This is a genomic window from Gallintestinimicrobium propionicum (assembly GCF_025567525.1).
GTDB classification, from domain to species: Bacteria; Bacillota; Clostridia; order Lachnospirales; family Lachnospiraceae; genus Gallintestinimicrobium; species Gallintestinimicrobium propionicum.
This window is the reverse complement of the sequence record NZ_JAOQJY010000001.1, coordinates 204,799-262,469: the sequence shown is the minus strand read 5'-3', so window position 1 is coordinate 262,469 and position 57,671 is coordinate 204,799. Positions and strand designations below refer to the sequence as shown.

Genomic DNA, 57,671 nt, shown 5'->3' with positions numbered 1-57,671 from the left:
CACCGCAGACCGCCGCAGAAGCCACTGTCGTTGGTCAGGAGCTTGCTAAGAAACAGAAAGAACAGGAAAAGCATGCGGCGCAACAGCCACCAAAGCCTGTCGTATACCATTATCCGCCGCTGTCGCTGCTACATAAAAGCAACAACGCCAATAATATGGACAGCGAGTGCGAGCTGAGAGAAACGGCGAAGCACCTCGAGGATACGCTGCAGACCTTCGGCGTAAAGGTCACTGTTACAGATATCAGCCAGGGACCTACCGTAACCCGGTATGAGCTGCAGCCCGATCATGGCGTAAAAGTCAGCAAGATTCTGGGTCTGGCAGACGATATCAAGCTAAACCTCGCTGCGACAGATATCCGAATTGAAGCACCGATTCCCGGCAAGGCCGCAATCGGTATCGAGGTTCCGAACAAAGAGACGATGGCAGTCGGACTGCGGGAGCTTTTGGAAACGGATGCGTTTTCGAACTTCCCATCCAAAATTGCTTTTGCAGTCGGCAAGGACATCGCCGGCAAGGTGGTCGTATCCGACATTGCAAAGATGCCGCATATGCTGATCGCAGGATCCACCGGTTCCGGGAAATCCGTCTGCATCAATACGCTGATTATGAGCATTTTATATAAGGCGAAGCCTTCGGAAGTCAAACTGATCCTCGTCGACCCCAAGGTCGTAGAGCTGAGTGTGTACAATGGCATTCCGCACCTGTTAATTCCTGTCGTAACCGATCCGAAAAAAGCGTCGGCTGCGCTGCAGTGGGGCGTTGCGGAAATGACCGACCGATATCAGAAATTTGCAGACAGTAATGTCCGCGACTTAAAAGGATATAATAAGAAGCTCGAAGAACGAAGACAAAAGGGAGAAGAGGGCATACCCAACGACCTTCCGCAGATCGTCATTATCGTGGATGAGCTTGCCGACCTGATGATGGTCGCGCCGGGAGAGGTGGAAGAAGCGATCTGTCGGCTGGCACAGCTTGCAAGAGCGGCAGGCATCCATCTGATCATTGCGACTCAGCGCCCCTCCGTCGATGTCATCACGGGACTGATTAAGGCAAACATGCCGAGCCGTGTCGCATTCGCGGTCTCCAGCGGCGTCGATTCCCGTACCATTCTGGATATGAACGGAGCAGAGAAGCTGCTCGGAAAGGGCGATATGCTCTTTTACCCACAGGGCTATTCCAAGCCTGTCCGGGTACAGGGCGCATTCGTTTCGGATAATGAAGTGTCTGATGTCGTGGATTTCTTAAAAAATCAGAACATCGGCAATGTTTACGATGCCAGCAATGAAATCGAGGAAAAGATGAAATCCATCGGAACCTCTTCGGGCAGTGCTGCATCCGGCTCATCCGGACCGGAATATGATGCCTACTTTGCAGATGCGGGACGCTTTATTATCGAAAAGGACAAAGCATCGATCGGTATGCTGCAGAGAGTCTTTAAGATCGGCTTTAACCGCGCCGCCCGGCTTATGGATCAGCTGGCGGAGGTCGGTGTCGTCGGTGAAGAAGAGGGTACCAAGCCCCGTAAGGTACTGATGACCGAAACAGAGTTTGAACAGCTGGTAGAGGAAATCCTCTGATATCAGCATACAAAAGCATAGAACATGTCAAACACAGGCAAAGGAGAATGAATAGATGAAATCAGATATCGAAATCGCACAGGAAGCTGTTTTATGGCCGATTCAGAAAGTGGCCGAGCATCTGGATATTCCGGAAGACGATCTGGAGCTTTATGGCAAATATAAAGCGAAGCTTTCCGACGAATATTTAAAATCCATCGAAGACCGCAAAGACGGAAAACTGATTTTAGTGACAGCAATCAATCCGACCCCTGCAGGGGAGGGCAAGACAACGACCAGCGTCGGACTGGGCGAGGCATTTGCAAAAATGGGCAAAAAAGCGGTGATTGCGCTGCGTGAGCCTTCTCTTGGCCCTTGTTTTGGCATTAAGGGCGGGGCAGCCGGCGGCGGTTATGCGCAGGTCGTTCCGATGGAAGACTTAAACCTGCATTTTACCGGGGATTTTCATGCGATTACTTCTGCAAATAACCTTCTGGCGGCGCTTTTAGACAACCATATCCAGCAAGGCAATGCGCTTGGGATCGACTCCAGACAGATCTTATGGAAACGCTGCGAGGATATGAACGACCGCGTGCTGAGAAATATCGTTGTCGGCCTCGGTGCAAAAGCGGACGGCGTTGTCCGGGAAGACCATTTCGTGATCACCGTCGCTTCTGAGATTATGGCGATCCTCTGCCTGGCAGATGACATGGATGATTTAAAGGCGCGTCTGGCAAAAATCGTCGTTGCCTATAACTATCAGGGAGAGCCGGTGACCGCAGCTGATTTAAAGGCGGTTGGCGCAATGGCAGCCCTGCTGAAGGACGCGTTAAAGCCCAATCTGATCCAGACGCTCGAGCATACCCCGGCGATCGTCCACGGCGGACCCTTTGCCAATATCGCACACGGCTGTAACTCTGTCCGTGCAACAAAGGCAGCCCTGAAAATGGCGGATTATACGATCACAGAGGCCGGCTTTGGTGCAGACCTCGGCGCAGAGAAGTTTTTCGATATCAAATGCCGGATGGCTGGCTTAAAGCCGGATGCAGTCGTTTTGGTTGCAACGATCCGTGCACTTAAGTATAACGGCGGCATCGCAAAGGAAGATCTGTCTGCAGAAAATCTGGACGCGCTCAAAAAGGGCATTGTCAACCTGGAGAAGCACATCGAAAACCTGCAGCAGTTTGGCGTTCCGGTGGTTGTTACCTTAAACTCCTTCTTGACCGACACTGAGGCAGAGACGAATTTTGTACAGCAGTTCTGTGAAGAAAGAGGCTGTGAGTTCGCACTGTCCAACGTCTGGGCACAGGGCGGCGAGGGCGGCATTGCGCTTGCGGAGAAAGTATTAAAGACTCTGGAAGAAAAAGAAAGTCATTTTGCTCCGCTGTACGACGAAAATCTTCCGATCAAAGAAAAGATCGGCTGCATTGCGACAAAGATTTACGGTGCGGCTTCTGTTTCCTATACCGCAGAGGCATCCAGACAGATCAGGAAGCTCGAAGAGATGGGCTTTGGAAATCTTCCGGTCTGCATGGCAAAGACACAGTATTCCCTGTCGGATAACGCAAAGCTGTTAGGACGCCCGGAAGGCTTTACGATTACGGTTCGCGACGTGTATGTATCCGCAGGCGCCGGCTTTGTGGTTGCATTGACCGGCGCGGTGATGACGATGCCCGGACTGCCGAAGGTTCCGGCTGCCGTCAATATCGATGTGGATGAGAACGGAAAGATCACAGGGCTGTTCTGATCCGTTGCCTGAAAAATAACCGAGAGAGGACCCTACAACATGGCAAAAAGAATTGACGGAAAAGCGATTGCCGCACAGATCAAGCAGGAATTAAAGGAACAGGTACAGCAGCTTGCAAAAGACAACATTACCGTAACGCTGGCGGTTATTCAGGTCGGTCAGGACCCCGCATCGTGTGTCTATGTCAGAAACAAACAGCGAACCTGTGAGGAGCTTGGAATCCACAGCCTTTCCTATGAACTGGAAGAAACGACGTCGGAGGAGAAACTGCTTTCCCTGATTCAGGAATTGAACGCCCGGGAGGACGTGGACGGCATTTTGGTGCAGCTTCCCCTGCCCGGACATATCAATGAAAAAGATGTTTTAAATGCCATCGACCCTGCAAAGGACGTCGACGGCTTCCATCCTTACAATGTCGGCGCATTGAGCTGCGGGGAAGAGGGCTTTGTCCCCGGCACTCCGGCGGGCATCATTGAGCTGTTAAAGCGCTCTGATATCCGGATCGACGGAAAAGAGTGCGTTGTGATCGGCAGAAGCAATATCGTCGGTAAACCGATCGCACAGCTGTTGCTTGCAGAAAACGGAACCGTTACAATCGCACATTCCCGTACGGTAAATTTGAAAGAGGTGACAAAGCGTGCGGATATCCTTATCGTTGCGATCGGCAAACGGCAGATGATTGATGCGGAATATGTCAAGCCCGGCGCAGCCGTGATCGATGTCGGCATTCACAGAGACGAAGCAAACCATCTCTGCGGCGACGTAGACTATGAAAGCGTATTCCCGGTCGCTTCCGCGATCACGCCGGTTCCTGGCGGCGTCGGCCCTATGACGATCGCCATGCTGATGAAAAATTGTATTGAAAGCAGGAGAAGACGCCTATGAAATGCCCCAGATGCGGCGCAGACATGAAAGAAGGACAGATGTACTGTGAGCATTGCGGCAGGGAAATCCAAATCGTCCCGGAGTTTGATCCGGCGCTGGAAACGAGCCTCCATAAAGCGCTTTCCGATGTTGGAACCCAGATCGCGGAGAAAGCTTCGGAGGATAGCAAACCGGAGACAGATGCAGGGCAAAGCACTGTGCCGGAAAAGCAGCCTTCGATGAAAAACCGCAGAAAAAAACGCTGGAAGGTGTTTGCAGGCCTTTTTGCCGCAGCAGCTCTCTGCGCGGGTGCGAGCTTGATTTTTTGGCACCACACCCCGGAATATCGGTATGAAAAGGCTGCTGCGCAGATGAAGGAGAAATCCTACGATTCTGCAGCGGAGCTTCTGGAGCTGTTGATCGAACAGGATCCCAGAAATGTGGAATACTTAAATGCGCTGTCTTCCTGCTACTATTTTGAAGGAAAACTGGAAGAGGCAAAGGAGCTTTGCCTGACGATCCTCGGTATGGATGCTTCCTGCGAAGACGCCTATCGTCGTTGTGTCGCTATTTATGAAAAACAAAACGACTATGCAGCGATCAATGCGTTGATGCAGAGCTGCCCGGATGTCCAGATCCAGAGCCGGTATTTAGATTATATGGCAAATCCGCCGGAATTCGACCTTCAAAGCGGGACTTACCGCGAAGCGCAGAATTTAAAGCTGATTGGCAATGCGGCAGGAACTATTTATTTTACAACAGACGGATCGGTGCCGGATGAAAACAGTCAGGTCTATACTTCACCAATTCCATTGAAGGACGGAGGCTATGAGATAAAGGCTTTGTTTGTAAATCATTACGGAATTGCCAGCGATATCTCTTCTGCAAACTATTACATAGATATCAGCAGGCCGGATGCACCCTATGTGACGCCGCTTCCCGGAAACTACGATAAACCCGTACGGATTGAGGTGGATGTACCGGATGGCTGCAGCGTTTACTATACAATGGATAAAACAGAACCGACCGCATCATCGACCCGCTACGAAGAGCCATTTTGGCTCCCGGTTGGATATTCCACCTTTAAATTTGTCACAATTGCTCCGGACGGTGTGACAGGCAGCGTAACGGAATGTAATTATACGTTGGACCTGCATCCGCTCCTGAGCATGGAGGCGGCATCCAACCAGCTGCTTTTGACGTTAAAAAATGCCGGAGTAGTGAATTCCCTGCAGGGAGATGTTCCGGATGGAGATGGCCGTAACCTCTATACTTTTAAGTATGCCCTCACGATCAACAATCATCATTATTATCTTTATCGGGAATATCACGAGTTAGATGGAGAAAGCAACGCGACCGGAAACGATTATGTGGTAAACTATATGTCCGGGGAATGCTACCGGGCAGAAAAACAGGAGGATAAGAGCTTCAAGCTGTACGCAATAGAGCAGCCTGAAAACGGACAGGAATAAGGATACTGTCTGCAGACTCTTAGAATATATTGTCCGATCGGACAGAAAGGTGAGAATTTATGTATCCTATTTTAGAAACGAAAAAACTCACTGCCAACATTTACTGGATGGAAGTTAAAGCAGAACGGATCGCAAAATCCTGTATGCCCGGCCAGTTTGTGATTGTGCGGACAGATGCCGACAGTGAAAGAATTCCACTGACCATTTGCGACTATAACAGAGAAAAAGGAACGATTACGATTGTATTCCAGCCGGTGGGAGCCAGCACCCATCTGATGACCTCCTTAAAGGCCGGGGATGCCTTCCACGATGTGGCAGGCCCTCTGGGATGTCCGTCCGAGCTGACAAAAGAAACAAAGGAAGCCCTGGCTGCAAAGAAAATTCTGTTCGTTGCCGGCGGCGTCGGCACAGCACCCGTTTATCCGCAGGTAAAATGGCTGCATGAGCAGGGTGTTGCAGCAGACGTTATCGTAGGCGCAAAGACGAAAGAGCTGCTGATCCTTGAGGAAGAGATGAAAGCGGTTGCAGGAAATTTATATGTGACCACCGATGACGGCTCTTATGGAAGAAGCGGCATGGTAACAAAGACCATTCAGGATCTGGTAGAGCAGGAAGGTAAGCACTATGACCTCTGCGTTGCAATCGGTCCGATGATCATGATGAAATTTGTCTGCAAGACAACAGAAGCGCTGAATATCCCGACGATCGTTTCCTTAAACCCCATCATGGTAGACGGAACCGGCATGTGTGGCGCCTGCCGTGTTACTGTAGGCGGCGAAGTGAAATTTGCCTGCGTAGACGGTCCGGAATTTGACGGACATCTGGTAAACTTTGACGAAGCGATGCAGCGTCAGCAGATCTACAAGACCCAGGAAGGCAGAGCTTATCTTGCTGCAAAGGAAAAAGACACGCATCACGGCGGATGCGGTCAGTGCGGAGGTGAAGAGTAATGGCTGATATGATGAAAAAAGTCCCGGTCAGAGAGCAGGATGCAAAAGAACGCGCATGTAATTTCGAAGAAGTATGTCTTGGCTATAATGCCGATGAAGCAGTAGCAGAAGCACAGCGCTGCTTAAACTGTAAAAATGCACACTGCGTACAGGGATGTCCGGTTTCGATCAATATCCCCGGCTTCGTGGAAAAGGTAAAAGAGGGCGATTTTGCAGCTGCTTATCAGGTTATCAGCGAATCCAGCGCACTTCCCGCTGTCTGCGGTCGTGTCTGCCCGCAGGAAAGCCAGTGTGAAGGAAAATGTATCCGTGGTATTAAGGGCGAAGCAGTGTCTATCGGCAAACTGGAGCGTTTTGTAGCGGACTGGGCAAGAGAAAACAACATCCGTCCTGTCGGCGCTGCTGAAAAGAAGGGAAAAAAGGTAGCCGTCATCGGTTCCGGCCCTGCAGGTCTGACCTGTGCAGGCGATCTGGCGAAGATGGGCTATGATGTGACCATTTTCGAGGCGCTGCATGAGGCAGGCGGTGTACTGGTATACGGTATTCCGGAATTCCGTCTTCCCAAAGAGAATGTTGTAAAGAAAGAAATCGAAAACGTACTGTCCCTCGGCGTAAAGATCGAGACAAACGTCATCGTCGGCAAATCTGTTACGATTGACGAGCTGCTCAATGAAGAGGGCTATTCTGCAGTCTTTATCGGCTCCGGTGCAGGTCTTCCTAAATTTATGGGCATCCCCGGTGAGAATGCCAACGGTGTATTTTCTGCAAACGAATATCTGACCAGAAGCAACCTGATGAAAGCGTTTCAGGCAGATTCTGCTACTCCGATCATGGAGAGCAAAAAGGTGGCAGTTGTCGGCGGCGGCAACGTTGCAATGGATGCTGCGAGAACCGCGCTGCGTCTCGGCGCGGAAGTGCATATCGTATACCGCAGAAGTGAAGAGGAGCTTCCCGCCCGTGTGGAAGAAGTACATCATGCAAAACAGGAAGGCATTATCTTTGATCTGCTGACGAATCCGGTCGAAATTCTGGAAGATGAAAAAGGTTGGGTAAAGGGCATGAAGTGCGTGCGCATGGAGTTGGGCGAGCCCGATGCTTCCGGCAGACGCCGTCCGGTAGAAATCCCCGGCTCTGAGTTTACCCTGGAATTGGATACGGTCATCATGGCTCTGGGTACCTCTCCGAACCCGCTGATTTCTTCTACAACAGAAGGTCTTGAAACCAACAAACGCAAATGTATCGTCGCTTCCGAAGAAAATGGTCAGACCAGCAAGGCTGCTGTTTTTGCAGGCGGAGATGCCGTTACCGGCGCAGCGACCGTTATTCTGGCGATGGGTGCCGGAAAAGCGGGTGCAAAAGGAATTGACGAATATCTGTCCGGCAAATAAGGAGGGCGTGTCCTATGCCTTGGTGTCCAAACTGTAAAACAGAATATCAGGACGGCTACACCGTCTGCTCCGACTGCGGCTCTACGCTTGTAGAGTCGCTGGAACAGGCAGCAGCGGAGGAAGCGGCAGAATACATCCGGGATGCTGCCGCTTCGTTCCCGGATGATACGGGATTTGAGACAGAGGAAATACAGGAAGTCCAGGAGGAGACGCTGCCGGAGGGAAAGGAGCTGCTGCACGATAAAACCCGCCACGGCGTCTATGAGGGTGCATCCGATAAGGCGGAAAATTTTAAATCCAGCGCTTATACGCTGCTGACCGCAGGTGTTATCGGCCTCGTTGCCGTAGGTTTGCTCGCATGCGATCTGCTTCCGGTCCACCTGACGCTGTTTTCCAAAGTGGCGACCTGTCTGGTGATGGGAACGATGTTCATCGCATTTATCGTGATGGGAGCAAGTTCCTACAAATCCTACAAAAAACATGCGACGCAGGCGGTAGCAGAGAGCCAGTTAAAGGAAGAGCTGGTTAAATACTGTCAGGAACGCCTGAATCGTGATCTGATCGACCAGACTGCTTCCGTTCTCGAAACAGAGAGCGACGAAACGGCATATTTTAAACGGTCAGCCGCTATGAAACAGCTGATTTCCGAAAATTTCCTGAATCTGGACGAGGAATATCTGGATCATTTCATCGATGAAATGTATGGCCAGATCTATCCGAACGAATGAAAATACGAATTCTGACCGTCGGCAAAATCAAGGAAAAATTTTACCGGGACGCGATTGCCGAATACCAGAAGCGTCTTGGTCGTTACTGCAAGCTCGAAATCGTGGAAGTGGCGGATGAAAAGACGGACGAAAATGCCAGTCCTTCCCAGATGGAGCAGGTAAAGGAAAAAGAGGGACAGCGGCTTCTTTCCCATATCCGGGACGGAGAATACTGCATCGTGCTCGCCATTGAAGGCAAAAAGCTGGATAGCGTGGCATTTTCCCAGCAGATTGACCGACTGATGGTGTCCGGCACAAGCACCATTGATTTCGTCATCGGCGGGTCCCTCGGACTGTACAAAGACGTCCTTTCCCGCGCGGATTTTCTCCTGAGCTTTTCTGATATGACCTTCCCGCATCAGCTCATGCGCGTCATTTTGCTGGAACAGGTCTACCGCGCGTTCCGGATTTCAAATAAAGAGCCGTATCATAAATAAGAAATCTGCCGTCAAATATGTTTCCGCACTGTCATTTTTTTCTACCGCGCCTCATACAATAGGGCATGAGCAAAATCAGAAAATCACCGCAAAAACAGACAGCCATACGGGCTAAGGAGGCTTTCACAGAGTCCCTGCGTCTGCCCCGGGACGTCATGCTGGGCGCGAGTATCCTGACGCTGATCGGAGATACCGAGCTTTTGGTGGAAAATTACCGGGGAATCCTGGAATATACGCAGGAGTGTATTCTTCTGCAGGGGAAGCATACCAGAATCCGGATTGAAGGGTGTTGTTTAAAAATCGTCTACTATACCAATGAAGACATGAAAATTGCCGGAAAAATTTCCGGCGTGCGGTATCTGTAGCGGAGGGAATGCCGATGATTGCCTTAATCCGGTATTGCAGGGGATATGTCAGGATCAGCGTCCGGGGTTATGCGCCGGAACGCTTCATGAATCTGTGCGCAAACCGAGCTATCGTGCTCTGGGAGCTTAACGGGCACGACGGTTTTTATACGATGTGCATCAGCCTTTCCGATTTCTTCAAAATTCGGGATATTGTCCACAAAACCAAAACAAGGGTAGCCGTTCTGGAAAAAAGAGGGCTGCCCTTTTTTCTACAGGATGTCCGGCACAGAAAAATGTTCTTGCTCGGGGTTTTTTTATGCAGTGCATTTTTAATTCTGATGTCGCAGTTCATCTGGGCGATGGAATTTGACGGCAACCGAATGATCACGGAGGAGGAGCTGAAGCGGTATCTCGAGGATGAGGGAATCCGTTACGGCACGCCGCGGCACTTTTTTTCTGCGGAAACTCTCGAAAAAGGACTTCGGGAAGCCTTTGAAGAAATCACCTGGGCGTCTGTCAGCCTCCAGGGGACGAAGCTTGTTGTAAAAATTCAGGAAGACATTCTGCCGGACACTGCTCAGAAGCAGGAGCTGTCCAAATTTGAAAATGGAGCGGATCTTGTTGCGTCCTGCTCCGGCACAGTCGTTTCAATCCTGACCAGAAGCGGCATCCCGACGGTGCGGCCGGGAGACAGCGTTTCCCGCGGCGATCTGCTGATCAGCGGACGAATTCCGGTTAAAAACGATGACGAAACTGTTCGGGAATACCTGTCAGTCGTCGCGGACGGGGACGTGATTTTAGAAACCGACTATCGGGTGCATTTATCCTGTCCTTATGCTTACCAGTATAAAAATTATACCGGAAGGGAAAAGAGCCGGAAATTCCTCGCAATCGGCAGCCTGCGGGTTCTTTTTCCTCCTATCCGGAAGAACTTTGCGCGTCAGGATATCGTAACGCAGCAAAATCGTCTATGCCTGTTCGGACAGCTCGATCTCCCTATTTTTGCGGGCAGTCAGACGCTGCGCGAGTATCTTCCGGTCGATGCACGCTACGACACGGACAGCGCAAAAAAGATTCTTTTGGATAAATTTCAAAAAATAATTGCCGCTTTGGAGGAAAAAGGGGTTCAAATTATACAAAAAGATGTTAGAATAGTAGAAAAAGCCGATATCCTCACCTTGGAGGGAAGCCTGAAGATACAGCTGCAGGGCGGCGTCTGGCAGGCGCTTTCGATTTCGGACACGGCAAAAGAACAGGAGACTGCACAGAATTAACATGGCATTTACAGAACAAACACTGGAGCTGGACAACGCGCATATCAGCAACCTTTTCGGACAGTTTGACTGTTATTTAAAGAAGCTGGAGCGTGCATTCGGCACGCAGATTATTGACCGGGACGGTACCGTCCATATCCGCGGCGAACAGTCGGCAGTTGCCCATACGGCGGCAGTTTTTACCGAACTGCAGGAGCTTGCCAGACGCGGAAATCAGATACAGGAGCAGAACGTGGATTACGCAATTGCAATGCATATGGAAAATCAGGAAAATACCTTACTTGAAATAGACGGCGATCTCATCTGCCACACCGTGAGCGGAAAACCGGTAAAGCCCAAAACGCTCGGACAAAAGCAGTATGTGGATGCGATCCGGGAAAAGATGATCGTATTCGGTCTGGGGCCTGCTGGAACAGGCAAAACCTACCTGGCGATGGCAATGGCGATTACCGCTTTTAAAAATAACGAGGTGGAGCGCATTATTCTGACCAGACCTGCGATCGAAGCAGGCGAGAAGCTCGGCTTTTTGCCCGGCGATCTGCAGAGCAAGGTCGACCCGTACCTGCGTCCGCTCTACGATGCACTCTATCAGATCATGGGCGCGGAAAGCTTCCAACGCAATATGGAAAAAGGGCTCATTGAGGTTGCGCCGCTCGCCTACATGAGAGGACGTACCCTCGACAACGCTTATATCATCCTCGACGAAGCGCAAAATACGACGCCTGCCCAAATGAAGATGTTCCTGACCCGAATCGGCTTCGGTTCCAAGGTTGTCATCACCGGCGACGCTTCGCAGAAAGACCTTGCTCCGGGAACACAGTCCGGTCTGGACGTTGCTGTGAAGGTGTTGTCCGGTCTGGACGATATCGGTTTCTGCAACCTGACAAGCCGCGATGTCGTCCGGCATCCGCTGGTTCAGAAGATTGTCAAGGCTTATGAAAACTATGAGGCAAAGCAGGCTTACCGCGAGAGCAAGGAAAGACGTCTGACGTCCGCTGCTGCCGGCAAGACGTCTGGAAAGACAAAACGCAGGACGGAAGCTCCTCTGCGCAGAAATGAAAAGGAGAGACGCTCATGACCATCTATGTCGAAAACGAAACGGATTTTACTTTTCCCTTTGACACGAAGGAATTATGCAGCCGCGTAGCGGAAGCGGTTCTGGATACAGAGGGCTGTCCCTATGAAACCGAGATTAACGTACTGATTACGGATAACGAGGGCATCCGCTTGTATAATAAAGAATACCGCAATATCGACCGGGAGACGGACGTTTTGAGCTTTCCGAACATTCCGTTTGAAACCGAAGCGGATTTTTCCATTGTCGAAGAAAACTGTTCGGATTATTTCCAGCCGGACAGCGGGGAACTGATTCTGGGTGATATCATCCTGTCAGTGGATCGGATCTGTTCCCAGGCGGAAAGCTACGGACATTCCCAGAAACGGGAGTTTGCATTCCTCGTTGCGCACAGCATGCTGCATTTGTGCGGTTATGATCACGAAACACCGGAGGAAGCGGCTGTGATGGAGCAGAAGCAGGAAACTATATTAAGCGCGCTCGGGCTGACCCGGGATTGCCTGGATGAATGAGGGTTAAGTTTCTATGGCGGCACGAAGAAAACATAAGAAAATCGATCGCACAAGTGTGCTACCAAGGCAATTGACCGGGATAGTCAAGCTTCTTGCATTCCTGCTTTGCCTTTTTGCACCCATTCGGCTGGTCAACGCGCTGGGAGACGAAGGGTGCGCAGACTTTTTTGGGGCCCTGGAGGGCTGTTTTGTCCTGTTTTCCCTATTCGGGATCGGAACGAACCGGGCGGTTTCCAACCTGATCCGTACAAGAATCGAACGCTACGGAATCGCAGGCGCAAAAAAAATTGCGGGACAGGCTCTTTTGACGGCATTTTTTGTATCCGTCGTTCTGGCACTTTTGGGCGCTGCCTTAAAAGATGTGCTGTTCGGCTCATTTTATGCGCTGCCCTTTGCAAAAATAGCGTTTTTGGCGTTATTATGTGCGCTCATTATCCTGACGCTGTTCTGGATGCTGCTCGGCATTCTGGATGCCTTTGGCAGGCGGGAAACAGCGGGCAGATGGATACTCGCATTCGGAGTACTTTTATTTTTCGCAGCACCCCTGATTGCAGCGCCTCTCGACGCATACGGTCAGAAGGTCGGCGCGCTTTTGCAGAATACGTCCTATCAGGCGGCATATGGTGCGTTCGGCGCAGCGTTTTCCGTTTTATGCGTCAGTCTTTTGTGTACGGCAGGCTGCGGGATCTCCTGGATAAAGGCTTCCCATGAGCTGCGCCAGGCAGAATACGGAAACAGCACAAATCCTGCGGCAGATCGCAGCATCGCCTTTTTCTTGTTTCGAAATGGGCTTGTGATCTGTGTTCCGGCGGCGCTTGCCGGTATCGGGCGGATCGGGCAGTCCAGTATCTATTTAAAGAGCGGCTCTGTTTCAACGTGGGGCGCGTATCTTGGAAAATATCGTCTTTTGATGACGCTTGCGCTGCTCGGCGCATTTGCCCTGGCGGCTTCCCTGCTGCCGCAGTTCCAGCTCGTCTTAAAACGCCGCAGCCTGCGTAAAAGCCGCGAAAAATGCATGGTCGCCTTTCGCTGCACTGCTCTCTATACGATTCCCTGCGCCGTTTTATTTTTAACGACGGCACAGCCGATGCTGCAGATGCTGTTTTCCAAAGGAGAGTTAAACGGTCTGTACAGTATTTTAAAAGTTCTGGCGATCACGGTGATCTTTTATGGCCTCGCCTTTATGCTTGGCAGCGTTTTGTTTGCTGCAGAGCTTTACTATAGCATCTGGATCGCAGTGCTGGTTTCCGTCCTGGTTCGGCTGGTCAGCTTTTCCGTGATGAGTTCCGCGCTGAAACTCGACCTGTATGCGGGCGCTTATTCCGATGCGCTGTCTGCATTTGTTTTGTGTCTGATTCTGCTGGGCATGGTGCGCCAGCAATTAAAAATAGCAGTCAGCTGGCTCCGTGTTTTTTTGGCGCCTCTTTTGGCAGGCATTCTGATGGCGCTTGTCTGCCTGCTGTGCAGCCAGGTGATTTTGAAAAATGCTGCCAGCCCGGTTCGGATGCTCGTTTCGGCGGTTGTCGGACTGCTCGTCTATTTTGTGTCTACCGTCGTTTTAAAGGGTGCGACCAGACGCGAACTGAGTTGCTTTGCAGCGGGAGATGTGCTGATCGAGCTTGCCAGTACGATGCGGCTGCTGTGATGGTCACTGCATAAAATAACCGAAAAGAGCTGATACTTTTTAAGAGGTGAAAATATGCGCCGTTTAAAAAGAATCAGCTTTTTTCTCTATTCCTGTCTGCTTTTTGCGGTGGGATTTTATGGACATTATAAGATCGAACAGTGGTTTTATCCCGGAAGGCAGACGATTATCAGCCAGAACGAAATTCCGTTTTTTCAGATGCAGTCTGCAACCCAGGCGGTCAGCGTACCGGATCGGTTGCGCGCAGATACGAAGCTTGTGGTAAAAAATACCGATCAGGTGTCCCGAAGGCAGACAGAAGAGATCAAATCCCTGCCGCTTCGGCTGATCGGGTGCAGCAGAAAAGAGGTGGAGGATGAAATCCGGCACTATCAGGACGCTCCGCCCCTTACCGAGCTGCAGCAGGGGCTTCTCCGGATGGAGCTGGTTTCTTTTTCCCCACAGCAGATTGTTGTTTCCAAAACATACCGAAAACTACAGCAGGCAGAAACCTTCTTTTTACAGATTGAAGAGAATCGGGTCATCGTATACGAAGAGGACAGCCGGGTTTTATATTTGCAGACCGCGATTGACGCAAGAACCCTGCCAAGCGGGGTCAGACGGCAGATTTTGAACGGCTGGCACGGCGTTTCCAAAGCAGAGCTGGAAAAATTCCTTGTGTCTCAAACCGAGACGTAGTATGATAATTACAGTTTTGCCGTTTTCCAAACGGCTGTAGGGAGGATTTGAAATCGGTTATGAGGCAGATCGGCATTATCGGCGGAGGCGCATCCGGCATGATGGCGGCGATTGCAGCTGCGAATACTTCAATAAAAGATACGGAAATTACCATACTGGAACGTCGTGACCGGATTGGCCGCAAGATACTGGCGACCGGAAACGGAAAGTGCAACCTCGGCAATACTGATTTTTCTCCGAAGCGGGATTACCGAAGCCACGACCCGTACCGGCTGCCGGAGTTCTTTGCGCGTTTCCAGACATCCGATACGATCCGCTTTTTTGAGGAACGAGGTCTTTATCTGACGGAGAAAAACGGCTACTTGTATCCCTATAGCGGACAGGCATCTGCCGTCCTTGATTTTTTCCGGGAAGAGCTGGAACGAAAAAAAGTTCGCATCGTCTGTGACTGTAGGATTCAGAAGCTCTGCATGCAAAAGAGCGGCTGGCAGGTGTTCACCGATCAGGGACAGTATCATTTCGACCGGCTGATTATATCCTGCGGGACAGCGGCGGGAATACCTCCCAAAGAAGCGCTCGGTACAGGCAGCCTGACTGCAGCGTTTGCATTCAAACAGTATCCTTACCTTCCGGCGTTGACTGCATTGCGCTGTGAAGAAAAATTTTACAAATCCATCGCAGGCGTGCGCTGCCCGGCTGCAATTACTGTAGAGATTCCCGGCAGAAAAAAGCTTTGTGAATCCGGGGAACTGCAGCTGACTGATTACGGCATTTCCGGGATTCCGGTCTTTCAGCTTTCCGCAGCCGTGTCGGAAGCGCTGCAAACGAACAAAAAGATCAGCGCCAGCATTGATTTCTTCCCGGCAGTTCCGCTTTCCAAATGGAACGAATTTTGCTGCAGACAGTATCAGGCGTGCTGCGGCAAGCATGTGAGGTTTCTGGCACAGGGCATTTTGCCGTCGAAGCTTGCACAGCTGTTTATTGAACGCAGCCCCCTAAAAGCGCAGGACATCGTAACAGCTGCCAACAAAAACACGGTATTTTCGATGCTGCAGAATATGCGCGCTTTAAAAACTGTCGTAATTGGCACAAATCCGGCGCAAAACGCGCAGGTCTGCACCGGCGGAATCTCTTTGCAGGAGGTAACAGACGACCTGGAAGCAAAGCGTTTTCCCGGTCTGTATCTGTGCGGCGAGCTGCTCGATGTGGACGGTCGCTGCGGCGGTTACAACCTCCAGTGGGCATGGACGAGCGGACAGATCGCGGGAACGGCGGCTGCGCGCGAGGAATGAAACTACCGTAGAGCTGGCAAAAACGCGGCGTGGCTAACGCAGTCACCAAATAGCCAGATACAACTTTAATCAATATGGAGAACCCTATGATTCGAATTTCCCAGCTGAAGCTCCCTGCCGGACATTCCAAAACGGAACTGTACCACAAGGCGGCAAAGGCGTTACATATAAAATCCGAACAGATTGCCAGCCTGCAGATCCGCAGGCAGTCGATCGACGCCCGCAAAAAGCCGGACATTTTCTTGATTTACGTCGTGGACATCACATTAAACGGCATTTCCGAGCAAAACTGTGTGTCCCGCAGCAAAAATAAGGACGTTTCCATCGTGACAGAGCGACCGTATCAATTTCCGAAGCCGGGGACGAAGGCGCTGCGCAGACGCCCCGTGATTATCGGAAGCGGTCCTGCAGGTCTGTTTTGCTGCTACATGCTCGCACAAAACGGCTATCGTCCGATTCTGCTGGAACGAGGAAAGGACGTGGAAGCGCGCAAAAAAGATGTCGAAGCCTTCTGGAACGGCGGACCCTTAAACCCGGAATCCAACGTTTCGTTTGGAGAGGGCGGCGCAGGCACGTTTTCAGACGGCAAATTGAACACTCTGATCAAGGATAAAGACGGACGCGGCAGACATGTCCTTTCGATTTTTGTAGAAAACGGCGCGCAGCCGGAAATTCTCTACGAAGCAAAGCCGCATATCGGAACAGATGTTCTGTCCAATGTCGTAAAACAGATGCGGAAAAAAATCATACAGCTCGGCGGAGAAGTCCGTTTTGAGAGCCGCGTAGAAACCTTCCGTGCTGAAAATGGAGCGCTGACCGGCGTTATCCTTTCGGACGGCTCTGTGATCGACACCGAGACCGCCGTGCTTGCGATCGGACACAGCGCGCGGGATACGTTTTTTAAACTGTATGAAAGCGGACTTCATATGGAAGCCAAAGCCTTTGCAGTTGGACTGCGCGTAGAGCACCCACAGGAGCTGATCAACCAGTCCCAATATGGAACACTACATCCGGATTCGTTAGGCGCTGCTCCATATAAGGTGACGGCAAGGACTTCCGGCGGCAGAGGCGTTTATTCGTTCTGCATGTGTCCTGGCGGTTATGTAGTCAACGCCAGCAGCGAGCCGGGACGCATTGCGGTAAACGGCATGAGCTACAGCGGCAGAAACGGTGCAAATGCAAACAGTGCAATCATTGTTTCCGTTACGCCTGCAGATTACGGTTCGGACGAACCGCTCGCCGGAATCGAATTTCAGCGCAGGCTGGAAGAAAAGGCATTTTCTGCCGGATGTGGGAAAATCCCGGTAGAGCGTTACGGAGATTTTTCGGATACCGCAACGATCGGACATATCCCGACGGAATTTGTCCCTGCAATCAAGGGACAGTGGACGTTTGCAGACGTAAAAAGCGTGCTGCCGGACAGCCTGTCGGAAGCGTTTATCGAAGGGATGGAGCAGTTCGGACATAGGATTCCCGGTTTTGACGATGCAAATGCAGTCGTTTCCGGCATCGAAAGCCGGACATCCTCACCGGTGCGGATTGTCCGCGATGACACACTGCAGGCAAATATCCGGGGGATCTATCCCTGCGGAGAGGGTGCAGGCTATGCAGGCGGCATTACTTCTGCGGCGATGGACGGCGTGCGGGTTGCCGAAGCAATCGCTTCCTGTTACGCTCCATTTTCCGAAATCGGCAAATGACCAAAAGAGGAGATACAGACATGGATACCAGACGAAACCTGCTGAAAAAGAAACAGAGAGTTGTCATTAAAATCGGTTCCTCTTCCCTGCAGCATACCGAAACCGGCGATATGGATTATATCCGCCTGGAGGTTCTGGTGCGGGAGCTGTGCAATCTGAAAAATCAGGGAAAGGACGTTGTGCTCGTTTCGTCCGGCGCTATCGCCCAGGGCAAAAAGGCGGTGCATCTGACGCCGGAGCAGCTGCAGGAGCATCCGATCGCAGTCAAGCAGGCATGTGCGGCGGTCGGTCAGGCACGCCTGATGATGACCTATCAGAAAATTTTTGCAGAATATAATCAGGTGACGGCGCAGATTCTGATGACGCGTCAGACAATTTCCAACGATACCAACCGCATCAATGCGCAGAACACCTTTGAAGAGCTGTTTCGGATGGGCGTCATTCCCATCGTCAATGAAAACGACACCGTCGCAACACACGAAATCGAGATTGGCGATAACGACACGCTTTCCGCCATCGTCGCTTCAATGATCGGCGCAGACCTGCTGATTCTTTTATCGGATATCGATGGGCTTTATACCGATGATCCGCGGGCAAATCCGGATGCAGAATTTATTGAAACGGTCGAGCATTTGGACGAATCCTTCCTGCGGATGGGCAAATCCACCACCGGCAGCGGCGTTGGAACCGGCGGCATGTCAACCAAGCTGACTGCTGCCACCATCGCAACCACAAGCGGAGCTGATATGGTGATTGCGAACAGCAAGGATGTCCGGATTATCCACCGGATCATCGACGGGGAGAATTATGGAACGCTGTTTCTGGCAGAAAAGCAGGATGCCTTCGATCTGCCGGATTTCGTAGAGAACCTGCACAGCTGCCGTGAGCGTGGCTGAGCAAACAGAAGCCAGAGCATTGTGTCTGCGCGCACTTGACACAAACTCGATATGCGTAAAAGACGTGCGCAGAAATGAGAGGAAAACATGACACTGGAACAGAAAATTGCCCGGATCAACGAGCTTTATAAAAAATCAAAATCATCGGAAGGTCTGACCGAAGCAGAAAAATCTGAACAGGCGTTGCTCCGGAAGGAATATATTGACAACGTCCGCCAGAATCTGCGGAATCAGTTAAATAACATCAACGTCCAGAATGAGGACGGTTCGATCGAAAACCTTGGCGAACGCTATGGATCAAAAAACGCGCAGTAACAGAGCACTCGGAAAACAGAACAGGGAACAGCTTTCGGAAGAGAGCCGTTTCCACAAAAGCAGGGAAATCGCAGAAAATCTGATGGCAACGGCTGTCTGGAAGCAGGCAAAACAGGTACTTTTGTATGCCTCCTATGGATCAGAGGTATCGACCGGACTTCTCATTGATGCTGCGCTGGCAGCAGGAAAGGAAGTTTTTCTTCCTAAGGTTCTGGGCGATCAGATGGAGTTTTTCCGAATTACAGACAGAGCAGAGCTTGCGCCCGGTTACCAGCATATTTTGGAGCCGCCCGGACAGACAAAGCGCTTTTTGCCGGATGCTTCGATTCCGACGCTTTTGACCGCTCCCGGACTTGCCTTTGATCGATCCGGCGCACGCATTGGCTACGGAAAGGGCTTTTATGACCGCTATCTTGGTAACATTCCTGCTGCCGACAGACCTTATCTTGTCGGGCTCTGCTTTTCCTGCCAGCTGTTCGAGATACTGGATGGGCAAAAACCGCATGATATCAACATGGATTTGATTGTTACAGAACGACGATAAAGGAGGGAACCTTATAGATGGCTGATCTGAAAGAAATCGGAAAACAGGCAAAAGCAGCCCGCTACATCCTTGCCGGGCTTGATACGGATACCAAGAATAAGGCGCTGTTTACAGCGGCAGAATGTCTGGAAGCGGATGCAGCAGACATTCTTGCAGAAAATGCAAAGGATCTGGAAGCCGGACGCAGCCGCGGCATGCCGGAAGGGCTGCTTGACCGGCTCTCACTGACGCAGAAGCGGATTTCTGACATGGCAGAAGGGCTTCGCCAGGTCGCTGCGCTTCCCGATCCGGTCGGAGAGATTCTGGATACCTTCACCCGTCCAAACGGTCTTGTCATCAGCAAACGCCGTGTTCCCCTCGGCGTCATCGGAATCATCTACGAATCCCGTCCCAACGTGACGGCAGATGCGTTCGGTCTGTGCTTTAAAGCCGGAAATGCCGTAATTTTGAAAGGCGGCAGCGATGCAATTTTCTCCAATCTCGCGATCGAAAAAAGCCTGCACCGTGCGCTGGCACAGTGTAACATCCCGGAGGCAGCAGTGCAGCTGATCCCATCGACTGACCGGGCAGTGACGCAGGAGATGATGCGGTTAAACGAATTTATTGATGTCTTAATTCCGCGCGGCGGGGCAGGACTGATCAAAATGGTCGTGGAAAACAGCACTGTCCCGGTCATCGAAACCGGGACTGGCAACTGTCACATTTATGTCGATGCGGACGCGGACTTCGATATGGCGATCCGTATTATTTTAAATGCCAAAACACAGCGCGTCGGCGTCTGCAATGCCTGCGAATCCCTTGTCATCCACGAGTCGATCTGCGATAGCTTCCTGCCAAAGCTCTATCAGGCGCTGCGGGAAAAGGACGTCGAAATCCATGCGGATGACCGCGCGTTTTTAGAGATCGACGGCTGCGTGCCTGCAACAGAAGCCGACTACGGAACAGAATATCTGGCGCTCAAGCTGTCTGTAAAGACGGTCAGCAGCCTGGAAGAAGCAATCGGGCATATCAACCGCTACAACACCGGACATTCCGAAGCAATCATCACGAACAACGAAGCGCATGCCCGGACATTTCTGGATCAGGTGGACGCCGCCTGCGTCTATGTCAACGCATCGACCCGATTTACGGACGGCTTTGAGTTTGGCTTTGGCGCAGAGATCGGCATCAGCACCCAGATGCTCCATGCGAGAGGTCCGATGGGCTTAAAGGAGCTGACCAGCTACAAATACACAATTCGCGGAAATGGACAGACTTGTAGCTAAGCAGCGTATAACGTCGGATAATATCTGGAAGACCCGTTTGCGGTATCCGGAAATGTCGTTACGCCAAAATACATCGCCGCATAAACGGCAGGCTGCTTTTATGAACAAAATGCTGCAGCCGGAAAGGAATCAATTATGAGTACCGTATTGGATAAATTTCTTCGTTATGTAAAAATTGACACGCAGTCCCAGGATGGCGCAACGACCGTCCCGAGCACAGACAAGCAGAGAAACCTCGCCTCCCTTCTGGCACAGGAGCTCAACGATATGGGCGCGCAGGATGTCGTATATGACAAAGCACACTGCTATGTGTACGCGACGATTCCCTCCAATCTTCCGGAAGGAAAAACAGCGCCTGTCATCGGCTTTATTTCCCATATGGATACGTCTCCGGCGGTTTCCGGCGAAAATGTCAATCCGAGAGTCGTTGCCTATGAAGGCGGGGATATTGTCTTAAATGCTGAAAAAAATATCGTCCTGACCGAAAAGGAAAACCCGGAGCTTGCTCATTTTGTCGGAAAGCACTTAATCGTAACCGACGGCAATACTCTGCTGGGTGCAGATGATAAGGCAGGCGTTGCGGAGATTATGACGATGGCACAGGAGCTTTTATCCAACAAAAACCTCGTACACGGCAAAATTCGCATCGGCTTTACCCCAGATGAAGAAGTCGGCTGCGGCGTAGACTTCTTCGACGTAGAGGGCTTTGGCGCAGACTATGCCTATACCGTGGACGGCGGCAATTTGGGCGAGCTGGAATACGAGAACTTCAACGCAGCCGGTGCAAAGCTCATCATCGACGGACACAGCGTCCATCCCGGCAGCGCAAAAAATAAAATGCTCAACGCGATTTTGCTGGCACAGGAGTTTCAAAACCTTCTGCCGGTACACGAAAACCCGTCTGCAACAGATGGCTATGAAGGTTTCTACCATCCGGATTCCATCACAGGAAGCGTTGATCACGTTGTAGTCGACTATATTATTCGTGACCACAACATGGAAAAATTCGAACAGAAGAAGCGCTTCTTTTTACAGTGCGCGGACTTTTTAAATGCGAAATACGGCAAAAAACTCTTTACGGTGGATTTAAAGGACAGCTATTATAACATGAAGGAAAAGATTCTGCCGGAAAACGCACATTTGATCGACAATGCGGTGCGCGCGATGGAAGAAGCAGGCGTAACACCCACCATCGTACCGATCCGCGGCGGAACAGACGGCGCGCGCCTGTCCTTTATGGGACTTCCCTGCCCGAACCTGTGCACCGGCGGCTTAAACTATCACGGACGCTATGAGTACGCCTGCGTGGAATCCCTTGAGAGCTGCGTGGAAATTTTGAAAAATATCGCTGCACTGTACGCAGAGTGAGATTACCACAATATAAAGAACGGAAAGGAAACACAACTTCCCTTATGATGTACGAAAACATTGACTTTAACAGCATCGATCTGACCCAGGAGCCCCCTGTATCGGAACCGGAGCGTCAGTATTATTTTATCGCCAAATGCAGACAGTATGTAAAGGAGCAGGAGGAGCTTGCAGGACATCCCCTGACCGCCGACGTCGTGACCTTTGGCTGCCAGATGAATGCCCGCGACTCCGAAAAGCTTTCCGGCATTCTGGAACAGGTCGGCTACACCTTAAGCGACAGTGAGGAGGCAGACTTTGTCATCTACAATACCTGCACCGTGCGCGATAATGCCAACCAGCGCGTATACGGCAGGCTTGGCTTCTGCAACAGTATGAAGCGCAAAAATCCCCACAAAAAGATCGCGTTGTGCGGCTGTATGATGCAGGAGCAGAACGTGATTGATAAACTGCAGAAAAGCTATCGGTTCATTGACCTGATATTCGGCACGCACAATATTTTCAAATTTGCAGAGCTGTTATGCCGCATGTTTGAGAGCAGCGGCATGGTCATCGACATCTGGAAGGATTCCGATCAGATCGTGGAAGACCTCCCGGTAGAGCGCAAATATCCGTTTAAATCCGGCATCAATATCATGTTCGGCTGCAACAATTTCTGCACCTACTGTATTGTTCCGTATGTCCGCGGACGAGAAAAGAGCAGACGCCCGAAGGAAATTTTGCAGGAGATCGAAAGACTCGCAGACGACGGCGTTGTGGAAATTATGCTGCTTGGTCAGAATGTCAACTCCTACGGTAAAAACCTGGAAGATGAAATTTCCTTCGCACAGCTTTTGCAGGAAGTAGAAAAAATCGATAAAATCAAGCGCATCCGGTTCATGACATCCCATCCGAAGGATCTTTCCGACGAGCTGATCGAGGTCATGAAAAACTCGGATAAGATCTGCAGACATCTGCACCTTCCGCTGCAGTCCGGCTCTACGAAGATTTTAAAGGCAATGAACCGCCGTTATACGAAAGAACAGTATCTGGAGCTTGCAGCCAAAATCCGCCGCGAAATCCCAGATATTTCGCTGACGACGGATATCATGGTCGGCTTCCCGGGAGAAACAGCAGAGGACGTGGACGATACCATCGACGTGATCCGGAAGGTCGGTTTTGACAACGCGTTTACCTTTATCTATTCTGTCCGGACCGGAACCCCCGCAGCGGCGATGGAGCAGGTTCCGGAAGAAGAGGTTCACGCGGGCTTTGACCGTGTGCTGGAGGCAGTTCAGGAAACTGCACGCAAACAGGTCGCACGCCTGCAGGGCCAGACCCTTACTGCCCTTGTGGAAGAAGTAAACGAACAGGATGCTTCTCTCGTCACCGGAAGGCTGTCCAATAACACGATTGTACATTTTCCCGGAAGTGCTGACCTGATCGGGCAGATCGTACCGGTGAAGCTGGAAGAGTGCCACGGCTTTTATTACACGGGGCACAGGGTGGAAGAAACAAAATGAAACAGACAAAAAGCTTTGAAATCGATATGTGCAACGGAACGCTGATGGACAAGCTGATTTCCTTCTCCATTCCGTTAATGCTTTCCGGTATTTTACAGCTGATGTTCAATGCGGTCGACATTATTGTAGTCGGCCGCTTTGCCGGAAGCGAATCATTGGCGGCTGTCGGTTCTACAACCGCCCTCATCAATGTATTTACCAACCTTTTTATCGGCATTTCCTTAGGCTCCAATGTCCTCGCTGCCCGCTATTATGCAGCCGGGAAGGAGCGGGAAATGTCGGAAACGGTACATAGCTCCCTGACGCTCGCTTTGATCAGCGGAATTTTGATGGCATTTGCCGGACTATTCTTTTCCAGGACAGCCCTCGAATGGATGGGGACGCCGGACGACGTCATCGATCTGGCAGCCCTCTATATGAAAATTTATTTTATCGGCATGCCTTTTTTCATGCTTTATAATTATGGTGCGGCTATTTTAAGGGCAGTGGGGGATACAAAACGTCCGCTGTTATTTTTAGTTGTGTCCGGACTGGTCAATGCAGGCTTAAATATGATTTTTGTCATCTGCTTCCATATGGCGGTAGAAGGCGTTGCGATTGCAACTGTCATTTCTCAGCTGCTTTCCTGTATTATGGTTTTGACCTGCCTGTATCGGACGCAGGGCTGTTATCAATTCCGCTTTTCGAAGCTGGGTCTCAAGAGCATCTATGTCCTCCAGATTTTCCAGGTCGGAATCCCGGCAGGAATTCAGAGCACCGTCATCAACTTTTCCAACGTCCTGCTGCAGTCCTCGGTCAATTCCTTTGGCTCGATTGCAATGGCAGGATACACCGCGGCGAACAATATCTTCGGATTTTTATACACTTCAGTCAACTCTGTGACGCAGGCGTGCATGAGCTTTACCAGCCAGAATTACGGCGCGGGAAAAACGAAGCGGATGGACCGCGTTTTAATCGACTGTCTGATTTTATCCTGTGCGTTTTCCCTGACCATGGGCTGCTGTGCATGGTTTTTCGGACCACAGCTTCTGCAGATCTATACGGAGAGTTCTGCGGTTATTTCGTGCGGCGTTGAGATTCTGAGCTTTACGACCGTGACGTACTTTTTATGCGGAATTATGGATCTGATTCCGGGCGCGCTGCGCGGGATGGGACGTTCTGCCGTGCCCATGATTTTATCGATTATAGGAACTGTCGGAACGCGAATTGTCTGGATTTTCTGGATTTTCCCGTATCACCGTTCTCTGGATATCTTGTTCCTATCCTATCCGGTGTCCTGGATTCTGACGATTCTCATGCAGGTCATCTGCTTTTTTATCGTTCGGAAGAGCGTCCATGCGGACATGAAAACGCTGTGAAAGGATTCGGCAACATTATAATGTTACCTGTTCGAAAGAACTGACAGAAGTTTTGAAATTCTGACTTGAAAAAGGAGAATACATACCGATGGCGGAATTAACACCGATGATGCAGCAATATCTGGAAACGAAAAAACAGTATCCGGACTGCATTCTTTTTTACCGTCTGGGCGATTTTTATGAAATGTTCTTTGACGATGCACTGACCGCGTCGAAAGAGCTGGAAATTACGCTGACCGGAAAAAACTGCGGTCTGGAAGAACGTGCCCCCATGTGCGGAGTTCCCTATCATGCAGTGGAGAGCTATCTGGACAGACTGGTTTCCAAAGGCTATAAAGTAGCGATCTGTGAACAGATGGAAGACCCGAAACTCGCAAAAGGACTGGTAAAGCGGGATGTCGTGCGCATCGTCACCCCCGGCACCAACTTAGACGTCCAGGCGCTGGAGGAATCCAAAAACAATTATCTGATGTGCGTTGCCTATTTTACCGGAAAAACAGGACTGTCCATCGCGGATGTCACAACCGGGGACTATTATGTGACCGAGGTGGAGGACGCCAAAAAGCTGCTGGATGAAATCAACAAATATCACCCGTCGGAAATCATCTGCAACGACGCGTTTTTGATGAGCGGTGTGGATATCGAAGATCTGAGAAACCGTCTACATATCACGGTTTATTCCCTCGATCCGCACTATTTTGATGAAGATTTGTGCCGCAAATGCCTGCAGAAGCATTTCCATGTCTCTTCGCTGATCGGTCTTGGCCTCGAGGAATTTGCGAACGGCCTGATCGCGGCGGGCGGTCTGATGCAGTATCTGTATGACACACAGAAAACCAGTCTGGCGCATTTTACCCATATCGATCCGTATCTGACGAACAAATACATGCTGCTGGATTCCTCCACACGCCGGAATCTGGAGCTGACGGAAACGCTGCGCGAAAAGCAAAAGCGCGGTTCCCTGTTATGGGTTCTGGACAAGACGAAAACCGCCATGGGTGCTCGCATGATGCGCAGCTGGATCGAGCAGCCACTGATTGCGAAGAAGGAGATGAACCTGCGCCTGGACGCGGTCGACGAGCTGCTGAAAAATCCAATGTCCCGCGAAGAAATCCGCGAATATTTAAACGCGGTTTACGATCTGGAACGCCTGCTGGGTAAAGTCAGCTACAAAACAGCGAACCCGAGGGATCTGATCGCATTCCGTAATTCCATGCAGATGCTGCCGCCGATCAAAAGCGTGCTGGAGGATTTTCATTCCGAGGAACTGGTAAAAATCGAAAACGATATCGACGCATTGCAGGATTTGTGCACGCTGATCGAAGAGGCAATTGTCGAAGAGCCTCCGATTTCCATCCGTGAGGGCGGCATGATCAAAGAGGGCTTCGACGAGACGATCGACCAGCTGCGCGCTGCCAAAACAGAGGGCAAAACCTGGCTGGCAGAGCTGGAAGAGCAGGAACGGGAACGCACCGGGATCAAAAACCTCAAAATCAAATATAACAAGGTATTCGGCTATTATCTGGAAGTCACTAATTCCTATAAGGATATGGTGCCGGACGATTATGTGCGTAAGCAGACGCTGACAAACGCGGAGCGTTATTCCATGCCACGGTTAAAAGAACTTGAGGATATGATTTTGAATGCCGAAGACAAGCTGACGGGACTGGAATATGATAAATTCTGCAGCGTGCGGGAGCAGATTGCCGCGCAGATCGAACGTATCCAGCGCACGGCAAAGGCAATTGCCCGCCTGGATGTCTTTGCCTCCCTTGCACTTGTTGCGGAGCGAAATCACTATGTCCGCCCGGTCCTGAATGAAAAGGGCGTAATCGATATCCGAGACGGCCGGCACCCCGTTGTTGAACAGATGACCGACCACGATATGTTCATTTCCAATGACACCTATCTGGATAACCAGAAGCATTGCATTGCGATTATCACAGGCCCCAATATGGCTGGTAAATCCACCTATATGCGTCAGACCGCACTGATCGTGCTGCTCGCCCAGATCGGCAGCTTTGTGCCGGCAAAAACGGCAAATATCGGCATTGTCGACCGGATTTTCACCCGCGTGGGCGCATCCGATGATCTGGCAAGCGGTCAGTCTACCTTTATGGTCGAGATGAACGAAGTCGCAAATATTCTGCGCAACGCAACGTCCAAAAGCCTTCTTGTGTTGGATGAAATCGGCAGAGGCACGTCGACATTTGACGGTCTTTCCATCGCCTGGGCGGTGATCGAGCACATCAGTAACCGAAAGCTTTTGGGGGCAAAGACGCTGTTTGCAACGCATTATCACGAGCTGACCGAGCTGGAAGGCAAGATCGGCAACGTCAACAATTACTGTATCGCGGTCAAGGAAAAGGGCGACGATATCGTTTTTTTGCGTAAAATCATCAAGGGAGGCGCAGATAAGAGCTACGGCATTCAGGTGGCTCGGCTTGCAGGTGTCCCGGATATGGTTATCGACCGCGCAAAGGAAATCGTCAAGCAGCTTTCCGACAACGACATTACAGAAAAAGTACAGAGCATTTCCGTGGATACAGACACGACGGCAAAGAAACAAAAGCATTACGATGAAGTGGATCTGGAACAGTTTTCCCTCTTCGATACGGTCAAGGATGAGGACGTTCTCGAGGAATTAAAAAACGTCGACATCCAGACGCTGACGCCGCTCGATGCGCTCAACACGCTTTATCGGCTGCAGAACAAGCTTAAAAACCGCTGGGGAAACGGATAAGGGGGAATTTTACATATGGCTGAAATTATGGTTCTGGACAATAAAACCATTGACCAGATTGCAGCGGGAGAAGTGGTGGAACGCCCCTCCAGTGTGGTCAAGGAGCTGGTGGAAAATGCCTGTGATGCGGGTGCAACCGCTGTCACGGTCGAAATCAAGGATGGCGGAACTTCGTTTATCCGGGTTACGGATAATGGCTCTGGAATTGAAAAGGCGCAGATCCGGAAAGCCTTTTTACGCCATGCGACGAGCAAAATCCGCGGCGTAGAGGATTTGAGCCGGATTCATAGCCTGGGGTTTCGAGGGGAGGCGCTTTCCAGCATCTGCGCCGTTTCGATGGTCGAGCTGATCACGCGCACGAAGGATTCCTTAGTTGGCGTTCGCTATTGCATCGAAGGCGAGCGGGAAGCGGATTTTTCGGAAATCGGTGCGCCGGAGGGCACGACGATCCTTGTCCGCGATTTGTTCTATAACACACCCGCCCGTAAGAAGTTTTTAAAAACGCCGGCGACGGAGGGCGGCTACATTGCAGATCTGATGGAGCACATGGCGCTTTCCAGACCGGATATTTCTTTTACGTTCCAGATCAACCGCCAGACTCGTTTTTCCACCTCCGGCAGCGGAGATTTAAAGGAGGTCATCTATCGGATTTACGGCCGCGAAATCGCAAAGGAAATTTTTCCGTTTGAGGCTTTCGGCAACGGATTTTCTGTAAAAGGGTTCCTTGGCAGTCCGCAGCTGGTACGCCCGAATCGCAATTTCGAATTTTTCTTTGTCAACAACCGCTATATCAAAAGCCAGGTGCTCTCAAAAGGATTGGAGAGCGGCTATCAGGCCTATCTGATGCAGCATAAATTTCCGATGGCATACCTCCATCTGCAGATCGATACCGAACAGGTAGATGTCAACGTCCATCCATCCAAAATGGAAGTGCGCTTTTCGGATAACCGCAGGGTGTTCGATTTTCTGGAAGAGCAGGTGCAGAAAGCACTGCACGACCGGGAGATGATCCCGCAGGTTGTGCTGGATGACGACAAAAGGACGGGAAAAAGCGATGCACAGGCATCTAAGCAAACTGCCGTCAGTCTCACACAAAAGCTCCTTTCCTCCGGCATTCCGACTGGACATCGCCAGCAGGAGCGTAAGGATGTCCAGGCAGCAGCACCGATGCCGGATTCGGCAAAGCAGAGATCGACCGATATGGTCAATTTATACAAAGGCCGACCCGTCAGGTCAACGGCCATAAGCGGCCAAAGTGCAGAAAACAGCATAAATAAGCCAACTGTCCGAGCCTTGACTAATAAAGTCAATATGCTCGATACAGCCGTGGAAGGTTTGTCCACACAAAAGACAGAGGAAGAATCTGCTGCCAGCGATTCGTTTTCCAAAGCTACGGCAGATCCCGTTTCTTCTACCGGTGCAGGGATTGGCACATCAGAAAATGTCGGTGTTTCCTCACAGAGGCCCCAGCACCATTCGGCGATTCTCCCGCCGCAGCCGTTTGAGAAAAAACGCTTCGAACAGGCTGTCCGTGAGAATCGAATCGCATATGAGACACAGGCGCCTGACATTGCAAAATCAGAGCAGTTGAATTTATTTGATGAAAAAATCCTTAGCCGCAAGGCGGTGGACGAATACCAGCTTATCGGTCAGATCTTTGACACGTACTGGATCGCCGTGTATCATGATAAAATGATTTTGATCGACCAGCACGCGGCGCATGAAAAGGTAAAATACGAAATGCTCATGAAACGATTTCACGACAAACAGCCCGTCAGTCAGAACCTGATGCCGCCTTTGATCGTAACACTCACGGGCGCTGAAGCAGCGCTTCTGGAACAGTATCAGGAGTATTTCGAACAGCTCGGCTTTGAAATCGATTCCTTCGGCGGCAGCTCCTATGCGATGCGCGCAGTTCCCTGCGATCTGTACGGACACTGCGAGGCAGAATTTTTACAGGATATTCTGGATGAGCTGGGAACCGGCCAGGCTCCGAATGCACCGACCGCGATTGCAGAACGTATCGCTACGATGGCCTGTAAATCTGCGGTCAAGGGCAATAATCGTTTAAGCCTTGCCGAAATGCAGGAACTGTTGGAGCAGCTTCTGACCCTCGATAATCCATATCATTGCCCGCACGGCCGCCCGACAATGATTGTGATGACAAAGCAGGAGCTGGAACGCAAATTCAAGCGAATCGTGTAATGGGAATTCGATCCCCGAAGATAGAACTGGGAGATATAGCTTTCAATTTGGAGAGATAAAATTTTATGGAAAAGATACAACCTTCTGCCTGCAGCGTAGCGAATAATGAAAAAGGTTCTCCCGACACCGGACTCAACATTCAAAACTGCCCCAGCGCAGGCAGTGCGCCCTCAAAGCCGCCCCTCGTCATCCTGACAGGTCCGACCGCTGTCGGAAAAACGGCCCTGTCTGTTGCCCTTGCAAAGGCAGTGAACGGTGAAATTATTTCCGCCGACTCCATGCAGGTGTACCGGCGCATGGATGTTGGCTCTGCCAAAGTGCGCACCGAGGAAATGCAAGGGATCCGCCATCATTTAATCGACGTGCTCGACCCGGATGAGGATTTCAATGTCGTGCTGTTTCAAAAGCTGGCAAAAGAAGCGATTTCAGATATTTTAAGCCGTCATAAAATGCCGATTCTTGTCGGCGGGACAGGCTTTTACATCCAGTCCGTTTTATATGATATCGACTTTACCGAGCACGCAGAGGATACATCGCTGCGAAACCGGCTGGAAGAATATGCCAGAACAAACGGCGCACACGCGCTGCATGAGCTGCTTGTTCTGGCTGACCCGAAAGCCGCGGAAGAAATCCACGAAAACAACGTAAAGCGCATCATCCGGGCGCTCGAATACCACGAACAGACCGGCGGGAAGATTTCTGCGCATAATGAAGCGCAGCATCAGCGGGACGCCGCCTATCGGTTTTATTATTTTGTCCTGACGGATGACCGCGCAAAACTCTATGAACGGATTGACCGCCGCGTCGACCAGATGTTAAAAGACGGACTGGTGGAAGAAGTCAAAGGGCTGCAGCAGGAAGGCTGTCACAGAGGGATGGTGTCGATGCAGGGACTTGGTTATAAGGAAATCCTGGCTTACCTGGAGGGCGAATATGACCTCGAACGCGCAGTTTATCTGATTAAGCGCGATACCCGGCACTTTGCAAAGCGCCAGCTGACCTGGTTTCGCCGGGAAAAATGTGTGACATGGGTTGACAGGCAGGACTTTCCAGATGAAAATAGTATTTTACAGTTTTTGATTACAAAAGCAGAGGAGTTAAAACAATGATGCAGGATATGTATACCGCGATGGGAATTTCCCCCGAAGTATATGAATACGGGGAACAGACCCTTGCTTCTTTAAAAGACCGATTTGACGAGATCGACAAAACAGCAGAATACAATCAATTGAAGGTATTAAAGGCAATGCAGGACTGTCGTGTCAGTGAAGCCTGCTTGCTTGGCACAACCGGCTACGGCTATAACGATATCGGCAGAGACACGCTGGAAGCAGTTTATGCGTCCCTGTTCCATACCGAGGCAGCCCTGGTGCGTCCTCAGATCACCTGTGGAACACACGCGCTCGCGCTCGCGCTGATGAGCAATTTAAGACCGGGAGACGAACTGTTATCCCCTGTTGGAAAGCCTTATGACACCCTCGAAGAGGTTATCGGCATCCGAAAATCCCGTGGTTCCCTGAAAGAATATGGCATCAGCTACCGTCAGGTCGATTTAAAAGAGGACGGTTCATTTGACTGGGAGGGCATTAGAAACGCCATCCATCCGAATACTAAACTCGCAACGATCCAGCGATCCAAGGGCTATCAGACCAGACCGACTCTGAGCGTAGAGCAGATCGGCGAGCTGATTGCTTTTCTCAAAAGCATCAAGCCGGACATCATCTGCATGGTGGATAACTGCTACGGCGAATTCACCCAGACGATCGAACCCACAGACGTCGGTGCAGATATGTGCGTCGGCTCTCTGATCAAAAATCCCGGCGGCGGACTTGCACCGATCGGCGGCTATATCGTCGGCAAAAAGGACTGCGTGGAAAATGCTGCCTTTCGTTTAACCTCTCCCGGACTCGGAAGAGAAGTCGGCGCATCGCTGCAGGTGCTCCCTTCCTTTTATCAGGGACTGTTCCTGGCGCCGACCGTCACCGCAGGTGCATTAAAGGGTGCGATTTTTGCGGCAAACCTCTATGAAAAGCTCGGCTTTAAGGTCGTTCCCTCCGGGGACGCCCCCCGCTACGATATCATTCAGGCGATCGAATTCGGCACGCCGGAAGGACTGATTTCCTTCTGTGAAGGTATTCAGTACGCTGCCCCGGTAGACAGCTTCGTTACCCCGGAGCCGTGGGATATGCCCGGCTATGACAGTCAGGTCATCATGGCGGCTGGGGCATTTGTATCCGGCGCTTCCATCGAGCTGTCCGCAGACGGTCCGATCAAGCCTCCCTACGCCGTATATTTTCAGGGCGGACTGACCTGGCAGCACGCAAAATTCGGCATCCTGAAATCCCTGCAGCAGTGCGTCAAAAAGGGCGTCGTTTCTGCCATTTTGTGTCAGAAATAATCGCCAGCTGTCGGACGGTGCGAAAAAAAGTGCCTTTTCTTTCTATACAGAAAAAAAGAATTATGTTAATATGATAAAAGCTCAGGGAGACAAAAGAGCATGCTGTCCTGCATTTTCATGGAGAGGAAAATGGAGGACAAACCAAATGAAAGTATCCAAAAAAGAAACACAGCTGACAGCTTCTGACCGTCTCCCGTATGAAAAATTTCTGCAAAAAGGGGCAGAATCCTTATCAGACGCCGAACTTCTGGCGATTATGCTGCGTACAGGGCCTGATCCCGGACCGGACGCCCCGCAGGCGTTTCGGGATTGTCCGGCGCTCGCGCTGGCAGAGCAGGTGCTTTCCCTGCCGCTCGGTTCCCGAAGCGGACTTTTGGGACTTTCCAGCTTATCTTGCAACCAGCTGCAGCAGATCAGGGGAATCGGCGAAGTAAAAGCCGTGCGGATCTGCTGCATTTTTGAACTGGCAAGAAGGATCGCCCTCGGGCAGCGCAAAAAGCTTCCCGCCTTTCCGGACCCGGGAACGGCGGCAGACTATTGCAGACCGATGTTTGAAGAGGACGGCGGTATGCTCGAACGCACGATTCTGCTGTTGTTAGATGGCAAAGGCTGCCTGATCAGGGAAAAGCTTCTCTCGATCGGGACCATCGATGCGGCGCTCGTATCTCCGCGCGAAATTTTTCTGCAGGCGCTGCGCGTCGGGGCTGTCAGCTTCCTCTTACTGCACAACCATCCCAGCGGGGACGTTACTCCGAGCCCCGAGGACAAAGAACTTACAAAGCGCCTTGCCATGCTTGGCGGGATGATGCAGCTTTGCCTGACCGACCATATCATTGTCGGCGATTCGGATTTTTTCAGTTTCCGGCAGGCAGGGCTGATCTAAGGAAGGAGAATAACATGGTGCCAAATTGCGCATACGGAATCGATCTCGGAACGAGCAATATCAAAATCTACAGTCTTTCCGACGATTCAGTCATGATGGAAAAGAATATGATCGCCATCGAAAATAAAAAGAACATATTTGCCTACGGTAATTCCGCTTATGAAATGTATGAAAAAGCCCCGGCAAATATTCAAATCAGCCATCCGCTTTCCAACGGTGTCATCGCGGATATCAACAACATGGAACGGCTGATTCATCTGTTTATTTCCGATATGTCCAAAGGAAATATCCGTCCGGCAGATTTCTATATTGCAGTCCCGACCGATATCACGGAAGTGGAGAAGCGCGCGTTTTATGATCTGATCAAGGATGCGAACGTCAAGGCACGCAAGATCATGGTCGTGGAAAAGGCAATTGCGGACGGCCTCGGCATGGACATCGACGTAAAAAATTCCCAGGGTGTCCTGGTTGTGGATATCGGCTACGATACGACGGAGGTTTCCATTCTTTCCCTCGGTGGCATCGTGCTGAGCAGACTGATCAAAACCGGCGGCTTGAAATTCGACGAAGCGGTTCGCCAGACCGTACGCCGTGAATTTAACCTTCTGATCGGTCAGAAAACAGCCGCAACGATCCGTCAGTCCATCGGCGATCTCGAAAAAGAGGGCAAGGGCGCTGTCGTATACGGCCGCGATATCGTAGTCGGACTTCCGGTAGAACGTGAAATCCCGACGGATTTAATCAACAGCTGCCTGGAAGAGCACTTCAACACCATCATCGACAGCGTAAAAGTGATTCTGGAGAGAACCCCTCCGGAACTCGGTGCCGATATTTTCAAACACGGTGTCTATTTAACCGGCGGTGCCAGCCAGACCAGCCATTTCGCAGAGCTTCTGCAGAAATCCACCGGCTTAAAGGTCAATCAGGCGCAGCGCCCGCTTGAAAGCGTCGTACTCGGCATGGGCCGCATCCTGAAAGAGGACAATTACAAATCTGTAGCATATGCTATTGAAGGGATGGGTAAATGAGTCCTGTAGTCAAAAAGAAACGAAAAAAAATCACGATTACAAGCCAACAGCTTTTGCTTGTGCTGACTGCAGTCTGCGCTTTTCTGCTGATTTTTACCTTTAATACCAACGTATTCGAAGGTGTTTTAAAGCAGGCGGCAGGCTACGTCGTTGTTCCGTTCCAGAACGGGATCGCAACGATAGGCGGATACTTATCCGACCGTTCCGACGAACTGGCGCAGTTAAAGGATGTTCTTGCCCTAAACAAAGATCTGCAGGAGCAGATTGACCAGCTGACGATCGAAAACAACCAGCTGCAGCAGGATCGTTACGAATTAAATAACCTGCGCAGCTTATATGAACTCGACCAGGCATATTCCGATTATGACAAGATCGGTGCGAGGGTCATCTCCAGCGAAACTGATAACTGGTTTTCTTCGTTTACGATCAACAAGGGGGAAGAAGAGGGCGTACAGGTCGATTATAACGTCATGGCAGGCAGCGGTCTGGTCGGACGCGTTGTTTCTGTTGGTCCGCACTACGCAAAGGTTATTTCCATCATTTCCGATACGAGCAGCGTCAGCGCAACCGTCCTTGCAACCTCAAACAACTTAATCGTATCCGGCAGCCTGCAGTCCATACAGTCGGACGGAACGATCCTGTTTTCCCAGCTTTCCGATCCAGACAACAACGTATCAGTCGGAGATAAGGTCGTTACGAGCAATATCAGTGATAAATATCTGCCCGGAATTCTGATCGGCTATATCGATTCGATCAGCACTTCCTCCAATAACCTGACCAAATCCGGAACGGTGACACCAGCTGTCGATTTTTCCCATCTGGACGAGGTTTTAGTTGTGATGGAACAAAAACAGCAGACCGGTGACTGACAAAGGAGGCTTCTTTCTATGAAAAAATTTCTGACAGTTGCCGCCCTGATCTGGGTCTTTTTCCTTTTGCAGACCTCTGTCTGCCCCTGGATTGCGTTTGGCTCGATCAAACCGAATCTTTTAGTCATTTTGGTCGCATCCATCGGATTTATGGAGGGATCCAAAGCCGGCATGTGGACAGGCTTTGCCTGTGGGCTTTTGGCAGATCTGTTTGCGGCAAACGGCGTCAGCCTCATTTCCCAGAACGGTGCTACCGGAGACCTGCTCGGTTTTTACGCGCTGCTGTTTTTGTATGTCGGATATTTATGCGGACAGGCGAACCGGCTTTTTTATCCCGAAGATATCAAGCTTCCGCTGATGATGATTACCGCTGCAGACCTCTGCGTCAATTTCGTCTGCTATCTGATTATGTTTCTGATGCGGGCGCGCCTTGACATCGGTTACTATCTGTTACATATCATTTTACCGGAAGCAGTTTACACCATCGTTGTTGCATTTATTTTTTATCCGCTGCTTTTGCTGCTGCACAAATGGCTCTGGTGTGCGGATCGAGGGAGTACAGAATAATTGTTGAAAAAAATTCAGAGATTTCTGATCAATTTTATCAGTTCCAGAACGTTTTTTTTGTACGTCATGTTTGTTGTGATGGCAGTCCTTTTGTTCCAGCGTATTTTCACGCTGCAGATCGTACAGGGCGAGGACAAGCAGCAGGAATTTGAACTAAAAATCAAAAAAGAGCGTTCGATTGCAAGCACGCGAGGCAATATTTACGACGTAAACGGCATTGCGCTCGCCTACAATGAGCTTTCCAGCTCTGTCACGATCGAGGATGTCTATGAATCCAGCAAAAAAAATGCCACAATTAATGGTATCCTCAAAAAAGTCCTTCATATTCTGGACGAAAACGGCGACAGCATCAGCTGCGATTTCAATATTTATATCGATGGCGACGGCGAATTTGCCTACAGCGTGACTGGCTCGAGAAGGCTGCGTTTTATCGCTGACGTCTACGGTATCACCCAGATTTCCGATCTGGAAGAGCGCCAGAAAAATGCAACCGCGCAGGATATTATCGAATATCTCGCCGGCTCCAAACGTTACGCGATCGGCGGACTGACTGATCCGAACGATAAAAACAGCTTTACAGTCGGAGAGGGATATACCCAAAAAGAACTGCTCAACATCATCGCGATCCGGTATACGATGGGAACCACCGGATATCAGAAATATATCCCGGTTACAATCGCGACCGACGTTTCAGAAGAAACCGTTGCCGCAATTGCAGAAAATCAGGACGAGCTGGAGGGCATTTCTGTTGCGGAAGACACAATCCGCAAATATAAGGACGGACCGTATTATTCCCAGATCCTCGGCTACACCGGCAAAATCTCGACGGACGAGCTGACCGCATTAAACAGTAAAGAAGGCATGGACGGCGTCAAGAGCGCGCCGGATGTCAAAGAATACGAGCTGACGGATATCGTCGGCAAGGCTGGCATCGAAAAGGTCATGGAAGAATATCTGCAGGGAACAAAGGGCTATGAGACGGTCTTTGTTGACCGGATGGGTCGGGAGGTAGAAGTGCTCGACCATGTGGACGCGACTGCCGGAAACGACGTTTACCTGACGATCGACAGCAAGCTCCAGGCGGACGCCTATAATATCCTGGAAAAATTCGTTGCCGGTATTCTGGTGGATAAAATCATCAACGTTAAAAACTATGACTCCACCGATGTTTCCAGCGCGAACCTAAAGATTCCGATCGATAATGTATACAGCGCGTTGTTTAAAAATAACGTGATCGAGCTTTCCAAAATGGAAGCTGCCGTCGAAGGAGAAACCCAGTACAGCGTCTATCAGACGATTTTATCCCGGCGCGATGAGGTCCTTACCTGGCTCTCCGAGGAGCTTTTGTCCGGAACAATCGCTTATCAGAGCCTTCCAGCAGAATATAAGGCATATGAAAGCTATATCATCAACAACCTGCTGCCGGAGAACAATATTTTATCCGGCGTAGATAAAACCGATCAGACCTACATCGACTGGACGACCAATGAGACGATCAGCATCCGGGAATATCTGGAATACGCGATCTCCAAAAACTGGATCGACGTGACCCAGCTTCCCCTGGATGGAAAATATTCCGATTCCTCGGAGGTCTATCAGCAGCTGGTTTCCTACATTTTAGAAGAGCTGGACAGCCAGACTTTTTTAAAGAAATTGATTCCGTACATGATCGAGCAGAACCGGATTACCGGAACCCAGGTCTGCATCCTCCTGATCGAACAGGATGTCATCAACCCGACAGAAAACCAAATCGCCGAATTAAAATCCGGCAGTGTTTCTGCCTTTAATTTTATGGTAAATCTGATTCGCAACCTCGAGATTACCCCGGCGCAGCTTGCTCTCGACCCGTATTCGGCATCCTGCGTTTTAACAGACGTCAACACCGGAGAGGTGCGTGCGCTCGTCAGCTACCCCAGCTATGATAACAACCGGCTGGCAAACGGCATCGACGCAGAATATTATTCGCGGATTTCCAGCGGCGAGGATCTTTCCCGCCCGATGTGGAATTATGCGACCCAGATGCGTACGGCGCCCGGCTCCACCTTTAAGATGGTATCGTCTACCGCGGCTTTGATGGAGCATGTGATCGATTTGACGACAAGAATCGAGTGCCCGGGAATTTTTACCCGTTTCTCCGATTATCAGCCCCGATGCTGGAAGAGAAGCGGTCACGGCAGCTTAAATGTATCCGAAGCGATCACAAACTCCTGTAACGTCTTTTTTTACGAGGTCGGCTATCAGCTCGGCTTAAACGGCGATAAATACGATCAGGATCTCGGTAATGAAAAGCTCGCCAAATATGCGTCTATGTACGGACTGAACGAAAAATCCGGCATTGAAATTGAAGAATCCGAACCGCAGATTTCCGACGCACTGTCTGTTGTATCCGCAATCGGACAGGGTACCAACAACTTCACCACCGTCGGTCTTGCCCGTTATGTGACGACCGTTGCAAACAGCGGTACCTGCTATGACCTGACGCTTTTAGATAAGGTGACGGATACCTCTGGCAACCTGCTTGTCAATTATTCGGCAAACGTCCGCAATACGATCGATATGCCACAGTCCTACTGGAATGCAATCCATCAGGGCATGCGCGGCGTTGTCCAGAACAAGAAATACTATCAGGATTTCGGCGTTGAGGTTGCCGGCAAGACCGGTACCGCCGAAGAAGATAAGTCCCGTCCAAACCACGGTCTGTTCGTCGGCTACGCGCCTTACGACAATCCGGAGGTCTCTATGGCGATCCGTATCGCAAACGGTTATTCCTCCGACTACGCCTGCCAGCTTTCCAAGCAGCTGATGACCGTGTATTTCGACCTGGACGAAAACGGAGCCCTGACTGACAGCCAGACTGCACTTTCCCTGGAAACTGTCGTTGGGGGAGGAGACTGATCATGAAAAACACCGTAATTCTCAAAAGCTATAAAGACGGCATTGCGATCTATCTGGATGATACGCTGGAATTTGAACAGCTCTGTCTGGATCTTGCACAGAAATTCCGCGACTCAGCCCGTTTTTTCGGGGATATGCAGGTCGCGGTGTCCTTTGAGGGCAGGACGCTTACCCAGGAGGAGGAAAATATCCTCGTGGACACGATCACCTCATCCAGCCGTCTGCAGGTGCTCTGTGTCATCGGAAAAGATGCCGGGCTTCAGAACCAGTTTTCCAGCGCAACGGAAGCGGCGCGGTACTTTGCGCAGAAATCTGCGAGCGGGGACGATGGACAGTTTTACCGCGGCAGCTTAAAAGACGGGCAGATTCTTGAAACCGAGGGCAGCATCGTCATTTTAGGCAGCGTGGAAGAAGGCTGCAGCATCATTTCCACAAAGGATATCATCGTTCTGGGAAGGCTTGCCGGAAACGCCTATGCGGGCGGCGACGGCAGGGACCATCACTTTATTGCAGCGCTTGAAATGACTCCGCAGAAATTAAAAATCGGAGATTTCAAATATAAAACAAAGGAAAGCCGCTTATGGGCGGGAAGGCTCCGCAAGGGGCAGCCGCAGATGGCATGCGTCCGAAACGGCGAAATACAAATGCAGTCCATTACCAAAGAATTACTGAATGAACTGCCTGTTTAGTGCAGCCTGTTCAGGGAACGCCAATATTTCATGATCGGAGGATCGTATGCCATGGGTGAAGTCATTGTCGTTACCTCAGGAAAAGGCGGTGTCGGAAAAACAACGACGACCGCAAACGTCGGAACCGGTCTGGCGGCGGCTGGAAGAAAGGTTGTATTGATCGATACCGATATCGGTCTGCGGAATCTGGATGTCGTCATGGGACTGGAAAACCGGATTGTATACAATCTTGTAGACGTCGTGGAAGGAAGCTGCCGCGTCAAGCAGGCGCTGATTCGCGACAAACGTTATCCCGGTCTGTACCTTTTGCCAACCGCGCAGACAAGGGACAAAAGCGCTGTCAACGAAAGCCAGATGAAAAAGCTGGTGGAACACTTAAAAGAGCAGTTTGATTACATTTTGTTAGACTGTCCCGCAGGCATCGAGCAGGGGTTTAAAAATGCCATCGCCGGTGCGGATCGGGCGCTCGTCGTCACAACGCCGGAGGTTTCCGCCATCCGCGACGCGGACCGTATCATCGGTCTTTTGGAGGCATCTGGTTTTGAGCGCATCGATCTGGTCATCAACCGGATGCGTTACGAAATGGTCAGGCGCGGGGATATGATGAGCGTAGACGATGTGGTGGACATCCTTTCCATCCCGCTCATCGGCGTCGTGCCAGACGATGAAAACGTCGTCATCGCAACCAATCAGGGCGAACCGCTCGTCGGCAACCACACGCTGGCGGGACGCGCCTACCGGAACATCTGCCAGCGGATTTTGGGGCAGGAGACCCCGTATCTGCTTCCGGAACCGACTTTTTCGTTCTGGACGAAGGTCACCGGTATTTTTCATAAAAGTCAGGAGGGACGCGTATGAAACTGTCTAATCTTTTTCGCAGAAAACCCTCTCGCGAGGTTGCAAAAGACCGTCTGAAAATCCTGCTGATTTCCGACCGCGTCAACTGCTCGCCCGAAATTCTGGAGATGATCAAAAAAGATATCGCAGAAGTCATATCACGCTATATGAAAATAGACACAAACAATATGGAAATCCAGATCAGCAAAGCGTCGACGCGGGGCAAGGGGGCGAAGACCCCTTCGATCTACGCCAACATCCCGATTCTGGATCTCCATAAAATCAGCTAAAGGAGCAATATGTTTCGGAGATACAAACTAAAGAATTTTGATTTTCTTCTGGTGCTTTTGGTGATTGCCTTAAATGTTATCGGCATCCTTGCGATCGGAAGCGCCAAGCAAAGTGTACAGAGCAAACAGATTCTCGGCATGGCAGTCGGTCTGATTGCCATGCTGGTAATCGCCTTTTTGGACTATTCCAGACTGTTGAAGCTGGCATGGATCGGATACCTGTTCGTGATTGTGACCCTCATTCTGGTTCATTTTTTCGGAAGGTCGGCAAACGGTGCGGCGCGCTGGCTCGATTTGGGCTTTTTTGACCTTCAGCCGTCAGAAACTGCAAAAATTTTGTTGATTTTATTCTATGCACAGTTTATTATGAAGTATAGAGAACAATTCAATACGATGCGGGTACTGTTGCTTGCAGTCCTCTTTATCATCCCGCCTCTGATCCTGATTTATAAACAGCCCAACCTTTCCACGACGATTCTGGTGTCTGTTTTATTCTGTGTCCTGATGTTTGTCGGCGGCTTGAGTTGGAAGATTATCGGGGGCGTTCTCGCAGTGGCGGTTCCGTCCGTTCTTATTTTTCTGTCCATTGTCATGCAGGAGGGACAGACGCTGATAAAGGATTATCAGCGGAATCGTATTATGGCATTTTTTGACCCGGCGACCTATGCGGATACAGAAGCTTATCAGCAGTTAAACTCCGTCATCGCGATCGGATCCGGACAGCTTTGGGGAAAGGGACTTAACAATACGGATATCGCATCCGTCAAAAATGGTAATTTTCTTCCGGAATCCCAGACGGACTTTATCTTTGCTATCATAGGGGAGGAGCTTGGCTTTATCGGTTCTGCAGTGGTCATTTTGCTGCTGATCCTGATTGCAATGCGCTGTGTGTCCATCGCGCGGGTTGCAAAGGATACCGCCGGAATGGTTATCGCTGCCGGAATAGGCGCACTGATCGGAATCCAGGGCTTTATGAATATTGCAGTCGCTACCATGATGATGCCAAATACAGGATTACCGCTTCCGTTTGTCAGCTATGGGCTGAGTTCGCTAGTCAGTATGTATATAGGAATCGGCTTTGTCTTAAATGTCGGGCTTCAGCGAAAAAACCTGTATAATTTTTAGTATGGGAGAAAAGGCAACATGAATATTGCGTTAATTGCACATGATGCAAAGAAAAAACTGATGCAGAACTTCTGCATTGCATACAGAGGCATTTTAAGCCGGAACAGTCTGTATGCAACAGGTACCACCGGTCGTCTGATCGAAGAAGTTACCAATCTGAATGTCCATAAATATCTGGCGGGACATCTTGGAGGCGAACAGCAGATCTGCGCACAGATCGAGCATAACGAAATTGACCTTGTCATTTTCCTGCGTGATCCGATGACTCCGAAGATGCATGAGCCTACGGTAAACAACATCCTGCGTCTGTGCGATATGCACAACATCCCGGTTGCTACCAATCTGGCGACATCAGAACTGTTGATCAAGTCCCTGGACAGAGGAGATTTAGACTGGCGTGAAATGTACAAATAAATGTCTTGCACTGCTGACAGCGCTTGCTGTCTGCTTCGGTGCGACCGGTTGCAGCGATGAGGCAATTGCCTTTTCCTACAATCCGGATTATAAGGTTTCTGCGTTTCGGATTTCCGGCGATACCGGTTTCGAGACGGCAGATGCTTTTGCATCCGGCCTTTGTGTTGTGAACGGAGATATCAATACGGACAATTCCGCTGTTGATATGACGGATGCCACATCGGCCGGTCTTTTTGATTTGAATTCCCGTACCGTTCTTTATGCTAAAAACATTCATGAACGGCTGGCTCCTGCGAGCCTCACAAAGCTGATGACAGCGGTTGTCGCACTCAAATACGGCAACCCGAACGATGTGATTACGGTCAGCTCCAATATGGGAAACCTGGAAAGCGGAGCAGTTGTCTGCGGCCTTGCAGAGGGTGACCAATTGACGTTAAACCAGGCGCTCCATGCACTTTTGATCAAATCCGCCAATGACGCGGCCGTTGCAATTGCAGAGCATATCGGCGGTTCCGTAGAGGGCTTTGCGGATATGATGAACGAAGAGGCACAGGCGATCGGTGCAACCAACAGCCATTTTGTAAACCCGCACGGACTGAATGCAGAGAACCATTACGTCACGGCGTACGACATGTATCTGATTTTCAATGAGGCGCTCAAATACGACACGGTCAATGAAATCATCAGCATGACGAGCTATGATACCGTCTATACAGATAAAAACGGCAACGAAAAAACGCTTTCCGTCAAAAATACCAATCAATACCTGGCGGGCAATGTCGCGGCGCCGGACAGGGTTACGGTAATCGGCGGCAAGACCGGCACCACAAGTGCTGCAGGAAACTGTCTGATTTTACTTGCACGCGACACCTCCGGGAACCCTTATATTGCGGTGATTTTAAAGTCGGCGGAGCGCGGGATTCTGTATACAGAGATGAATGCCCTGCTGAAGCAGGCGACTTCTTAATCGGGTGGCGTGGGGTGTTTCAGCCCTTACACCGTTCATCCGGAAAGCTGTGAGTGAACAGTAACAGAAGTGAAAATAAAGGTTGTTTTTTTGGGCGAAATCCACTATAATAAAACATATCCTATATGTTATATGTGTAATGTTTACATATAAAGGGGAATATACTTTAGGAGGGATTGCAATGGTTCAGTTAATCGTAGGCGAAAAGGGCAAGGGTAAAACAAAATTTCTTCTGGACAAAGTGAATAATGAGGTAAAGGATGCGCACGGCAGCATCGTATATCTGGACAAGAGTCCCAAACACATGTATGAATTGAATAACAAAATCCGTCTGATCGTAGTTCCTGACTACATGATCGATTCCAGCGACGCATTTCTCGGATTCGTCAGTGGCATCATCTCTCAGGATCACGACCTCGAGCAGATGTATTTTGACAGCTTTTTGAAAATTGCAAACCTGGAAGGTCAGAACATTACAGGCGTTGTTGCAAAGCTGGATGAGATGAGCGAAAAGTTTGGCGTGGATTTCGTACTCAGCGTTTCCCGGAATGAATCCGAACTGGACGACAGCTTAAAGTCCAAGATCATCGTATCCATCTGATAAAATGAGTTTATTGAAACAGGAGATCTCAGCTTACCGCCAGCCGGAAGCTGGTCTACTCTGAAGAAAAAGCCCCGGAGGAACTCTGCCGGGGCTTATTTTTGGAAAAAGCCGGAGGTTTTTTATTTGGCAGCAAGACAGAATAACGGAAATATCAGACAGTACCGCAAACCCTTCAATATCAATCTCGGGACGTTTATCTTTTTCCTGATTTTTGTTTATATCATTATCTGCGTCGGGATTTATCTGTTCCGGGATCAGAAGGTCGTCGCCTACCGCGTACAGGAGGGCGCGCTGTCTGTAGATAATATTTATACGGCCATCGCCCTGCGCGATGAAACGGTTGTGACAAGCTCCTACAACGGCTATATCAACTATTATGCCCGTGAAGGGGAGCGTGTCGGTGCCAATCAGCTTGTTTGCACCGTAGATGAGAGCGGTCAGATCAAGGAAATCTTAGACGAGCAGAACGCGGACAACACTTCCCTGTCAGGAAGCGATATGCGCGAGCTGCGCACCAGTATTTCTGGCTTCTGCGCGAATTTTTCCCCGCATGAGTTCAACAGCGTCTACAACTTCAAATATGAGCTGGAAGGCACTGTTTTAAAACTCGCTAACATTAACGTACTGGAAAATCTCGAGGTCATCAACAATGCAGCGAGTACGCAACCGGTCAATCTCTGTTATGCGCCGGAATCCGGCATTATTACCTATTCGATCGACGGTTATGAAGACAAAGCACCCTCCGATTTGACTGACGCTGACTTTCAAAAAGATAACTACGAAAAAACGCAGCTGATCAGCAACGAGCTGACCTCTGCCTCCGATCCGCTCTACCGACTTTCCACCAGTGAAAATTGGAGAATCGTAATTCAGGTCGACCGCACGACAGCAGCGCAGTTAGAGAACGAACAGTACGTCAAAGTCCGTTTCCTCAAAAACCAGTATGAATCCTGGGGACAGGTTTCCATCATCGACAACGGCGGCGAGGGAAATGTCCTGGCAGTGCTGGAATTAAACAATTCCATGATCACCTTTGCAACCGACCGTTTTCTCGACGTGGAAATTTTATCTGACTCCGAGAGCGGTTTAAAGGTTCCCCTTTCCGCGATCACGACGCAGGAATTTTTCCTGATCCCGAAGGATTATATCACAAAGGGCGGAAGCAACGGCGCAACCGGTGTCCTGCGCGAAACGGCGGGAGAAAACGGCTCCCTGACGACGGAATTTGTTGCGACACAGATTTATCAGGAAAACGATGAGAATTACTATCTGGACGATTCCTCCCTGCGCGTCGGCGACCATTTGATCAAACCGGAATCGACGGAAAGCTATACAGTATCCCAGACGGCTTCCCTGACCGGCGTGTTCAATATCAACAAGGGCTACGCCGACTTTAAGGAAATCCAGATTTTAAAGCAGAACGACGAATACGCGCTGATCAAATCCAACACCACCTACGGTCTGAGCACCTACGATTATATCGTGCTCGACGCTTCGAGCGTGGACGCAGATCAGCTGATCAATGAATAAATACAGACCCTTTACCCAAAACAGAACGATAGGGATGGAGCAGGAACAGCATGATTACACAAAATCTGAAACAAACACAGAACAATATCGCAGAAGCCGCGAAAAAATCCGGGAGAACTTCCGATGATATCCTTTTGGTCGCAGTCAGCAAGACAAAGCCGCTTTCTGCCCTGCAGGAAGCCTACAACGCAGGGATCCGCGATTTCGGTGAAAATAAGGTGCAGGAGCTGTGCGATAAATACGACCAGCTTCCAAAAGACATCCGCTGGCATATGATCGGACATCTGCAGCGCAATAAGGTAAAATATCTGATCGGGAAAGTGACAATGATCCACAGCGTCGATTCCCTGCGCCTCGCGGAGGGAATCAGCAAAGAAAGCGTCAAGAAAGACGCGCAGACAGATATTTTACTGGAAATCAACTGTGCCGGGGAGGAGAGCAAATTTGGCATCCGCCCGAAGGATACCCTCGCGCTGGTGCGGCAGATCGCAGTTCTTCCAAATGTCCATATCCGGGGGCTGATGACGGTTGCACCGCTTACGCAGACGCCGGAAGAGAACCGGGTTTATTTTCAGCTGATGAAGAAATTATCTGTTGACATCGCACAGGAAAGTGTTGATAATGTTTCTATGGACGTTTTATCGATGGGCATGACCATCGACTACCAAACAGCCATTGAAGAAGGTTCCACCTGTGTGAGAGTCGGTACTGGGATATTCGGTACTCGGACAGTGGCCGATATGGAATAAAAGGAGAATGTTTCGAAAATGGGATTGATGGACAAATTTTTGGGCTATATGAAATTAGGCGACGATGAAGATGATGGATACTATGATGATGAATATGATGATTATGACGAAGCGCCGGTAGAGAAGAAACCCAAAATCAAGAGCATTCAGAAGGCTGATTCCTATGAAGAAGAGGAACGCCCAAGAAAAGCGCTTCAGAAAGTAACTCCCATGCGTCCTGCACCGCGCAGATCCGGCGTACCCGGTATGAACGTACAGGTCATTAAGCCTACCAGTGTAGAAGACGCCAGAGAAATTACCGAAACACTGCTGGAAAACCGCACTGTCGTTCTCAATATGGAAGGGCTTGACATTGATATTGCACAGAGAATTATCGATTTCGCGTCTGGGTCCTGTTACGCAATCGACGGTCATCTGCAGAAGATTTCGCATTTTATTTTTATTATTACCCCTGCAAGCGTTGATATTTCCGGCGATTCTCAGGAAATTATCGGCGGCGCATTCGATGTCAGGGATGTCTGATGCAACCAGCGCAAAGACTGCGCAGCATCTGATTTATTCATGACAATAGAATGCTCGCAGAGCGTGCATTCTATTGTTTGGGCGGACAACCTGCCATTCTGGCAGGTTGTCCCTGTTTTGCCCGGAAACTTTTCCCGAAGGAGGAATTTCATGAAAGAAAAACTGACGGTATCCTGTGAAGGAAAGCCCTGCTATGATATTGTGCTGACGATCGGCTTTGAAGAGCTTGCAGGCGCGGCACTTTCGGTTTCTGCACCGGAGCGTAAGATTTGCATCGTTACGGACACAAATGTTGCTCTACTTTATGCTGAGCAGGTCAAGAAAGCTTTTTCCTCTGCCTTTGCACAGGTAGAAGTGTTTGAATTTCCGGCAGGCGAAGAGAATAAAACCCTCGCCAACATCCAGACTTTATACGCTTTTTTAATTGAGCATCATTTTGACCGCAAAGACATGCTCGCAGCCCTCGGCGGCGGTGTAGTCGGCGATATGACCGGTTTTGCTGCAGCAACCTATCTGCGCGGCATCGATTTTATCCAGATCCCGACAACCCTGCTCGCCCAGGTGGATTCAAGCATCGGCGGAAAGACGGGCGTAGATTTTGATTCCTACAAAAATATGGTCGGCGCGTTCCATATGCCGAGACTCGTTTACATGAACCTCGACACCCTGCAGACGCTGGACGCAAGGCAGTATTATTCCGGCTTTGCAGAAATCATGAAGCACGGTCTGATCAAAGATGCGAAATATTATGAATGGCTGATCTCTAACATGTATGAAATCTGCGAACGCGACCCGGAAACGCTCCTTTCCATGATCAAGCGCAGCTGCGAGATCAAAAAAGAGGTTGTGGAAAACGATCCGACCGAACAGGGCGAACGCGCGCTCTTAAACTTCGGACACACGATCGGTCATGCAATCGAGAAAAACAGCGGCTTTCAGATGCTGCATGGCGAATGCGTCGCCCTCGGCTGCGTTGCTGCTGCCTATATTTCCTGGAAAAAAGAGCTCATCGAGATGGAAGAATACTACGAGATCCGCGACATGTTCGTTCCCTTCAACCTTCCGATTTCTGCAGATGACCTGGATGTTGCAAAAATCGTAGCACTGACCAAGTCCGATAAAAAGATGCGCGGCGGCAAAATCCGTTTTGTCCTGTTAGATCGGATCGGACATGCACGGATCGACGATACCGTAACCGATGAAGAGATGACAGCTGCCATCGAAGAACTGAACTTTAAGGATGAGGACTGATATGAATTTTTCTGCGAAAAAAATGTTTTTTATAGATCTCCTGATCACAATTATCGGTGTTTTGTTTGACCAGTTCACGAAACACCTTGCTGTCCTTCGCTTAAAGGATCAGGCCCCGGTTTCCCTGATTCCCGGTGCTTTGGAGCTTCGCTATCTGGAAAACCGGGGTGCTGCATTCGGTATTTTACAAAATCAGAAAATCTTTTTTGTACTGATGACGAGCCTGATTCTGCTCGCCTGCATCTATGCACTCTGGCGCATGCCTGCCGCACGGAAATATACCATGCTCCATATCCTCGGGGCGATTTTGATGGCAGGAGCGCTCGGCAACTTCTTCGACCGTATCCGTCTGGATTATGTCGTGGATTTTATCTATATCAGCCTGATCGACTTCCCGATCTTCAACGTAGCTGATATCTATGTGACGTTTGTCTGCGCGGCAGGTCTTTGTCTCGCCTTTTTCGGACATTTCGAGGAAAAGGACTTTGACTTTTTAAAACGAAGGAAACCGGACTCAAAAAAGGAAGCATAATGGAAAACCCGATACAGGAAACAACCGATTTATTTCGATTTCAGATTACCGAAGAACAGGAAGAAGAAAGAGTCGATAAGTGCATTGCAGCGCTGATCGACTCTTTATCTCGTTCTTTTATCCAGAAAATGATCAAGGAAGGGCGTGTCTGCATCAACGGCTTGCCTGTCAAAGCAAGCTATCAAGTCAAGGCAGGGGATGACTTATCTTTCCTGTTGCCCAAAGCGCAGGAGCCGGATATCGAGCCGGAAGACATCCCGCTGGACATTCTCTATGAGGACAGCGACGTTTTGGTTGTCAACAAGCCAAAGGATATGGTCGTCCATCCGGCAGCCGGGCATTACAGCCACACCCTCGTCAACGCCGTACTGTATCACTGTAGGGGACAGCTTTCCGGCATCAACGGCGTGCTGCGCCCCGGAATCGTCCACAGAATCGATAAGGATACGACCGGCTCCGTCATCGTCTGTAAAAATGACGCCGCCCATCAGGCGCTTGCCGTGCAGTTTGCAGACCACACGATCACGCGTCGTTACCGGGCGATTGTACACGGCGTGCTGACCGACGACGAAGGCATCATCGACGCGCCGATTGGCAGGGACAATGCCGATCGCAAAAAAATGGCGGTCAACCAGGTGAATGGCAAACGCGCCGTCACCCATTATACTGTCCTGAAGCGTTTTGAACGCTTTACTTATATCGAATGTCGTTTGGAGACCGGGCGCACCCATCAGATCCGTGTCCACATGGCGTCAATCGGGCATCCGCTTTTGGGAGACAGCGTTTATGGTCCGAAAAAATGCCCGTTTCCAAAGCTCGAAGGGCAGACGCTGCACGCAATGATCCTCGGCTTTGTCCACCCGCAGACAGGAGAGTATATCGAAACCAGTGCGCCGCTGCCGGAATATTTCCAGAGACTGCTCGATCTCTTATAAGCTGCAGAATCTGCATCGCAGAGCACGTATTCTATTATATTGCGAATGGCACGTGTGAACAGTAATATTTTTCGAGAAAATTTAAAAAAATCAAGTTAAAATACTTGACAGCATTTAGGTGGAATGCTATTATACTGAAGTATGCCGCGTAACGAGGTATAAGTGCGCTGTAACAGCGCCACCAAAGTTAGCGAGTAACGTTAATTATTTTAACGCTTGACAGGAGGTGTCCCAGATGTACGCAATTATTGCAACAGGTGGCAAACAGTACAAGGTAGCTGAAGGCGATGTTCTGAAGGTTGAGAAGCTTGGCGCAGCAGCCGGTGAAACTGTAACATTTGATCAGGTAATCGCAGTAAGCAATGACGGCTTAAAGGTCGGCGCTGACGTAGCAGGTGCAACCGTAACCGCTACTGTAGTAGGCGAAGGCAAAGGCAAGAAGGTCATCGTTTACAAGTATAAGAGAAAGACCGGTTACCACAAGAAGAATGGTCACAGACAAGCATACACTCAGGTGAAAATCGAGAAAATCAACGCTTAATCATCAGATTTTGCGACGGTATGTTTTATGACGACGATTCTAATTCGAAAGACAAAGGATTCCTATCAGGGGTTTAACTGCATCGGGCATGCCGGTTATGCGGATGCCGGTTCAGATATTATCTGTGCGGCGGTTTCCGTACTTGTTTTCAATACGCTCAATGCGATCGAAAGTTATACGGACGATACGATGAATGTAGTGACAAACGACGAGGCAGGCCTGGTTGATGTAGTATTTGAATCCCCGGTCAGCGATCGGGCAAAGCTTTTGCTTGATACCATGATCCTTGGTCTGACAGGCATTGAAAAACAGTACGGGAAAAAATTCCTGAGGCTGAAATTCGAGGAGGTGTAAACAAATGTTCAATATGAACCTTCAGTTTTTTGCTCATAAGAAGGGTGTCGGCTCTACCAAGAACGGCAGAGATTCCGAATCCAAGCGCCTTGGTGCAAAGAGAGCGGACGGACAGTTTGTAAAGGCTGGTAACATTCTTTACAGACAGCGCGGAACCAAGATTCATCCCGGCATCAATGTTGGCATCGGCGGCGATGACACATTATTTGCTAAGGTAGATGGCGTACTGAAGTTCGAGAGAAAGGGAAGAGACAAGAAACAGGCTTCCGTATATCCCGTAGAACAGTAAGCATTATCAAGGAACCATAAGCGGACGCACAAATGGGCGGGCCGCATTTCCAAAAAGGCCCCAGACGCACGTTTGGGGCCTTTTTATCGAATATGAAAAGAAGTTGCTTTTTGCGACAAACCGCAGACATGAAAACCCTGCTGGACAGGTGTTTCATTATATCATTTGGAGAATCAGAGTATGTTTGCAGACAGAGCAAAAATATATGTCAGAAGCGGCAAGGGCGGCGACGGCCACGTTTCCTTCCGTCGTGAAAAATATGTTCCGGCAGGCGGTCCGGACGGCGGCGACGGCGGCCATGGCGGCGACGTCATTTTTATCGTAGACGAAGGCTTAAATACCCTGACCGATTTCAGACATGTTGGAAAATATAAAGCCGGAGACGGCCAGGAAGGCGGTAAGAAAAACTGCCGTGGCAAGGACGGCGACGATATCTATATCAAGGTTCCGGAAGGAACTGTTATCAAAGAATTCAATTCCGGCAAGGTCATCGCCGATATGTCCGGCGACAACCGTAAAGTCGTTTTATTAAAGGGCGGACGCGGCGGAAACGGCAACCAGCACTATGCGACCAGTACGATGCAGGCACCGAAATATGCACAGCCCGGTCAGCCGGCACAGGAGCTTGAGTTGACACTTGAATTAAAGGTCATCGCAGATGTTGGACTGGTTGGATTCCCGAACGTCGGAAAATCCACCCTGTTATCCCGTGTCAGCAACGCAAGACCGAAAATCGCAAATTATCATTTTACAACCTTAAATCCGCACCTCGGAGTTGTCGATCTGCCGGATATGAAGAGCTTCGTCATCGCAGACATTCCGGGACTGATCGAGGGCGCTTCTGAAGGCGTCGGTCTCGGCCATGAATTTTTGCGCCATATCGAGCGTACCAAGGTGCTCATCCACGTTGTCGACGCCGCCGGAACAGAGGGACGCGACCCGATCACGGACATCTATGCGATCAACGCAGAGCTTGCCAATTATAGCGAGGAGCTTGCCAGAAAGCCCCAGGTGATCGCAGCCAACAAAACCGACGCGATTTACGATCTTAAAGAATCCCCGGTCGAACAGCTGCGCAAGGAATTTGGTCCCAAGGGCATTGATGTATTCCCGATTTCCGCAGTCAGCGGCAAGGGCGTCAACGAGCTGCTCTATCATGTCCGTCAGATGCTGGACGGTCTCGACGAAAAGCCGACTGTATTTGAGCAGGAGTACTTCCCGGAAATGGCACTTGCGGTTTCTGACGAACCTTATACCGTTACCTATGACGAACTCGAACAGGAATATGTCGTAGAAGGTCCCCGCATCGAAAAAATGCTTGGCTATACCAACCTCGAATCCGAAAAGGGATTTGCGTTCTTCCAGGGATTTTTAAAAGATGCCGGCATTCTGGACAAGCTGGAGGAGCTTGGAATCCAGGAAGGCGATACGGTTCGGATGTACGGCTTATCCTTTGATTATTATAAGTAAGAGAGGACTCCCATGAAGGAATTAAAAAGTAAGCAGAGAGCATATCTGATGAAGCTCGCAAGCAGCCTGGAACCGATTTTTCAGATCGGCAAATCCAGCCTGACCCCGGAATGCACGGCAGCAATTGCAGAAGCATTCAATACCAGAGAGCTGATTAAAATTTCTGTCCTGAAGAACTGTTTCGACGATCCCAGAGAAATCGCGGCTATCGTAGCAGAGCGCACACACTCTACCGTTGTTCAGGTCATCGGCAAGAAAATCGTTCTCTACAAAGAGAGCAAAGACCACAAGAAAATCGAACTTCCCCTGTAACAGTTATTTTACCCATGGATAAAGGCGGTAGCCTATGAGCAAAATCGGTATTTTAGGCGGCACCTTCAATCCGATCCATAACGGGCACCTGCTGCTTGCAGAGCAGGCGAGGTGCTTTTATGGACTGGATCAGGTTCTGTTCATTCCAAGCGGCTGTTCCTATATGAAACGGCAGGAGGAGATCCTGCCTGGAGAAATTCGTTTTCAGATGGTACAGCTCGCCATAGCAGATAACCCTTATTTTTGCGTTTCCGACATGGAAATTGTAAGAGAAGGCAATTCCTATACCTGTGAAACGATTACCCGACTGCATGCGCAGTATCCGGAGGACGAACTTTATTATATTGTCGGTGCGGACACGCTGTTCCAGATGGAATTCTGGAAAAATCCGGAGCAGATTTTTACTCAGTGCATTACGGCAGCCTCCGTTCGGCAGGGCAGGGAAGATTCTGCGCTGATGCTGCAGGCAAAATCCCTCGCGTCCCGTTACCGCGCGGATATCCGTTTCATGCCGTCCCTTCATGTAGAAATTTCTTCTACCCTGGTGCGGGATCACCTGCAAAAAGGAACATCCGTCCGTTATCTCGTCCCGGAACGCGTCCGCAGCTTTCTGGAAAAAAGCGGGTATTACAGGGATGGAAAGGAGTCTTTTAAATGAAAGAGCCGGATCTGAAAAAAATACGTAAGGCGATGGAAAAAGAGCTCGACCCGAAGCGTTATGAACATACGCTCGGCGTCGCCTATACCGCGGCTTCCCTTGCAATGTGCTACGGCGCAAACTTAAACAGCGCGCTGATTGCCGGCATGCTCCACGACTGCGCGAAATGCTTAAGCAATGAAAAAAAGATTTCAATCTGTAAAAAGCACAATCTCCCGATCAATCCTGCAGAAGAAAAGAATCCTTTTTTACTGCATGCAAAGGTCGGAAGCTATCTTGCTTCCAAAAAATACGGCGTGACAGATCCTGATATCCTGAACGCGATTTTGAACCATACGACCGGACGACCGGATATGTCCCTGCTGGAAAAAATCGTATGGCTGTCGGATTATATCGAGCCCGGCAGAAAGCAGGCTCCAAATCTTCCGGAAATCCGAAGGATCGCTTTTGAAGATCTTGACAAAGCACTCATCATGGCGCTGGAGAACACCTTAAGCTATTTAAAGGGCGGAAATATGGAGATCGACTCCATGACACAGAAAACCTATGATTTTTATAAAAACGGAGGAAACGTATGACACAGGCAGCTAAAATGACGCAGCTTGCGATCGCAGCGCTGGAAGATAAAAAAGCCGAGGATATTACCCTGATCGACATCGCAAAGGTTTCCGTTCTGGCAGATTATTTCCTGATTGCAAACGGAAACAACCGAAACCAGGTGCAGGCAATGGCAGACAATGTAGACGAACAACTCACCAAAGCCGGCTATTCCTTAAAAAGCATGGAAGGCTATCCGACCGGAAACTGGATCTTGATGGATTACGGCGATCTCGTCGTACATGTGTTTGACCGTCAAAACCGACTGTTCTATGATCTCGAGCGTATCTGGAGAGACGGCGAGCAGATCGACGTGGATGCTTTTCTGGAAGAGAAGTTGTAGTTTTCCTTTTATTTCTTAAATAAGAGTATTCAAGAGCATTTCAAATTTTCCCTTTATATCTTAAATATAGGATAACTCTTATTGGCTTACGAAAATACTTGTATTTTTCTATCCATAATGCTATATTCGTTTCCAACAGCAATAACAATCATCCATACACTATCGGTGTCTGGTTTGCTCCTTGGGGCAAAGGAGGAGACAACATGCACCTGATCGAACATAAGAAAGGATACCTGTGCGGAGCTGCTAACAGGGAAGGAGAGTCATATACGGATTGGCGGGCGCCGTATATTGACCGTTCCGGCCTGCTCATGATTTATGAATCCAATTCACGTTCTGGAAAGTATGCCTTTGTTTTTCTTCACAGCTCCGGCAAGCGGTTTCCAGGACAATATTTGAAAACGTCACCGGGAGATTTGGAGGCAGAAGATGACGGCATCATCAAACTCACTACCGGAAACAGCATTTACCGTTTCAGACAGGATGACTCCCGTTAAAATGTGATCCGATGCTTGTCGGTTCCTTACGCATGAAATCCGGTTTCCTCCCGGCTTATCACATGAACAAGAATTTATGGATTTCCATTGTATTGGAAGGATTGGAAAATGACGGAATGATAAAAAACCTGATTGACTGGAGCTATCAGGTAACGGCAGCAAGGAAAAAAGAAATGGAAATTGATTGAAGGCAGGGCAGGTTCCCTGTCTTTTTTGTTTGAGTTTGGAGAAAATTTCTGATGTTGCAGAAACCAATATTGCCCCACTTTTAACCATAATTGTATTGAGCCTGTTGGAAAGAGAACAAATACTCTTCGCTGATATGAAGATAAAAACGAAGAATTTTGTTGAAATCATGCAAATCACGAAAGACTTTCTCGAAAAAATGCAGAAAATATGACAATTTGTGAGAAATAATATGGTATACTTGAAAGAAAACGTAATGTTTATTTACGGACAACAGGGCGGGTGCCTGAAGAAATCGTCATATCGGTTTTGATTGAGAGAGCGCTTGCGAAAAATGGAGAATGAGATCATGAAAACAATGGATTTATGCTGCGGAATCGGAGGAATCAGAAGAGGGTTCGAATTGGCGGGAGGTTTTGAAAACGTGCTTTCTGCCGAAAAGGATGAATATGCGTGCAAAACCTACCAGCATTTATTCGGAGATGATCCCAGACACGATGTAACGGACGAATCGTTCAAGAAGTTGGCGGAGCGGACGGAATACGATGTTCTGCTTGCCGGTTTTCCATGTCAGGCATTCAGCAGAATCGGTCTGAAACAGGGATTCCGCGATGTTACGAAGGGAACCATATTTTTTGACATAGCGGAAATCATTGACCGTACCATGCCGAAGGTCGTGTTTCTGGAAAACGTTGAGAATCTTGTGAGCCATGACAAAGGGCAGACTTTTAAGACCATCATAAATACGCTTGAGAACGAGCTGAATTATCATGTCATCGGCGTGAAAAAAGATAAAAACGGAGAATTGGTATACGACAAAAAATCATTCATAAGGAACACGAAGAATTTCGGGCTTCCCCAGAACAGACCGAGAGTGTACATAGTGGCATTCAGCAGGGAATACTACGGAAAGCATCTGGAAATGCTGCCGAAGGAAACGCCGACGGAGGGAAGAAAGGAAATTTTTCATTCCGTGTTGGATATTCTGCAACCCAAGGTTTCGGAAAAATATTTCCTCTCATCCGGTCTTTTAAAGACGCTGGAAAATCATAAAACAAGACAGAAGAACAACGGAAACGGATTCGGATATCGGATCGTCAATGATACGACGGCGGACAGACCTTTGGCTCACACCATATTGGCAACGGGAGGATCCGGTAAGGAAAGAAATCTGATTTACGATCCCGTCAACGGAAAGAGCATCATCGGAAAGGATGTTCCTCCGAAAAAGACTCCGATCAATGACAAATGCATTCGGACCATGACGCCGGAAGAATGGGGACGGCTTCAGGGGTTCATAGGATATGCGTTCCTTGATGAAAACGGAACGGAAAGATTTTCCTTCCCGGAGAAAATGTCGGACCAGCAGATGTTCAAACAGTTTGGGAATTCGGTTTCAATCCCTCTGATTGAGGAAATGGCACTTTTTATTAAAGAATGCGTAAGCAGGATGGAAAATGAATTTTCCGACGAGGAAAAGGAGCGTTATAAAAAATCGGGAGTGACGCTCAAAATGAAAGCGAAGGTTCAGGAAGCATTAAAAGATGCGAGAACCGAAACGATTGAAAAATGCGACCGACTGATTTCGGAAATCAGCGTGGATAAGGAATTTTGCGCGAAAGACATAAAAACAGTACTGGGGCAGTCGGAAGTCACCGCTTATCAGTATCTGCACAGACTGGAACGTGCAAAGTGCGTGGAATTGGACGGTGACAGATACAGACTGAGGATGGAAAAGAAAAAGTTTACTGCGGAAGCGTAGAAGAAGGGAGGCGGCTCATGAATGTTGAAGTTCTGAGGGATCTTATAAAAAAGTGTGACATTTATTTTGAGGATCAACTTATTTCCGGCGAGCTGCTTCTTCGGGTATTTACGGACTTTTTGAGCGAGGAAGCCGACAGGCAGGAAAACAAAGGCAGCATCATTCTTCATACGGCATCCCCGTGTTTTGATGCGATTGCGGTCGCCTGGTCGGCACTTGCCGTCATTGCGGGGAACGGTGCGGATGTTGAGTCAATCATCCGAATGCTTCAGCCGGGAGAAAGGGTACTCTGCGGAAAGGAACGTGGAGAGTTTATCGGCATTGAAACGGATGAAAACGGAAAAGAATGGGCGGTGATCCGGCAGGGGAAAAGTTCAATAAGAAAAATCGGAAGAAAAGGCTGGTCAGGCATTATTCCGTATTACGGAAATTCAACGAGATGCGATGGACGCGGAATACGCCGTGGAAATCGTGTACGGGAAGAATTTTTGTCCGTTCTGCTTAACTGTGATAAGAAAGACATCCCGTCCATCACGGATGCTTCCGTCATTATCGTCATGGATCGTTCCAAAGCCGATCGTTACATGAACGGCTTGATGCTGAAAACGGGAAACACCGGCATACGCATTCAGGATCTGGTAACGGCATCGTATTTTTCGGAAGAAAATGAATACCATTATGGCGGTAATGCCGGAAAAAATGAAGCAATGCTGAAATTCACTTCAAAGCTTTCCGTAGGATTGGACATGACATGGAATGAGGACGGAAACGAATATCTGGGGATGTTTGTCTGCGGAAATTCTCTTATTGAAAGGGGAATTACCGAGATCCCGCAGGTTATGAACAGGGAAAATATAGGATTTTCCTTCATTTCAGGCTGTATGGATCTGCCGTGTGCGGAAAATCTGCTGACCGATCATGAAGAGGCGGGAGTGTTCGCCTGCACAAAGGAATTTCTTTTGGAACATACGCTGCCGCCGGTAAACAGGAATGTATTTGCCCTGGAACTGGCACTGCAGGCGGATGCAGTCATAGATCATGAAATTCATACGACGGTGCTTCCGGGAGCGGCGGATTGGAAAAATTACCGTGATTTCAAAAAAGCCGTATGCAACATTAAGCGGGATGAACTGAGCGACGAAGAGAGAGCCTATATCATTCCGAATGCGTATTCGCTTTTAAGTCTGTTCATGACCGCACCGTTTTACATTTCGGAAATGGAAGATGCCGTGAATAACCGGAAAATACGCGTGGAGCAGCCGCATGACCGTTTGGAGGAACTTGAAAGAAGACTGGCCGCATTACCGGTTAATCTGGCGGAAACAGCCGAACGGGTCGGAGATCTGTTGGAAACCCTGTACTATACGGTTTACGATACATCACCGAAGCGTGAATACCTGAAAGAATACATCCGAAAACATTACGGGCATAAGATCGCGGTCGTTATTCCGAAAGCTTATTATGCGGACATTTTATGGAATTACGTGCTGACCGGTTATGATCCGGAAAAATCAAAAATCGAAATCGTGACGGTAAACCGTTTTGACGGGAACCGCAATTATGATTACATTCTTGTCATCGGAAATCTCAAAGGAAAACATTTTGACATCTTCCATTGCATGTCGGCAGCCGAAATCACGGTGCTGATGTATGAAGCTGAAAACATGGTTTTCC

58 protein-coding genes (2 of these 58 only partly in view) are annotated in these 57,671 nt (G+C 49.7%); all 58 read left to right on the top strand.

Annotated elements, in window-relative coordinates; translation table 11 throughout:
* Positions 1-1,580, top strand: partial view of a DNA translocase FtsK gene (locus tag OCV62_RS01240; RefSeq protein ID WP_262584755.1) — the 3' end only. Its footprint begins 1,690 nt before the window's first position; only the last 1,580 of its 3,270 coding nucleotides appear in the window; the start codon falls outside the window, past its left edge; its stop codon occupies positions 1,578-1,580.
* Positions 1,581-1,635: 55 nt separating this feature from the next.
* The gene (locus tag OCV62_RS01235) at positions 1,636-3,306 is read left to right on the top strand and encodes a formate--tetrahydrofolate ligase (RefSeq protein WP_117959717.1); all 1,671 of its coding nucleotides are present in this window, start codon (positions 1,636-1,638) and stop codon (positions 3,304-3,306) included.
* Positions 3,307-3,345: 39 nt separating this feature from the next.
* On the top strand, positions 3,346-4,191 hold the full coding sequence (gene folD / locus OCV62_RS01230; protein WP_262584753.1) for a bifunctional methylenetetrahydrofolate dehydrogenase/methenyltetrahydrofolate cyclohydrolase FolD: 846 nt from the start codon (positions 3,346-3,348) through the stop codon (positions 4,189-4,191).
* Entirely contained in the window at positions 4,188-5,642 is a 1,455-nt protein-coding gene (locus tag OCV62_RS01225) for a chitobiase/beta-hexosaminidase C-terminal domain-containing protein (RefSeq protein ID WP_021916422.1), read from the top strand. Before folD ends, OCV62_RS01225 begins: the two co-directional genes overlap by 4 nt.
* Positions 5,643-5,701: 59 nt before the next feature.
* Positions 5,702-6,592, top strand: a complete 891-nt coding sequence (locus tag OCV62_RS01220; RefSeq protein WP_118495564.1) for a sulfide/dihydroorotate dehydrogenase-like FAD/NAD-binding protein — start codon at positions 5,702-5,704, stop codon at positions 6,590-6,592.
* Complete coding sequence (gene gltA / locus OCV62_RS01215) at positions 6,592-7,980, top strand: NADPH-dependent glutamate synthase (protein WP_021916424.1); 1,389 nt, start codon at positions 6,592-6,594, stop codon at positions 7,978-7,980. Before OCV62_RS01220 ends, gltA begins: the two co-directional genes overlap by 1 nt.
* Before the next feature lie 14 nt (positions 7,981-7,994).
* Positions 7,995-8,708 carry a hypothetical protein gene (locus OCV62_RS01210; protein ID WP_262584752.1) on the top strand — a complete coding sequence of 238 codons (714 nt, stop codon included), beginning with the start codon at positions 7,995-7,997 and terminating at the stop codon, positions 8,706-8,708.
* The gene (gene rlmH, locus OCV62_RS01205; protein ID WP_021916426.1) at positions 8,705-9,184 is read left to right on the top strand and encodes a 23S rRNA (pseudouridine(1915)-N(3))-methyltransferase RlmH; all 480 of its coding nucleotides are present in this window, start codon (positions 8,705-8,707) and stop codon (positions 9,182-9,184) included. The genes OCV62_RS01210 and rlmH overlap by 4 nt, the downstream gene beginning before the upstream one ends.
* A gap of 155 nt (positions 9,185-9,339) precedes the next feature.
* Positions 9,340-9,549, top strand: coding sequence for a YabP/YqfC family sporulation protein (locus OCV62_RS01200; RefSeq protein ID WP_262584750.1), 210 nt, complete (start codon positions 9,340-9,342; stop codon positions 9,547-9,549).
* A 14-nt stretch (positions 9,550-9,563) separates the two neighbouring features.
* Positions 9,564-10,805, top strand: coding sequence for a sporulation protein YqfD (locus OCV62_RS01195; protein WP_262584749.1), 1,242 nt, complete (start codon positions 9,564-9,566; stop codon positions 10,803-10,805).
* A 1-nt stretch (position 10,806) separates the two neighbouring features.
* Positions 10,807-11,883 carry a PhoH family protein gene (locus OCV62_RS01190; protein WP_262584748.1) on the top strand — a complete coding sequence of 359 codons (1,077 nt, stop codon included), beginning with the start codon at positions 10,807-10,809 and terminating at the stop codon, positions 11,881-11,883.
* Complete coding sequence (gene ybeY / locus OCV62_RS01185; RefSeq protein WP_262584747.1) at positions 11,880-12,392, top strand: rRNA maturation RNase YbeY; 513 nt, start codon at positions 11,880-11,882, stop codon at positions 12,390-12,392. The genes OCV62_RS01190 and ybeY overlap by 4 nt, the downstream gene beginning before the upstream one ends.
* A 70-nt stretch (positions 12,393-12,462) precedes the next feature.
* Positions 12,463-14,037: an oligosaccharide flippase family protein gene (locus tag OCV62_RS01180; protein WP_262584746.1), complete on the top strand. Its 1,575-nt coding sequence runs from the start codon at positions 12,463-12,465 to the stop codon at positions 14,035-14,037.
* 54 nt (positions 14,038-14,091) lie between these two features.
* On the top strand, positions 14,092-14,715 hold the full coding sequence (locus OCV62_RS01175) for a hypothetical protein (protein ID WP_117959727.1): 624 nt from the start codon (positions 14,092-14,094) through the stop codon (positions 14,713-14,715).
* A gap of 59 nt (positions 14,716-14,774) precedes the next feature.
* Positions 14,775-16,007, top strand: a complete 1,233-nt coding sequence (locus OCV62_RS01170; protein ID WP_262584744.1) for an aminoacetone oxidase family FAD-binding enzyme — start codon at positions 14,775-14,777, stop codon at positions 16,005-16,007.
* 86 nt (positions 16,008-16,093) lie between these two features.
* Entirely contained in the window at positions 16,094-17,707 is a 1,614-nt protein-coding gene (locus tag OCV62_RS01165) for an NAD(P)/FAD-dependent oxidoreductase (RefSeq protein WP_262584873.1), read from the top strand.
* A 20-nt stretch (positions 17,708-17,727) separates the two neighbouring features.
* Positions 17,728-18,603, top strand: coding sequence for a glutamate 5-kinase (proB, locus tag OCV62_RS01160; RefSeq protein WP_262584743.1), 876 nt, complete (start codon positions 17,728-17,730; stop codon positions 18,601-18,603).
* Between the two features lie 87 nt (positions 18,604-18,690).
* Complete coding sequence (locus tag OCV62_RS01155) at positions 18,691-18,918, top strand: DUF896 domain-containing protein (RefSeq protein WP_118495555.1); 228 nt, start codon at positions 18,691-18,693, stop codon at positions 18,916-18,918.
* Complete coding sequence (locus tag OCV62_RS01150; RefSeq protein WP_262584741.1) at positions 18,896-19,462, top strand: 5-formyltetrahydrofolate cyclo-ligase; 567 nt, start codon at positions 18,896-18,898, stop codon at positions 19,460-19,462. The genes OCV62_RS01155 and OCV62_RS01150 overlap by 23 nt, the downstream gene beginning before the upstream one ends.
* 17 nt (positions 19,463-19,479) lie before the next feature.
* Positions 19,480-20,727 carry a glutamate-5-semialdehyde dehydrogenase gene (locus OCV62_RS01145; protein WP_262584739.1) on the top strand — a complete coding sequence of 416 codons (1,248 nt, stop codon included), beginning with the start codon at positions 19,480-19,482 and terminating at the stop codon, positions 20,725-20,727.
* A 135-nt stretch (positions 20,728-20,862) separates the two neighbouring features.
* The gene (gene pepT, locus OCV62_RS01140) at positions 20,863-22,095 is read left to right on the top strand and encodes a peptidase T (RefSeq protein ID WP_262584737.1); all 1,233 of its coding nucleotides are present in this window, start codon (positions 20,863-20,865) and stop codon (positions 22,093-22,095) included.
* Positions 22,096-22,142: 47 nt separating this feature from the next.
* Positions 22,143-23,597, top strand: a complete 1,455-nt coding sequence (miaB, locus tag OCV62_RS01135) for a tRNA (N6-isopentenyl adenosine(37)-C2)-methylthiotransferase MiaB (protein ID WP_262584872.1) — start codon at positions 22,143-22,145, stop codon at positions 23,595-23,597.
* Positions 23,594-24,955, top strand: coding sequence for an MATE family efflux transporter (locus OCV62_RS01130; protein WP_262584736.1), 1,362 nt, complete (start codon positions 23,594-23,596; stop codon positions 24,953-24,955). The genes miaB and OCV62_RS01130 overlap by 4 nt, the downstream gene beginning before the upstream one ends.
* Before the next feature lie 88 nt (positions 24,956-25,043).
* On the top strand, positions 25,044-27,698 hold the full coding sequence (mutS, locus tag OCV62_RS01125) for a DNA mismatch repair protein MutS (protein ID WP_118495551.1): 2,655 nt from the start codon (positions 25,044-25,046) through the stop codon (positions 27,696-27,698).
* 15 nt (positions 27,699-27,713) lie between these two features.
* Complete coding sequence (gene mutL / locus OCV62_RS01120) at positions 27,714-29,903, top strand: DNA mismatch repair endonuclease MutL (RefSeq protein WP_262584735.1); 2,190 nt, start codon at positions 27,714-27,716, stop codon at positions 29,901-29,903.
* Between the two features lie 65 nt (positions 29,904-29,968).
* The gene (gene miaA / locus OCV62_RS01115) at positions 29,969-31,012 is read left to right on the top strand and encodes a tRNA (adenosine(37)-N6)-dimethylallyltransferase MiaA (protein ID WP_262584734.1); all 1,044 of its coding nucleotides are present in this window, start codon (positions 29,969-29,971) and stop codon (positions 31,010-31,012) included.
* Complete coding sequence (locus tag OCV62_RS01110; RefSeq protein WP_262584733.1) at positions 31,009-32,301, top strand: methionine gamma-lyase family protein; 1,293 nt, start codon at positions 31,009-31,011, stop codon at positions 32,299-32,301. Before miaA ends, OCV62_RS01110 begins: the two co-directional genes overlap by 4 nt.
* A 145-nt stretch (positions 32,302-32,446) precedes the next feature.
* Positions 32,447-33,184, top strand: coding sequence for a RadC family protein (gene radC, locus OCV62_RS01105; RefSeq protein ID WP_262584732.1), 738 nt, complete (start codon positions 32,447-32,449; stop codon positions 33,182-33,184).
* A gap of 14 nt (positions 33,185-33,198) precedes the next feature.
* Positions 33,199-34,212: a rod shape-determining protein gene (gene mreB / locus OCV62_RS01100; protein ID WP_262584731.1), complete on the top strand. Its 1,014-nt coding sequence runs from the start codon at positions 33,199-33,201 to the stop codon at positions 34,210-34,212.
* The gene (gene mreC, locus OCV62_RS01095) at positions 34,209-35,081 is read left to right on the top strand and encodes a rod shape-determining protein MreC (protein ID WP_262584730.1); all 873 of its coding nucleotides are present in this window, start codon (positions 34,209-34,211) and stop codon (positions 35,079-35,081) included. Before mreB ends, mreC begins: the two co-directional genes overlap by 4 nt.
* Positions 35,082-35,099: 18 nt before the next feature.
* Positions 35,100-35,648: a rod shape-determining protein MreD gene (locus tag OCV62_RS01090; protein ID WP_021916448.1), complete on the top strand. Its 549-nt coding sequence runs from the start codon at positions 35,100-35,102 to the stop codon at positions 35,646-35,648.
* Positions 35,649-38,543: a penicillin-binding transpeptidase domain-containing protein gene (locus tag OCV62_RS01085; RefSeq protein WP_262584729.1), complete on the top strand. Its 2,895-nt coding sequence runs from the start codon at positions 35,649-35,651 to the stop codon at positions 38,541-38,543. It abuts the gene before it with no gap.
* Between the two features lie 2 nt (positions 38,544-38,545).
* Positions 38,546-39,232, top strand: a complete 687-nt coding sequence (locus OCV62_RS01080; protein WP_262584728.1) for a septum site-determining protein MinC — start codon at positions 38,546-38,548, stop codon at positions 39,230-39,232.
* 51 nt (positions 39,233-39,283) lie between these two features.
* Complete coding sequence (gene minD / locus OCV62_RS01075) at positions 39,284-40,090, top strand: septum site-determining protein MinD (protein WP_021916451.1); 807 nt, start codon at positions 39,284-39,286, stop codon at positions 40,088-40,090.
* On the top strand, positions 40,087-40,359 hold the full coding sequence (gene minE, locus OCV62_RS01070; RefSeq protein WP_021916452.1) for a cell division topological specificity factor MinE: 273 nt from the start codon (positions 40,087-40,089) through the stop codon (positions 40,357-40,359). The genes minD and minE overlap by 4 nt, the downstream gene beginning before the upstream one ends.
* A 9-nt stretch (positions 40,360-40,368) precedes the next feature.
* Complete coding sequence (locus tag OCV62_RS01065) at positions 40,369-41,484, top strand: FtsW/RodA/SpoVE family cell cycle protein (RefSeq protein WP_021916453.1); 1,116 nt, start codon at positions 40,369-40,371, stop codon at positions 41,482-41,484.
* 18 nt (positions 41,485-41,502) lie between these two features.
* Complete coding sequence (gene mgsA, locus OCV62_RS01060) at positions 41,503-41,898, top strand: methylglyoxal synthase (protein WP_021916454.1); 396 nt, start codon at positions 41,503-41,505, stop codon at positions 41,896-41,898.
* Entirely contained in the window at positions 41,882-42,865 is a 984-nt protein-coding gene (locus tag OCV62_RS01055) for a D-alanyl-D-alanine carboxypeptidase family protein (RefSeq protein WP_021916455.1), read from the top strand. Before mgsA ends, OCV62_RS01055 begins: the two co-directional genes overlap by 17 nt.
* A gap of 181 nt (positions 42,866-43,046) precedes the next feature.
* A complete protein-coding gene (locus OCV62_RS01050; RefSeq protein WP_021916456.1) occupies positions 43,047-43,466 on the top strand; it encodes a hypothetical protein in 420 nt (139 codons plus the stop codon).
* A 126-nt stretch (positions 43,467-43,592) separates the two neighbouring features.
* Positions 43,593-44,999 carry a biotin/lipoyl attachment domain-containing protein gene (locus OCV62_RS01045; protein ID WP_021916457.1) on the top strand — a complete coding sequence of 469 codons (1,407 nt, stop codon included), beginning with the start codon at positions 43,593-43,595 and terminating at the stop codon, positions 44,997-44,999.
* A gap of 50 nt (positions 45,000-45,049) precedes the next feature.
* Entirely contained in the window at positions 45,050-45,748 is a 699-nt protein-coding gene (locus tag OCV62_RS01040) for a YggS family pyridoxal phosphate-dependent enzyme (protein WP_262584725.1), read from the top strand.
* Positions 45,749-45,766: 18 nt separating this feature from the next.
* A complete protein-coding gene (locus OCV62_RS01035; protein WP_021916459.1) occupies positions 45,767-46,270 on the top strand; it encodes a cell division protein SepF in 504 nt (167 codons plus the stop codon).
* Between the two features lie 150 nt (positions 46,271-46,420).
* Positions 46,421-47,521 carry a 3-dehydroquinate synthase gene (gene aroB / locus OCV62_RS01030; RefSeq protein ID WP_262584724.1) on the top strand — a complete coding sequence of 367 codons (1,101 nt, stop codon included), beginning with the start codon at positions 46,421-46,423 and terminating at the stop codon, positions 47,519-47,521.
* Position 47,522: 1 nt separating this feature from the next.
* A complete protein-coding gene (lspA, locus tag OCV62_RS01025) occupies positions 47,523-48,053 on the top strand; it encodes a signal peptidase II (protein ID WP_262584723.1) in 531 nt (176 codons plus the stop codon).
* Positions 48,053-48,988: an RluA family pseudouridine synthase gene (locus OCV62_RS01020; RefSeq protein WP_262584721.1), complete on the top strand. Its 936-nt coding sequence runs from the start codon at positions 48,053-48,055 to the stop codon at positions 48,986-48,988. The genes lspA and OCV62_RS01020 overlap by 1 nt, the downstream gene beginning before the upstream one ends.
* Before the next feature lie 235 nt (positions 48,989-49,223).
* On the top strand, positions 49,224-49,529 hold the full coding sequence (gene rplU / locus OCV62_RS01015; protein WP_021916463.1) for a 50S ribosomal protein L21: 306 nt from the start codon (positions 49,224-49,226) through the stop codon (positions 49,527-49,529).
* A 27-nt stretch (positions 49,530-49,556) separates the two neighbouring features.
* Positions 49,557-49,883 carry a ribosomal-processing cysteine protease Prp gene (locus OCV62_RS01010; protein WP_021916464.1) on the top strand — a complete coding sequence of 109 codons (327 nt, stop codon included), beginning with the start codon at positions 49,557-49,559 and terminating at the stop codon, positions 49,881-49,883.
* A gap of 4 nt (positions 49,884-49,887) precedes the next feature.
* Positions 49,888-50,172 carry a 50S ribosomal protein L27 gene (gene rpmA / locus OCV62_RS01005; RefSeq protein WP_021916465.1) on the top strand — a complete coding sequence of 95 codons (285 nt, stop codon included), beginning with the start codon at positions 49,888-49,890 and terminating at the stop codon, positions 50,170-50,172.
* Between the two features lie 180 nt (positions 50,173-50,352).
* Positions 50,353-51,642: a GTPase ObgE gene (gene obgE / locus OCV62_RS01000; protein WP_262584871.1), complete on the top strand. Its 1,290-nt coding sequence runs from the start codon at positions 50,353-50,355 to the stop codon at positions 51,640-51,642.
* 12 nt (positions 51,643-51,654) lie between these two features.
* Positions 51,655-51,954: a ribosome assembly RNA-binding protein YhbY gene (gene yhbY, locus OCV62_RS00995; protein ID WP_021914067.1), complete on the top strand. Its 300-nt coding sequence runs from the start codon at positions 51,655-51,657 to the stop codon at positions 51,952-51,954.
* Positions 51,955-51,988: 34 nt separating this feature from the next.
* Positions 51,989-52,612 carry a nicotinate-nucleotide adenylyltransferase gene (gene nadD / locus OCV62_RS00990; RefSeq protein WP_118495536.1) on the top strand — a complete coding sequence of 208 codons (624 nt, stop codon included), beginning with the start codon at positions 51,989-51,991 and terminating at the stop codon, positions 52,610-52,612.
* Positions 52,609-53,190: a bis(5'-nucleosyl)-tetraphosphatase (symmetrical) YqeK gene (gene yqeK / locus OCV62_RS00985; protein ID WP_262584720.1), complete on the top strand. Its 582-nt coding sequence runs from the start codon at positions 52,609-52,611 to the stop codon at positions 53,188-53,190. The genes nadD and yqeK overlap by 4 nt, the downstream gene beginning before the upstream one ends.
* On the top strand, positions 53,187-53,552 hold the full coding sequence (gene rsfS / locus OCV62_RS00980) for a ribosome silencing factor (protein WP_021914070.1): 366 nt from the start codon (positions 53,187-53,189) through the stop codon (positions 53,550-53,552). Before yqeK ends, rsfS begins: the two co-directional genes overlap by 4 nt.
* A gap of 203 nt (positions 53,553-53,755) precedes the next feature.
* Complete coding sequence (locus tag OCV62_RS00975) at positions 53,756-54,049, top strand: hypothetical protein (protein WP_021914071.1); 294 nt, start codon at positions 53,756-53,758, stop codon at positions 54,047-54,049.
* Positions 54,050-54,060: 11 nt separating this feature from the next.
* Positions 54,061-54,237, top strand: coding sequence for an MmcQ/YjbR family DNA-binding protein (locus OCV62_RS00970; RefSeq protein ID WP_118495533.1), 177 nt, complete (start codon positions 54,061-54,063; stop codon positions 54,235-54,237).
* Positions 54,234-54,449: a hypothetical protein gene (locus OCV62_RS00965; RefSeq protein ID WP_118495532.1), complete on the top strand. Its 216-nt coding sequence runs from the start codon at positions 54,234-54,236 to the stop codon at positions 54,447-54,449. Before OCV62_RS00970 ends, OCV62_RS00965 begins: the two co-directional genes overlap by 4 nt.
* 135 nt (positions 54,450-54,584) lie before the next feature.
* Positions 54,585-55,997, top strand: coding sequence for a DNA (cytosine-5-)-methyltransferase (gene dcm / locus OCV62_RS00960; protein ID WP_021914072.1), 1,413 nt, complete (start codon positions 54,585-54,587; stop codon positions 55,995-55,997).
* Between the two features lie 17 nt (positions 55,998-56,014).
* A protein-coding gene (locus OCV62_RS00955; protein ID WP_262584719.1) for a DrmE family protein crosses the window boundary here: on the top strand, positions 56,015-57,671 show its 5' portion. The gene runs 935 nt beyond the window's last position; the window shows 1,657 of its 2,592 coding nt (coding positions 1-1,657); it begins with the start codon at positions 56,015-56,017; its stop codon lies beyond the right edge, outside the window.

Bases quoted from the DNA above. Each gene is read 5' to 3' on its own strand.
- minD (WP_021916451.1), top strand. From the start codon at position 39,284: ATGGGTGAAGTCATTGTCGTTACCTCAGGAAAAGGCGGTGTCGGAAAA.
- OCV62_RS01020 (WP_262584721.1), top strand. From the start codon at position 48,053: ATGGAAAACCCGATACAGGAAACAACCGATTTATTTCGATTTCAGATT.
- OCV62_RS01155 (WP_118495555.1), top strand. From the start codon at position 18,691: ATGACACTGGAACAGAAAATTGCCCGGATCAACGAGCTTTATAAAAAA.
- OCV62_RS01200 (WP_262584750.1), top strand. From the start codon at position 9,340: ATGCTGGGCGCGAGTATCCTGACGCTGATCGGAGATACCGAGCTTTTG.
- yqeK (WP_262584720.1), top strand. From the start codon at position 52,609: ATGAAAGAGCCGGATCTGAAAAAAATACGTAAGGCGATGGAAAAAGAG.
- OCV62_RS01145 (WP_262584739.1), top strand. From the start codon at position 19,480: ATGGCTGATCTGAAAGAAATCGGAAAACAGGCAAAAGCAGCCCGCTAC.
- rlmH (WP_021916426.1), top strand. From the start codon at position 8,705: ATGAAAATACGAATTCTGACCGTCGGCAAAATCAAGGAAAAATTTTAC.
- lspA (WP_262584723.1), top strand. From the start codon at position 47,523: ATGAATTTTTCTGCGAAAAAAATGTTTTTTATAGATCTCCTGATCACA.
- obgE (WP_262584871.1), top strand. From the start codon at position 50,353: ATGTTTGCAGACAGAGCAAAAATATATGTCAGAAGCGGCAAGGGCGGC.
- OCV62_RS01040 (WP_262584725.1), top strand. From the start codon at position 45,050: ATGATTACACAAAATCTGAAACAAACACAGAACAATATCGCAGAAGCC.
- aroB (WP_262584724.1), top strand. From the start codon at position 46,421: ATGAAAGAAAAACTGACGGTATCCTGTGAAGGAAAGCCCTGCTATGAT.
- mgsA (WP_021916454.1), top strand. From the start codon at position 41,503: ATGAATATTGCGTTAATTGCACATGATGCAAAGAAAAAACTGATGCAG.
- proB (WP_262584743.1), top strand. From the start codon at position 17,728: ATGGATACCAGACGAAACCTGCTGAAAAAGAAACAGAGAGTTGTCATT.
- mreC (WP_262584730.1), top strand. From the start codon at position 34,209: ATGAGTCCTGTAGTCAAAAAGAAACGAAAAAAAATCACGATTACAAGC.
- mreB (WP_262584731.1), top strand. From the start codon at position 33,199: ATGGTGCCAAATTGCGCATACGGAATCGATCTCGGAACGAGCAATATC.
- gltA (WP_021916424.1), top strand. From the start codon at position 6,592: ATGGCTGATATGATGAAAAAAGTCCCGGTCAGAGAGCAGGATGCAAAA.
- mutL (WP_262584735.1), top strand. From the start codon at position 27,714: ATGGCTGAAATTATGGTTCTGGACAATAAAACCATTGACCAGATTGCA.
- OCV62_RS01175 (WP_117959727.1), top strand. From the start codon at position 14,092: ATGCGCCGTTTAAAAAGAATCAGCTTTTTTCTCTATTCCTGTCTGCTT.
- folD (WP_262584753.1), top strand. From the start codon at position 3,346: ATGGCAAAAAGAATTGACGGAAAAGCGATTGCCGCACAGATCAAGCAG.
- radC (WP_262584732.1), top strand. From the start codon at position 32,447: ATGAAAGTATCCAAAAAAGAAACACAGCTGACAGCTTCTGACCGTCTC.
- miaB (WP_262584872.1), top strand. From the start codon at position 22,143: ATGTACGAAAACATTGACTTTAACAGCATCGATCTGACCCAGGAGCCC.
- OCV62_RS01130 (WP_262584736.1), top strand. From the start codon at position 23,594: ATGAAACAGACAAAAAGCTTTGAAATCGATATGTGCAACGGAACGCTG.
- OCV62_RS01170 (WP_262584744.1), top strand. From the start codon at position 14,775: ATGAGGCAGATCGGCATTATCGGCGGAGGCGCATCCGGCATGATGGCG.
- yhbY (WP_021914067.1), top strand. From the start codon at position 51,655: ATGAAGGAATTAAAAAGTAAGCAGAGAGCATATCTGATGAAGCTCGCA.
- OCV62_RS01050 (WP_021916456.1), top strand. From the start codon at position 43,047: ATGGTTCAGTTAATCGTAGGCGAAAAGGGCAAGGGTAAAACAAAATTT.
- miaA (WP_262584734.1), top strand. From the start codon at position 29,969: ATGGAAAAGATACAACCTTCTGCCTGCAGCGTAGCGAATAATGAAAAA.
- OCV62_RS00975 (WP_021914071.1), top strand. From the start codon at position 53,756: ATGCACCTGATCGAACATAAGAAAGGATACCTGTGCGGAGCTGCTAAC.
- OCV62_RS01165 (WP_262584873.1), top strand. From the start codon at position 16,094: ATGATTCGAATTTCCCAGCTGAAGCTCCCTGCCGGACATTCCAAAACG.
- OCV62_RS01195 (WP_262584749.1), top strand. From the start codon at position 9,564: ATGATTGCCTTAATCCGGTATTGCAGGGGATATGTCAGGATCAGCGTC.
- rplU (WP_021916463.1), top strand. From the start codon at position 49,224: ATGTACGCAATTATTGCAACAGGTGGCAAACAGTACAAGGTAGCTGAA.
- OCV62_RS01065 (WP_021916453.1), top strand. From the start codon at position 40,369: ATGTTTCGGAGATACAAACTAAAGAATTTTGATTTTCTTCTGGTGCTT.
- minE (WP_021916452.1), top strand. From the start codon at position 40,087: ATGAAACTGTCTAATCTTTTTCGCAGAAAACCCTCTCGCGAGGTTGCA.
- OCV62_RS01190 (WP_262584748.1), top strand. From the start codon at position 10,807: ATGGCATTTACAGAACAAACACTGGAGCTGGACAACGCGCATATCAGC.
- OCV62_RS01235 (WP_117959717.1), top strand. From the start codon at position 1,636: ATGAAATCAGATATCGAAATCGCACAGGAAGCTGTTTTATGGCCGATT.
- rpmA (WP_021916465.1), top strand. From the start codon at position 49,888: ATGTTCAATATGAACCTTCAGTTTTTTGCTCATAAGAAGGGTGTCGGC.
- dcm (WP_021914072.1), top strand. From the start codon at position 54,585: ATGAAAACAATGGATTTATGCTGCGGAATCGGAGGAATCAGAAGAGGG.
- OCV62_RS00970 (WP_118495533.1), top strand. From the start codon at position 54,061: ATGCTTGTCGGTTCCTTACGCATGAAATCCGGTTTCCTCCCGGCTTAT.
- nadD (WP_118495536.1), top strand. From the start codon at position 51,989: ATGAGCAAAATCGGTATTTTAGGCGGCACCTTCAATCCGATCCATAAC.
- ybeY (WP_262584747.1), top strand. From the start codon at position 11,880: ATGACCATCTATGTCGAAAACGAAACGGATTTTACTTTTCCCTTTGAC.
- OCV62_RS01035 (WP_021916459.1), top strand. From the start codon at position 45,767: ATGGGATTGATGGACAAATTTTTGGGCTATATGAAATTAGGCGACGAT.
- pepT (WP_262584737.1), top strand. From the start codon at position 20,863: ATGAGTACCGTATTGGATAAATTTCTTCGTTATGTAAAAATTGACACG.
- OCV62_RS01090 (WP_021916448.1), top strand. From the start codon at position 35,100: ATGAAAAAATTTCTGACAGTTGCCGCCCTGATCTGGGTCTTTTTCCTT.
- OCV62_RS01150 (WP_262584741.1), top strand. From the start codon at position 18,896: ATGGATCAAAAAACGCGCAGTAACAGAGCACTCGGAAAACAGAACAGG.
- OCV62_RS01080 (WP_262584728.1), top strand. From the start codon at position 38,546: ATGAAAAACACCGTAATTCTCAAAAGCTATAAAGACGGCATTGCGATC.
- mutS (WP_118495551.1), top strand. From the start codon at position 25,044: ATGGCGGAATTAACACCGATGATGCAGCAATATCTGGAAACGAAAAAA.
- OCV62_RS01220 (WP_118495564.1), top strand. From the start codon at position 5,702: ATGTATCCTATTTTAGAAACGAAAAAACTCACTGCCAACATTTACTGG.
- OCV62_RS01225 (WP_021916422.1), top strand. From the start codon at position 4,188: ATGAAATGCCCCAGATGCGGCGCAGACATGAAAGAAGGACAGATGTAC.
- OCV62_RS01210 (WP_262584752.1), top strand. From the start codon at position 7,995: ATGCCTTGGTGTCCAAACTGTAAAACAGAATATCAGGACGGCTACACC.
- OCV62_RS01110 (WP_262584733.1), top strand. From the start codon at position 31,009: ATGATGCAGGATATGTATACCGCGATGGGAATTTCCCCCGAAGTATAT.
- rsfS (WP_021914070.1), top strand. From the start codon at position 53,187: ATGACACAGGCAGCTAAAATGACGCAGCTTGCGATCGCAGCGCTGGAA.
- OCV62_RS01010 (WP_021916464.1), top strand. From the start codon at position 49,557: ATGACGACGATTCTAATTCGAAAGACAAAGGATTCCTATCAGGGGTTT.